Raw genomic sequence first — 55,242 nt, 5'->3', positions numbered from 1 at the left:
GCTCCCTGAATGACTTCACGCCGTCAGATGCGGCGTTGCTGATGGCGCGGAGACTAGCGGCATGCGCCGGGGTGTAAATACGCGTGGCCATCGCTAGATGACCGCCATGTTCAACGACACCAGCAGTCCGCTCGCGCTCCTCGCCACCCGCCGTTCGGGCAAGCCGCGCGACCTTGTCGCGCCAGGCCCGGACGAGGCCCAGCTTACCCATATGCTCGGGATCGCGGCGCGCACGCCCGATCACGGCAAGCTGGCGCCGTGGCGTTTCGTCGTGGTCCCGGCCGATCGCCGCGAAGCGCTCAGCGACCTGATCACCACCGCCTATCGCGCCGAACGTCCGCAGGCAGCGCGGCTCGAGATCGAAGCGCTCGACCAGTTCGCCCGCCAGGCACCGACTCTGGTCGTCGTGCTGTCCTCGCCGAAGTCCGAAAGCCATATCCCGTTGTGGGAGCAGGAACTGTCGGCGGGCGCCGCGTGCATGAACCTGCTCCATGCCGCGCATGCCGCCGGGTTCGCCGGCGGATGGCTCACCGGATGGGCTAGTTACAACGAGTCGGTGCGTGACGCTTTTGGCACAGCGCCGGAAAAAATCGCCGGATTCATGTTTATCGGGACACCTTCCAGGCCCCTGGAAGAGCGGCCGCGTCCGGAATCGGACAAAATCGTCCGATATTGGACATAGTGTTGGACTCTCGGCCTGATCGGTGTATTATTGCACCATGACAGCCCTGAACAGCGAAGACAGTCCCGTCTATATCAAGCTTCGCGGCACGATTTCCGCGGCGATCCTGCGCGGGGAGTATCGCGCGGGGGACCAGCTTCCGTCGGTCCGTGCGCTTGCGGCCGAACACGGCGCCAACCCGCTGACGGTGGCCAAGGCCTATCAGAGCTTCCAGGACGACGGCTATGTCGAGGTCAGGCGCGGCGTCGGCATGTTCGTGCTGCCGGGCGCCGCCGAAAAGCTTCGCGCGGCTGAGCGCGAGCATTTCATCCGCGACAGCTGGCCGCGCATCCGCGCGCACATCGTGCTGCTGGGCCTCGATACCGAAGACCTGCTGGAGCGCGCAGGGGCGTAAGCCCGGCAAGCCGGGCCATGGCGAAGGGGGTCAGGCCCCGAACGCCTCGGCCGGTATCGCATACAATATTTCCGCTTTCGCCGTCGCTGCCGCCCTGAGGCCCATCGCCTCGGGCACGATCTGTTCGACATAGAATCGCGCCGTGGCCGCCTTCATCGCGAGGAAGGCGGGATCGCCCGATCCCGTCGCCGCGCGGCCCTGCCGTTCCATCAGCCAGCCGCAGACAGCGGTCGAGAGCATAGTCAGGAAGGGATAGCTTGCCGCCAGCCGGTCGTCCGTGTCGCGGCTCATCAGGTCGCGTCCGATGGCGTCGCATGCCTCGATCAGCTCGATCAGACCTTCGTCCCTCGCCTCGGCGCGCATGTCTGCGATCAGCCGTGCGAAGACGCCGCCGCCCTTGCCATCGGCACCGAGCCCGAGCTTGCGTCCGACCAGGTCCGCAGCCTGGATGCCGTTGGTCCCTTCATAGATCGGGGTGATGCGCGCATCGCGGTAGAACTGCGCCGCGCCGGTCTCCTCGATATAGCCCATGCCGCCATGGACCTGGACGCCGATCGAGGCGACCTCGCATCCGATATCGGTGCCGTGCGCCTTGGCGAGCGGGGTCAGCAGCTCGAGCCGGTCCTGAGCGCCCGCTTCGCCGATCGCCGCCCGGTCGACATGGCCGGCAGCGAAATAGACCAGGGCGCGCGCCGCCTGGGTCTGCGCCTTCATGCGCATCAGCATGCGGCGGACGTCGGGATGTTCGATGATGGCAACCGAATCGCGTGACGGCGATCCGGCGCGGGGCGACTGGATCCGCTCGCGGGCATAGGCGACCGCGGCCTGGGTCGCGCGCTCTGCCACCTGCGATCCCTGAAGCCCGACATTGAGCCGCGCATTGTTCATCATGGTGAACATCGCGCGGATGCCGCCGAACTCGCCGCCGATCAGCGTGCCGACGCAATCGTCATTGTCGCCGAAGCTCAGCACGCAGGTGGGCGAGGCATGGAGCCCCATCTTGTGTTCGATCGAGACCACGCGGACGTCGTTGAGCTCACCCGGGTTGCCGTCGGCATCGAGCCGGTGCTTCGGGACCAGGAACAGCGAGATGCCCTTGGTCCCCGGCGGCGCATCGGGGGTGCGGGCGAGCACGAGGTGGACGATGTTGGGCGCCATGTCGTGGTCGCCGAACGAGATGAAGATCTTGGTGCCCTTGATGCTCCAGGTCCCGTCGCCGCGCGGCTTCGCCTGGGTGCGCAGCGCGCCGACATCCGATCCGGCCTGCGGCTCGGTCAGATTCATCGTGCCGGTCCATTCGCCGGTCGCGAGTTTCGGCAGGTAGAGCGCCTGCTGCTCGGGCGATCCGTGATGGATCAGCGCCTCGATCGCGCCGACCGTCAGGGTCGGGGCGAGCGCCAGGCCCATGTTCGCCGCGCCGAGCGTGTCGAGCACCGCTGTCTGGATCGCAAAGGGCAGGCCCTGGCCGCCAAAAGCCTCGGGCACGCCGATCGTGCCCCAGCCGCCCTCGACATAGTCGCGATACGCCTTGCCGAAGCCTTCGGGCATCACCACCCCGTCAGGCGTCCATTTCGGGCCGACGGTATCGCCGGCGCGGAGCAGGGGCGCCCATTCCCCCGCCGCGAAATCGCCGATTCCCTCAAGCACTGCCTCGACCACGTCCTCCGTCGCCGCGGCGAATCGGTCGGAGTCGGCCAGCGTGCCGATACCGACGACATGGTCGAGGACGAAGCGCTGGTCGGCGGTAGGGGCGGTGAATGTCATGGTATTTCTCTTCCTGCGGTCGCGCGCGCTATAGCGTCGCCTGATGACCTCGCCAAACCCACTTATCTCCACGTGCACCTTACCTTACGGCGAGGCGGCCATAGCCGAGGCCGCCACGACGATCCTGTCGGGCGAGCCGGTCGCGATCCCGACCGAGACGGTCTATGGCCTTGCCGCCGACGCAACCGAGTCGTGCGCGGTTGCCGGCATCTACGCCGCCAAGGGCCGGCCGAGCTTCAATCCGCTGATCGTCCATGTCCTCGATCGCGCGGCGGCCGAGCGTATCGCGTCGTTCGACGAAGCCGCAGGAGTGCTTGCCGATGCGTTCTGGCCGGGGCCGCTGACCCTGGTGCTGCCGCTCCGCCCCGATGCGGGGATCGCGTCGCTGGTGACGGCCGGGCTCGATACGATCGCGATCCGCGTGCCGGCGCATCGGGCGATGCGCGCCCTGCTGCTGGCCACGGGCAGGCCGCTCGCCGCGCCGTCAGCCAATGCGAGCGGCTCGATCAGTCCGACCCGCGCGGAGCATGTGCTGGCGAGCCTGGGCGGGCGCATTCCGTTGATCGTCGATGACGGGCCGACCGAGGCGGGGCTGGAATCGACTATCGTCATGACGGGCGACGGGGTCCAGGTGCTGCGCCCCGGGCCCATCACGACGGAAGTCATCTCCAGTCTCTTTCCCGGCGAAGGCCCGGGCCCGGTATCGGAGGGCATCGCAACCGGGCCCCGGCCTTTACCGGGGAAGAAGATCGTGACGTCCCCCGGCCAGCTCGAAAGCCACTATGCACCGGCCAAACCGCTGCGCATCAACGCCAGCGCAGCCACCCCGGACGAATGGTTGATCGGATTCGGTTCCATCTCCGGCGACGTTTCCCTGTCCGGGACGGGCGACCTGACCGAGGCCGCCGCCGCCCTGTTCTCGGCCCTGCACCGAGGCGATGCGTCTCCAAAACCCCGAATCGCCGTCGCGCCGATCCCCGAAACCGGGCTCGGCGTGGCGATCAACGATCGCCTGCGCCGCGCCGCGCACCGCGACTGACGTCTTTACGCCGCCGTAACGGCCGCTAACCTCCCTTCCTACGACTCGTAAAGGAGAGGAAGACCATGGTGACGAACACGCAGCGGGGGCTCGCTGAGTTCCTGGGTACTTTCTGGCTCGTCTTCGGTGGCTGCGGCAGCGCGGTACTGGCGGCGGGCTTTCCGGAAGTCGGCATCGGCTTTGCGGGCGTCGCGCTCGCCTTCGGCCTGACCGTGCTGACCATGGCCTATTCGATCGGCCATATCTCCGGCTGCCACCTCAACCCGGCGGTCACGGTCGGCCTGTGGGCGGGCGGGCGATTCGCCGGCAAGGACATCCCGCTCTACGTCATCGCCCAGGTGCTCGGCGCGACGGTCGCCGCCTATCTGCTCTATTTCATCGCCAGCGGTGCACCCGGCTTCACCCTGCCACCCAACGGCCTTGCGGTGAACGGGCTCGAATCGCTGTCGCCCGGCCATTATTCGCTGGCCGCCGGGCTGACGATCGAGGTCGTGCTGACCTTCTTCTTCCTGCTGGTGATCATGGGATCGACCGACACGCGCGCGCCGGCCGGTTTCGCGCCGATCGCGATCGGCCTCGCGCTTACCCTGATCCACCTGATCAGCATCCCGGTCACCAACACCTCGGTGAACCCGGCGCGCAGCACCGGCCCGGCGCTGGTGGTCGGCGGGCTGGCGCTTCAGCAGCTCTGGTGGTTCTGGGTCGCGCCGATCGTGGGCGGTGTGCTCGGCGGCCTCGTGTACAAAACGCTCGGCGCGGACGCGTCCAAAAAGCCGCCGATCGAGGGCGAAGCGCTCTGATCTCGTTATTCCCCTCCTCCTGAGAGGGAGGGGAATATTACGCGGCCAGCTCGGTCTTGGATCGAGTCGAGAAGCTCTTGCGGAGCTTCTTCAGCTTGGGCGGGATCACGGCCAGGCAATAGGGGTTCGACTGCCCCTCGCCTTCCCAATATTGCTGGTGGTAATCCTCCGCCGGATACCATTCGGCAAGCGGCTCGATCGACGTCACGATCGGCGCAGGCCAGTCGGCCGAGGCGCGCGCCATCGCTGCCCGGGCCTCTTCGCGCTGGTCGGCCGAATGCGGGAAGATCGCCGAGCGATATTGCGTGCCGACGTCATTGCCCTGCCGGTTGAGCTGGGTCGGATCATGAGTCGCGAAGAACATGTCCAGGATGTCGCCATAGCGGACCTGATCCGTGTCGAAGGTGATCCGGATCGCCTCGGCATGGCCGGTATCGCCGCCGCACACCTGCTTGTAGGTCGGGTTGGGCACCGTCCCGCCGATATAGCCGCTCTCGACCGTCTCGACGCCGATCACGTCCTTGAACACCGCCTCGGTGCACCAGAAACATCCGCCCGCCAGCGTCGCCACGTCGCTTGCCATCTCTCACTCCTGCCTTGAGCCGCCCAAGATAGGGTGGCGCGGGCGCGAGGCAATCGTCCCGGAGGCGGCTTACAGGCCGAAGCGCAGCGTGGCGCGGATGTCGCGGCCGGCGAGCGGCGCGAAATCCTTGAGGAAGCTCGCCGCGCGCCGCGCATCGACATCGAAGATGTTGTTGGCGGTGATCGTCAGCGTGGTCTTGTTGGCTTTGCCGAACGGCGCGATCCCGATCGAGGCGTTGACCATCGTATAGCCGTTGGTCGGCGTCTCGAATGCGGCGATCCGGTTCTGCCTGAACACGCGCTCGACCTCGATGCGGCCGTTGAGCCTGTCGCCCTGCGCCTCGACCCCGCCAAGCACCCGCATCGGCGGGATGCGCGGCAACGGGCCCTGGTCGACGATCGAGGCATGGACATAGTCGCCCAGCGCGTCGACATTGATCTTGTAGCCGCCGACCCGGGCGAGCAGCACCGACGCCTCGGCCTCGACGCCGTAATAGATCGCATCGGTCTGGATCGACTGGAAGCAAGGGAATTCGACGGTACGTCCGCTCGGCGCGGCGGCAGCCTCGCACACCGATTGCGCGACCTGGGTCTCGGCGATGTAGTTGGTGAAGCGGTTGTAATAGGCCGAGGCGTCGAAGCTGTAGCCATTGCCGTGCGCGTGCAGCGTCCCTTCCAGCCCCCAGCTCTTTTCCAGCCTGAAGTTCGGATTGCCCAACTCATAGGCCTGGGTGCCGGCATGCGCGCCGTTGGCGAACAATTCCTCGGCTGAAGGAGCGCGCTCCGTGCGCGAGAAGTTCAGGCCGATCCGCACTGCGTCGCTGATGCCGTAGGACGCGCCGATCGATCCCGACAGCGCCCCGAAATGCCGCTGCCCCGCGAAGAAGCGCTCGTCGCCCAGCGGCGTGCGCGCCGCGACGTCGGTCACTTCGTAGCGGAGCCCGCCCTCGGCCTTGAACGCGCCGAGATCGAGTTGTTGCAGGGTGAAGAAGCCGGTCTGGTTGGTCTCGTTCTTGGGCAGGAAGGCCTCGTCGCCGACCACGTTGAACACCCGGTTGAAATATTGCACGCCAGACGCGCCGACCCAGGCGCCCCGCTTCGCCTGGACCAGCTCAAGCCGCGCCTCGGTGCCGTTATTATAGAAGGCGGTCCCGATCGCGCCATCGGGCTCGAGCTCGAAATGGCGATAGGTCGCATGGCCGGCGCGGAGGCGGATCTTGTCGAGGAAGCCGCCGCCCGTATTCACCTCGGCGCGCAGGTCGAACCGGTTCTGCACGATGTCGAGCCGCGGTGCTTCCTGGCCCTGGTCGGGCAGGGTCGCATAGCGGATCGGCACGCCGTACAGGCTGTCATAATGGCTGTACGACACACCGAGGCTGCCGGTGTCGGTGATGATCGAGGCGCCGACGCCCGCCGTCCAGGTCTTGGCCGCCGTATTGGGCAGCTTGCCGCGGATCGCGGCGTTGGCGGCATAGTCGATCGGGTCCTCGCCGGGCTCAGGTGCCGCCGGCGGCAGCTTGCTGGTGGCGATCGCCTCCTGGCGGCGCTGCTCGGTCAGGGCATAGCCGCCGATGCGCAGGTCGTCGCTCTTGGACCAGGAACCGTCGGCATGCAGCACGAGATGCTCGCCGATCGCGACATCGCCGGCCATGCCGGCCGACCGCTCGTTCGCGGCCGAGCCATAGGTGGCGATGCCGTCGAGCCGATAGCCCTTGGCCGGCACCGCGCGCGGGATGCGCGTGTCGATCACGTTGACGACGCCGCCCACCGCGGAGGAGCCGAACAGCAGGGCTGAGGGACCGCGCAGCACCTCGATCCGCTCGGCCAGCAGCGGATCGATGATTACCGCATGGTCGACCGAGGTGTTGGACACGTCGATCGATCCGATCCCGTCGGTCAGCACGCGGACCCGCTCGCCCTGGAAGCCGCGCAGGATCGGACGCGACGCGCTCGGCCCGAACGAGGTCGCCGAGACGCCGGGCTGCTTGGCCAGGGTTTCGCCGATCGTCGGCTTCAGGTCGCGGGTCAGTTCCTCGCCGCTGACGACCGAGGTGCCGGAAAGGACGTCGGTCTCGCTCTGCCGGAAGGGCGCGGTGACGATCACGTCGGGGCTCTGGCCGGCCGGGGCGGAGGCGCTGTCCGACACGCTCACCGAAGGCGCTTCCTGCGCAAAAGCCGGCCCTGCGATCATCAGGGTGGTACCGGCGAGCAGGGCGATCTTCAGCGTCATGACATACTCCGACTGTGCGTTGTGCGGCGGAGTAGATAGGATGTTATAAAGTATCAAGGCAATTCATCGCTACAGGCGCACGCTTCGCCGACGATGCGTTGTTACAGCAGCGTCATGCTCCGTGCGGCGCGACGGCGGCCGCCCGCCTGATTCGCACCCGCGCTCCAAGCGCCCACCAGGCGAGCGCCCACAGGATTCCGAAGCTCCAGCCGGCGATCACGTCGCTCGGCCAGTGGACACCCAGATAGATCCGGCTGAAGCCGATCGCGACGACCAGCAGCATGGCGACGGCCAGGATATAGCGGCGCGCGCGCGGCGCCTCGACGATCTGGGCCATCAGCAGCGCGATGGTGAGATAGATGATCGCGCTGTTCGCGGCGTGACCGCTGGGGAAGCTGGCCGAGGTCACCTGGACGAGATGGTCGGTCACCTCGGGGCGGGCGCGGCCGGTCAGGCTCTTGGCGATGGCGACCGCGACCGAGCCGCTGATCGTCCCGCCAAGCATCAGCCAGAAGGTCAGCCAGTGGCGCTGCACCGCCAGGAACCCGGCGACCATGGCCACCATGATGACCAGCACGGTCTCCCCGCCGAGCGCCGTCACGTCGATCATCGTCTGCTTCAGCCAGGACGGGCCGATCGGCGCGCCGTGAATCGTGCCGTGGCGCATCGCGAGCAGGATGCTCCGGTCGAAGCCGAACTGTAGCCCGCGATCGATCAGCGTGCCGATCAGGCCGAGGATCAGCACTGCGGCCGCCACCGCGCCGATGCCGATCAATCGCCAGGGCGGATGACGGATATCGTCGGGAACATGGCCTGCCGTGTCGGCGCCCCGGGCGTGAAGGGGATCGTCGGGGAGGGGATCAGCGGACGTCACCCGACCCTTACTGGGCGCGTTCGGCCAGCCGATCAACCTGCGCGCGAACCACTGCCCTGGCTTTCCTGATCGAAAGCCCCTGCTCCATGCGCAGCCGCTGCCATGTCTCGAAGCTCAGCAGCAGGTCGATCGATTCGAAGGCGAGCATGTCGCCGGAAATCTCTTCGGGCAGGATCGATTTCAGCCTGGCCCGCATGAAGGCGAGCGTTCGGGCATGTTCAGCCTGGATCGTGGCCGATTCGTGCCGGTGTGCATCGGCGGCACGCTTGAACGGCATCAGCTTCTCATAGGTGGTCAGCCGGCGGTCGAGCGTCTCGGCGAGCTGCCCGCGCCAGTCGCTCGATTTATAGGGGACAAGCCACATCTCATACTGGCGCGAGAGCCGTGCCGTCATCGCGGCATACAGGCTTTCCATATCCTTGAAATGGCGGAACACGCTGCGCAGGCCGACGGCGGCGCGGCCCGCCACCTGGTCGGCGCTGGGGGTGATCTGCCCTTCGGCGACGAGCGCCAGCATCGCCTCGACGATCTTGTCGCGGCTTGATTCCGATCGTCTTCTTCGCCCGTCGGCTGAACGCCCTTCGTCTTCGGCCATCAGTTCAATTTGCCCAGTAGATATAGGTCTCGCCCGGTTTCGGCCTGGTCCCGAGCGGCCGGTCGATGGCGATCGGCGACCGGATCAGCGACGGCCAGGCCGGCTTGACGCTTTCCTTATCATGCTTTGCCAGCAATGCCTGCAGTCGTGCGACGACGGCGGGTTGTTGCGCCGCGACGTCGTGCTGCTCGGTCGGGTCGGCGCGCATGTCGAACAGCAATGCCTTGTGCGGCAGATCGAGCATCTGCAGCTTCCAGTCGCCCTCGCGCACCACCCGATAGGCGCCGTCGCGCCAGAACAGCGTCTGGTGCGGGGCGCCGGTCGCCTTGCCCTCGACAAAGGGCATCAGGTCGACGCCGTCGATCGCGCGGTCGGCCGGCATCGCGATCCCGGCCGCCTTGCCGGCGGTGGCGAAGATGTCGAAATGGCTCACCGGCCCGGCGATTCGCGTGCCCGGCTTGATCTGCGCTGGCCAGCGCATGAAGAACGGCACCTTCATCCCGCCTTCGAAGAAGGTCGCCTTCCAGCCGCGATAGGGCCGGTTGATGTCGGGCAGGCCGATATAATGCGCGCCGCCATTGTCGCTGGTGAAGATCACCAGCGTATTCTTGTCGAGGCCCTGCGCCTTCAGCTCGGCCGTCACCCGGCCCACCCCCCGATCGAGCGCGCGGATCATCGCGGCATAGACGCGGGTACGGTGGTCGGCGATCTGCGGCAGCGCGTCGTAATCTGCCTTCAGCGCCTGGAGCGGCGTGTGCGGCGCGTTATAGGCCAGGTACAGGAAGAAGGGCCGGTTGCGGTTCGCCCTGATCGTGTCGATCGCCTGGTCGGTCAGGTAATCGGTCATGTAGCGGTTCGGCCGGAACGGCGCGCTGCCGTTATACTGGACGCTGAACGGCAGGTTCGCCCAGATATATTTGTCGATCGGGTCGAAATCCTGCTTCGAATTGACGGCGTTCGGATCATTTTCGGGCAGGAACATCTGCGCGCCGATGATGAAGCCGAGGCTTTCGTCAAACCCCTTGTCCTCGGGCCGCATGCCCTTCGCGCCGCCGAGGTGCCATTTGCCGAGATGGAGCGTGTGATAGCCCTTGCCGCGCATCAGCTGGGCAATGGTCAGCTCCGATCGCGGCATGCCCTTGTCGTCGGCCGGCGGATCGTTCCGCGCCGCATCCTCGTCGAAGATGGTGCGGTGTTCCCAGCTCGTCGGGAAGCCGGCGATGGTGCGGGCGAAGCGGGTGTCGGTCGGGGTGAATTCGAAGCCGAATCGGGTCGGGTAGCGCCCGGTCATCAGCGCGGCGCGCGACGGCGCGCAGGTGGCGTTGCCGGCATAGCCGTCAGCGAAGCTGACCCCTTCTCGTCCAAGCGAATCGATATGGGGCGTCTTGAGCAGGCCGCCCGCCACCCCGCCGCCGTTGAAGCTGATGTCGTTATAGCCGAGATCATCGGCGACGATCAGGACGATGTTGGGCGGGCGCCTGTCGGCCGGTACCTGCGGCGTATCCGGCCCTTTCTGCCAGGCGACCGGCCGGTTGGGATAGACGTGCGGCGACAGCCAGCCGGCGAGGTGGAGCAGCACATAATCCTTGGCCAGGTAGCCGCCGACAAGGAGCAGCGCGACCGTTCCGATCAGGATCTTCAGCCAGGTCTTCATGTGCGGGCTCCTCGGTGCCGGGTGGAGAGGATGCGGCGTCCCGCAAGCAGGATCGCGATCATCGCCGCCTCGGCGATCATCGGTTCGAAGGCGGTGGGCGACGCCCCGTCGATCGCGATGGCGACGCAGCGCCCGAACAGCGCGATGGCGAGCAGGAGCAGCGGCACGGTCAGCGGCTCGGCCCGTCCGCGCCATGCCCCGAGCAGCGCGAACACCCCGCCGGTCACGAAGAAGGCGGTGAAGTCGGCCCGCATCGTCGCAAGCCCCTGGATGCTCGCGGGCAGCAGGAAGAATTTGGCGCCCAGCCTTGCCGGCGCGGCCAGGAAGGCGAGCCCGATGGCCAGGTTGAACAGCCCGACCAGTGCGATCGCGGCGCGAATCATGGTGCGCATGTCTGCCTCTCCCTTGTTTCCCGGCATCGTATCAGCACTCGGGCCCTTTGCAACATTTCGGCATTGATAATGCCATTATCCCGGCGCATCATCATCCCTGGGGAGAGATGCCGATGCGAGCACCTTCGAAAAAAGGGCTGGGGAAATGGGCGCTGGCGGTGGTCGCCCTGGCGGCGGTCGCGTTCGGCGGGGTCTCCCTGTTCAAGCGGCAGATCGGCACGGCGATGCTCGAGCGCGCGGTCGACCAGCGCGTCGGCCGCGATGCCACCGCCGGGCTTCCCGACGGATTGCACGTCGCGCTGTGCGGCACCGGCTCGCCGCTGCCCGATCCGACTCGGGCCGGGCCGTGCACCGTGGTGATCGCCGGCAAGCGAGTCTTCCTGGTCGATGCAGGCGAGGGCGGCGCAGAGAACATCGTCCAGATGGGCATCCCGCCGGGCCGGATCGAGGCGCTGTTCCTCACTCATTTCCATTCGGACCATATCGACGGGCTCGGCCCGGTGATGCTGCTGCGCTGGTCGGGCCGCGCCTCGCCCACGCCGCTGCCGATCCATGGTCCGCCGGGGGTCGACAGCGTCGTCGCCGGGTTCGATGCGGCGTACCGGCTCGATACCGGCTACCGCGTCGCGCATCACGGCACCAGGATCCTGCCGCCTTCCGGTGCCGGCGGAACGGCGCTGCCCTTCGCGCCGCCGCCGCGCGGGCAGGGCGACAGCGTCGTGCTGGTCGACGATGGCGGGGTGAAGGTGACGGCGTTCCGCGTCGATCACCGGCCGGTCGAGCCGGCGGTCGGCTATCGCTTCGACTATAAGGGCCGCTCGGTCGTGCTGAGCGGCGACACGGCACCGACCCCGACGGTGGCCGCGGCGGCGAAGGGGGCCGATGTGCTGGTCCATGAAGCACTCCAGCCGAAGCTCGTCGCCTTGCTGACCAGGGGGCTCGAGGCGAAGGGCCAGGCGAACATGGCGCAGGTGACGCGCGACATCATCGGCTATCACTCGACACCGGAACAGGCGGCGCAGGTCGCGAAGGCGGCGGGCGTGCGCTATCTGATGCTCAACCATATCGTCCCGCCGATGCCGATCCGCTTCGCCTATCCGGCGTTCCTTGGCGATGCCCATTCCTATTATGACGGGCCGATCACGGTCGGGGAGGACGGCATGATGCTCAGCATGCCGGCGGGCGGGCACGAGGTGACCCTCAAGCGGCTGATCGACCGGTGAGGCGCGCCGTCGCCCTGCTCTGGGCTGCTCCCCTGCTCTGCACCGTCGCGCTCGCCTCGGGTGCCGGCGCGGCTGAGCGGAAGCGGCCCAATATCGTCATCCTGCTCGCCGACGACTGGGGCTTCAGCGATGTCGGCAGTTTCGGCAGCGAGATCCATACGCCCAATATCGATGCGCTCGCGAAGATCGGCGTGCGCTTCTCCAACTTCCATGTCGCCGGCACCTGCTCGCCCACGCGCGCGATGTTGCAGACAGGCGTCAGCAACCACCGCGCCGGCCTCGGCAACATGCCCGAGACGATCCCGCCCGAACATGTCGGCAAGCCCGGCTACGACACAATGCTCAACGACCGGGTCGTCACCCTGGCAAGCCTGTTCCGCGACGGCGGCTATCGCACCTATCTCACCGGCAAATGGCATCTCGGCCGGACGCCGGACAAGCTGCCCACCGCGCGCGGCTATGACCACGCCTTCTCGCTGGCCGATGCCGGCGCCGACAATTTCGAGCAACGCCCGATCGAGGGATTGTACGATACCGCCGACTGGACCGAGGACGGCAAGCCGGCGACCCTGCCCAAGGATTATTATTCCTCGCGCTTCGTCGTCGAGAAGATGATCGACTATATCGAGCGCGGTCGGTCGAGCGGGCGCCCCTTCTTCGCGTCCATCAATTTCCTCGCCAACCACATCCCGGTCCAGGCGCCCGATGCTTACATCGCGCGTTACCGCACCGCCTATGATGGCGGCTGGACCGCGTTGCGTACCGCGCGGCGGGACAGGGCGGCGGCATTGGGCATCATTCCCGCCGGCACGCCGATGGTCACCATGGCGAGCACCCGCGACTGGAACGCCCTTCCCCCCGCCGAGCGGGCGGCGCAGGCGCGCGCGATGGCTGCCTATGGCGGCATGGCCGAGGCGGCCGATGCCGAGATCGGGCGGCTGGTCGCGCATCTCAAGGCGACCGGCGACTATGCCGATACCGTCTTCGTCTTCCTGTCGGACAATGGCGCCGAGCCGATCGATCCGATGGCAAACTTCCTCAGCGCGCTCAACAGCTGGCTTCATTACGATCTGGCACCGGAGTCGCAGGGACGGCGCGGCTCGTTCACGTCGATCGGCCCGGGCTGGGCGAGCGCCGCCGCCTCGCCGCTGCGGGGCTATAAATTCTCCGCCGGGGAAGGGGGGCTGCGCGTGCCGCTGATCCTGGCATGGCCGGGCAACCCCGCGCTCAAGGCGGGAACGATCGCCGGACGCTTTGCCTATGTGACGGATATCGCCCCGACCTTGCTGGCCCTTGCCGGGGTTCCCGGCCAGAAGGGCAGCTATCGCGGCAAGCAGGTTGAGCCGATGACGGGGGCGAATCTCTGGCCGGTGCTGACTGGTGCCGCCGACAGCGTCCATCCAGCCGACCAGGCAATCGGCTATGAGCTGTCCGGCAACGCGGCGGTGTTCCGCGGCGATTACAAGCTGGTGAAGAACCTGCCGCCCACCGGCACGGGCGAATGGCACCTCTACGATATCGCCCGGGATCCCGGCGAGACGCGCGATCTTGCCGGGGCGATGCCTGCCCTCTTCACGGCGCTGCAGGCCGATTATGCCGCCTTCGCCAGGCGCGACCAGGTGCTGCCGATGCCGGCCGGCTATACCGCCGAGGCGCAGATCAACCGGAGCGGCTTCAACAAGAGCGTTCGGCCGAAGCTGCTCAGGGCGCTGGCAGCGCTGCTGGCGCTTGGTGCGCTCGTGACCGGGGCGGTGTGGTGGCGGCGGAAGGCGCGTCGGACCTGACCGGCCAGTTTATGTTCAAAGCTTGAAATCCTCGTCGTCTTCGTCCGTGTTCCGCTTCTTCGAAGGCACGAACTCTTCCGCGAAATCATTCTTTAGGTCAGTCAGTTCTCTGACGCTTCGGTCCATCCGGATGAAGTTATGCTGGGCCTTGGCCGGTATCTGATCGTAAATATCGCTTGGAACGGAAAAGCGCGTGCCTTCGACGAGTAGTTTATGCGCTTTAGAATCGAAGATTTCGTCTTCGCTCGTGCCGTCAAGCTCTCCGAGTGCCTTGACGAAGTCGCGGAATTTCTTGTCCGCTGAAAAGGGAGGTTGTTTGGACAGTTTATCCAGCACATCACGCTTTTTGTAGAAGTCCTTGATCGCCTTGACTGCATAGATCGGTGCCTTTTCGACATGGCCGAGATAGGTATTGGTCGAGGCGGTGTGATCCGACAGATGGAGCTTGGTCTGCTCCATGAAGCCACTACGGCTGCCCCCGGAGAAGAGATGGTCGCCTCCGGCGAAGTTATTCTTGAAAAACCCGGCATTGAGTGGGGTGGGCTGCAAGCCTTGGCTGGTCATCGCCTGGCTGGCGTAATATTCGCCCATCGTTCCCTGGAATGAGCGCTCGGGCCATTCCCTGACCTCGCGCTCTTCGTCGTCCCTGTACTTAATCTTGTCCAGGCCGGCATTTTGCCGGGCCGTGGTGGTCATGTGGAACTCGAATTCGTCCCGCTCACTGAACTGGTGATCTTCGTCGAGAGCTTCGTTCTCGGGTTTTAGATCATCTTCGTCTATATCGAGGCTGATCGGAGCCTGACGGCGCTGATATTCAGCGACGACGCGTTCGATATCGCCGGTCTGGACCGTGTAGCCTGGTGGTGTATCGCGGTGCTCCAGCTTGTCGCCGAGTATGAGCAGATCCTCGTCGCTGAGCCCTTCGATATTGACTGCCTTGCCCTTTTCGTCGAGCAGGCGCTGGACCGGCGTGGTGCCGGGCCCGTCGATCGCGCTGAGCTGGGCCGGCTCCTCTTCCGTCTCTTGCGGGGCGGTCGCGAGCGCCTGCGCGCCCATCACATCGGCTTCCCGCTCGAGCCCCGTATCGTCGTTGATCGGGACCCCCGACGCGAGCTGCGTCGTCGCCTGCACCCGGCCCTGGGCCTGCTGCGCGACATGCCATGCCTCGTGCGGCAGGTTGTGCGCCTGGCCCGGTGCAAGATGGATGTCGGTGCCCTGGGCATAGGCATGGGCGTTGAGCTGCGCCGGCTCCGCCGAATTATAATGCACCTGGACCTGGTCCATCGACACGCCCGACAGGGCCTCGACCCCCGACTTGAGCCGGTCGGGCAGGCCGGTGCGGTTCGGCTTGCGTTGCAGGATTGCCTTGAGCTGAGTGAGCTGGGCGTGGCGCGGCCCGGCGATGGCCTTGCCCGCTGGCGCCGGGCGGGCCGATCCGGCCAGAGTCCGATAGCTGCTATGGCCGCCCATCGTCTTCTCTCCGCTGCACTCGATCCGCCACCTTGCAGTCAATCAAACTGTGCGTGGAGCGTCAATCGACGAAGGCGCCATTAGTGGCGCGGTTCAGCGGCGCGCGAGGCCCTTTTGCTCCATCCGCCATTTGAGCTGGTCGAACCGGTCCTGCCCGAAGAACGGCTCCCCTTCGAACACCATGAGGGGGACGCCATAATGGCCGCCGGCGCGCTGCGCGGCCTGATTGGCCTCCACTACAGCGACATGATGCTCAGGGTCCGCCGCGATCGCCGCGTCCATCTCCGCCAGGTCGAGCCCGGCGCGCCCGGCTGCTTCGGCGAGATGGTCGCTGAGATGCCAGTCGGTCACCGCACCACCCCAGATCAGCCGGCTGACCTCGTCGAGAAAGGCGAGGCCGCGTCCGCGCTCGGCCGCCGCCACGCCGAGATGAGTCAGCCGGTGGATATGGGGCTGCTCCTTCGGATAGGTGCGCGTCGCCATGTCCATCTTCACCGGATCAGGCGATGCCCAGCGGAAGGGCAGGCCGACGAACTCGGCGCTCCGGCCGATGTCGCGCAGGAAATAGCTTACCCAGAGCGGATCGTTGCTGGTGAAGAAATCGGGCTGCCGCACCGCGATCGGATAGACCGGGCGAACATTGGCCGTGACGTCATGATCCCGCTCCAGCGCGACCAGCCGCGGCGTCACCAGATAGGAATAGGGCGAGCGGAACGACCAGTAGAGATCATAGGTGAGGGTCATCCGCCGATTGCCTTGGTGCGGATGTTGAGCTGGCCGGCGAGCCCGGCGATGCGGTGCTTCTCGATCGCCTGATAGGCGGGGGAGGACACCATCGCCATCATCGCCGCGCGCGAGGGATATTCGGCGAGCGCGACCATGTCCCACAGCTCGTCGATCTCGCCCAGCATCAGCTCAGTGACGTCGCCGGCATAGAGCGATCGCGCGCCGACCGAGGCGAGGCAGGCCTGCACCGCCTTGCCATAGCGGCGATAGGCGTCGTGGCCGCTCAACTCCGGCTCGGAGCCGTCGGCATATTCAGCCCGTTCCCTGAACTTGAGCAGGTTGATCATGACGAACGGCCCGTCCTCCGGGGCGCCGAAAAAGGCGGCTGCCTGTTCGGGGCCGGGGAAGACGACATTGGTGACGTTCATGCCGCGATCTCCACCGGCCGTTGCCGGATGAAGGTGTCGATCAACGCGCACAGTGCCTCGGGCTTGTCTTCCTGTAGGAAATGCCCGGCATCCTTGACGATCACGTGCGCCTGCCCGCGCGCGCCCGGGATGCGATCGATGAACGCCTTCTCGCCACCGCGCGTCACCGCGTCATTGTCGGCAAAGGCGGTCAGTACCGGTTTCTCGAAGCGTTCGAGCACAGCCCAGGCGGCCCGGTTCTCCGCGACCGACGCATGGTCGGGCGTGACCGGCACCAGGGTCGGGAACTGTCGCGCGCCCTCCTTGTAGCTTTCGTCGGGAAAGGGCGCGTCATAAGCGGCGATCTCGGCCGGGGTGAGCTCGCGCGTGGTGCCGCCATTGACGATGAAACCGACCGGGAATTGCGGCACATTCTGGCTGAAGGCGAGCCACGCATCGAACCCGGCCGACGATCCGGTGCCGACCGGCAATCCGGTATTGGCGATCACCAGCCGCGCGAAGCGGTCGGGGAAGGCGGCGACCAGCCTCAGGCCGATCAGCCCGCCCCAATCCTGGCAGAACAGGGTGATGTCGGTCAGGTCGAGCGCGGTCAGCCAGTCGCTCATCCAGGCGACATGGCGTTCATAGCTATAGTCGGCGCGCTCGGCCGGCTTGTCGGACCTGCCGAAGCCGATCAGGTCAGGCGCGATCACGCGATAGCCCCGGGCGACCAGCGCCGGCACGAACTTGCGGTAGAGATACGACCAGCTCGGCTCGCCATGCATCAGCAGCACGGCCGGCGCGTCGGGATGACCCTCATCGAGATAATGGATGCGGAGTGCCGTGCCGTCGGCATCGGTGACGGTCAGATAATGTGGTTCGAACGCATAGTCCGCCAGCCCTTCGAACCGCTCGTCCGGAGTCCTGAGCACCCGCATCATCACTCTCCCGCTTTATATATTGGCAGTTAGAGTGTCATATCATCCCGGCCGGGTCAATGTCGCGGCGGCACCGGACGGTCGGCGACGAGGCGGACCCCGATATGGTCGGTGCCGAGCCCGCGTTCCTGGAACTGGCGCGCGGCGGGGCGGTAGCGCGCGCAGTAATTGCTCGCGCAGAGATAGGATCCGCCCTTGATGACATGCATGTCGCCCTGCGACCCGCCCGGGTCGCTGGTCCATTCCCAGACATTGCCGATCATGTCGTACAGCCCGAACGCATTGGGCTTGAAGCACCCAACCGGCGCCCGGCCCTTATATCCGTCGAGCCCAAGGTCGCGTTGCGGGAACACGCCCTGATAATAATTGGCCTGGGGGCGCCCTTCGCCGTCGACCGGCTCGGGTAGCGCCTTCTGACCGGCGCGGGCGGCATATTCCCATTCGGCCTCGGTCGGCAGTCTCTTGCCCGCCCAGCGCGCATAAGCCTCGGCATCCTCGAACGCGATCTGGACGACGGGCTCATGGTCGCGCCCGGCGATCGACTCGGCCGGCCCCGACGGGTGCCGCCACTGCGCCCCGACCGACCAGCGCCACCAGCGGGGATCGTCCTGGCCCGGCACGCTGAACACGGCCGATCCCGGCAGGCGCATCTCGGGCGGCGAGCCCGGCATCGCGGGCGGGACGCGCTCGGCCATGGTCTTGTAGCCGGTCGCTTCGACGAAGGCGGCGAATTCGGCGTTGGTCAGCTCATGGGTGTCGATCCAGAAAGGTTTGACGCTGACGGTTCGCGGGGGCCCTTCCTCGCGGTAGAGCGGATCGTCCCCCATGGTGAAGCTGCCGCCGGGGATCGCGACCATCGGTGTTGTGGAGAGATCGGCACAGGTCGATGCGGGCTGTTTCGAGGTGCAGGCGGTCGTGGCCAGCAATGGCGCCGATATCGCCGAGAGCAACAACCATCTCCATTTGCCTGTAACCTTCCCCGGCGAAGGCCGGGGCCCAGTTGGGACGCGCTTGCAACGGTCGCCTCGCCTGTTTCCTTCTACTTCCCAACTGGACCCCGGCCTCCGCCGGGGAAGAAGAAAGATACACATCATCATCGGGGCCCAAGTTCGCATGCTTCGGCGATGGCGGCATAGATCAGGTCCAGGTCCGAATCCTCGATGCAATAAGGCGGCATGACATAGACGGTGTTGCCGAGCGGGCGAAGCAGCAGGTCCTTGTCGCGGAACAGCGCTGACAGGCGCGGGCCGAGGGTCGACAGATAATCGCTCGCCCCGTCGGCGATCTCGATCGCGGTGATCGTGCCGATCTGCCGCGCGTTGCGCGCCGTCGGCAAGGTCGCAAGTTCGGCCAGCCGGCTTCGCTGGCGGGCGGCGAGGCTGGCGATCCGCTCAAGCACTGGCTCCTCGCGCCAGATGGCGAGATTGGCGTTGGCCGCGGCACAGGCGATCGGGTTGGCGGTGTAGCTCGACGAATGGAAAAACATCCGCGCGCGATCAGTGGACAGATGCGCTTCGTAGATCGGCTCGCTCGCCATGGTGACGGCAAGCGGCACGGCACCGCCGGTCAGCCCCTTCGACAGGCACAGGATATCGGGCACGATCCCGGCCTGCTCGCAGGCGAGCAGCGTCCCGGTGCGGCCCCAGCCGGTCATCACCTCGTCGGCGATGAACGGCACGCCGTGCCGCGTGCAGATCGCGCGCATCTCGGCCAGTACCCAGGCCGGATAGACCAGCATCCCGCCCGCGCCGAGGAGCAGCGGCTCGACGATCAGCGCCGCCGGCCCGGCGCGGCAGGCGGCTTCCAGCTCGTCGAGCATGTCCTGCTCGCGCCCGGCGGCGGGGAAGGGCAGCGTGCCGACATCGAACAGCAGGGGCGCATAGGCCTGGTTGAACACGCCGCGCGCGCCGATCGACATCGCGCCGATCGTGTCGCCATGATAGCTGTGCTCCATCACCAGGATGCGGTGCCGGGGCTCGCCGCGATTGGCCCAGAAGCCGAGCGCCATCTTCAGCGCCACCTCGACGCTGGTCGATCCCGAATCCGAGAAGAAGATGCGGGTGAGCTCGGCGGGCATCATCGCCCTCAGCCCGTGCGCCAGCGTTTCGGCCGGCTCGTGAGTCCAGCCGGCGAAGATGATCTGGTCGAGCTTGCCCGCCTGCTCGGCGATCGCCGCCATGATGCGCGGGTTGCGGTGGCCGTGAGTCGTCACCCACCACGAGGAGATGGCGTCGATGATCCGCCGCCCGTCCGCCGTGTAGAGCGCCGCGCCTTCATTGTGGGTGACGAGCGGGATCGGCTCGCCCAGGCCGTGCTGGGTGAAGGGATGCCAGATCGGGGAGCCGCTCACCGGAAATCCGCCGGATCGAAATGGGCGGCGAACGCAGCGGCGAGCGTGTCGGCGTCGAGCGGGGCCAGATGCGGCAGCCGGCCGAGCCGCCTTACCCCGCCGATCCGGGCGATGGTCGCCTCGCTATGCTCCACCGCGTCGCCGGTGAAGGCGATGCCCAGGATCGGCACGCCGCGCGCGCGTAGCGCCTCGATCGACAACAGGCTGTGGTTGATCGTGCCCAGCGCGGTGCGCGCGACCAGCACCACCGGTAACGCCCAGCGCGCGAACAGGTCGGCGAAGACCAGGTCGCCGACCACCGGCACCAGCACGCCGCCGGCGCCTTCGATCACCAGCGGTCCGTCGATCGGAGGCGGCATCAGTCGTTCGGGGTCGATCGTCACGCCGTCGATCGCGGCCGAGCGATCGGGCGAGCAGGGGGTTGTCAGCCGATAGGCCTCGGGGAGGATCCGCCCGGGTTCCAGCCCGCTGAGCCGCGCGACGGTCGACGAATCGCCGCCTTCCTCAAGCCCGGCCTGGATCGGCTTCCAATAGGAGGCGCCCAGCGCGCCCGCGAGCGCGGCGGCGAAGACCGTCTTGCCGACATCGGTATCGGTGCCGGTGACCACGATGCGCGGGGCGATCATTTGAGCGCCTCCGCAATGGCGTCGGCCAGCGCCTCCACATCGTCCGGGGTCAGATTGAGCGTCAGCGAGATGCGCAGTCGCGATGTGCCCGCCGGGACGGTCGGCGGGCGGATGCCCCGCACGTCGAAGCCGGCTGCCTGCAGGGCCGCGGCGACCCGCATCGTCCGCGCTTCGTCGCCCAGCACCAGCGGCAGGATCTGCGATCCGGTCGGCCCGACGCCGCAACGCGCCAGCGCCTGTTCGGCGGCGGCAACCAGTTGCCACAGGGCGGCGCGACGCTCCGGCTCATCGACCAGGATGCGCAGGCTCTCGCGCAAGGCGCTTGCCATCAGCGGGGACGGCGCGGTCGAGAAGATGAAGCCGCGTCCGCGATTGATCAGGAAATCGCGCATCACCTGGGGGCCGCAGACCAGCGCGCCCTCGCACCCAAGCGCCTTGCCGCAGGTATGCAGGGTGACGACATTCTCATGCCCGTCGAGCGCCGACGCGAGGCCGCGGCCGTCATCGCCGAACACGCCGGTGGCGTGCGCCTCGTCGATCAGCAGCATCGCATCGTGCCGGGCAGCCACCGTAGACAGCGCGTCGAGCGGCGCACGGTCGCCGTCCATGCTGTAGAGGCTCTCCACCGCGATCCAGGGCCGACCGTTTCCCCCCGCCCGCCGCCACCGCGCGATCTTGTCCTCGAACGCGTCGGCGTCGTTGTGCGCGGCGGACACGCAGTCGGCGCGACCGAGCCGCATGCCTTCATGCGCGCTCGCATGGATCAGGGCGTCGTGGACGACGATGTCGCCACGCTGCGGCAGCGTCGAGAACAATGCCGCATTGGCGCTGTAGCCGCTAGAGAAGAACAGGGTCGCCTCAGACCCGAAGAAGGTCGCGGCCTCTGCTTCAAGCGCCTCATGCTCTTCGTGATTGCCGCGCAGCAGCCGCGATCCGCCCGATCCGGTCGGCACCCCGCGCGCGATCGCCGCCGTGACGGCGGCGGCAAGCCTCGGGGCCGATGCCAGGGCGAGATAGTCGTTCGACGACACGTCGGTGCCGCGCCGCGGCGTGAGGATCCGCAGGCGATCCTGCGCGGCGAGCTGGACGAGATCGGCGCGGTAGGGAGTGAGTAGCGACATGACGCGGCCTCTAACCGCATCGTGTCGCCATGACGATATGTTATGCGGGCGGAGCGAGCGCTTGTGCGGGAGGACGAGCGAAGGCAGGGGCGTGCCATGGTCAGCCCCTTTCCCGGCCGCGGCTTCGCCGCCTTCCTGTTCGACATGGACGGGACGATCCTGAGTTCCATCGCGGCGGCCGAGCGGGTCTGGGCGTCCTGGGCCAGGCGCCACGGCCTGGACGTGGAGGCATTCCTGCCGACGATCCACGGAAGGCGCAGCGTGGAAACGGTTCGCCGGCTCGCGCTGCCCGGCGTCGATCCCGAGGCCGAGGCGGCGGCGATCACGCTGGCCGAGATCGAGGATGTCGCGGGCGTGACGCCGATCCCCGGCGCACCCGCTTTCCTTGCGGCGCTGCCCGCCGGTCGCTGGGCGATCGTCACCTCCGCGCCGCGTGCCCTCGCGCTGCGGCGGCTGGAGGCTGCCGGCTTGCCGGTGCCGGAGGTGATGATCACCGGCGAGGATGTCGAGCATGGCAAGCCTGCCCCCGATTGTTTCCTGCTGGCCGCCGAACGTCTCGGCGTATCGGCTGGAGACTGCCTTGTGTTCGAAGACGCAGTGGCCGGCATCGCGGCCGCCGAAACGGCTGGTTGCGCCGTGGTGGTGATTACCGCAACCCATGCGCATCCGCTGGCCACGCGACATTTCGACGCGCCCGATTATGAAGCGCTCTCGGTCTCTCCCGGTGTGGCCGGATCGCTGGCACTCGACGCGCGATAGCAAAAGGCTGCTGCGCCTGAACGCGCTGCCGGCGCAAGGGCCACGCGACCGGGATATCGATCGGTCGCCATGCGTTTTTCGCGTCCATCCATAGCGCAGGAGCAGCATCATGCCTCGCGGAGACAAGGACGCCTATACCGACAAGCAGAAGCGTAAGGCGGAGCATATCGAGGAAAGCTACGAGGATCGCGGCGTGCCGAAGGACGAGGCCGAACGCCGGGCCTGGGCGACGGTGAACAAGGAATCGGGTGGCGGCAACAAATCCGGCTCTGGTCGGGGCAAGCCCGACACGCATGTCTCCTCGTCGCGTGGTGGCCGGGCACACAAGTCGGGCTCGGCCGAACAGCGCTCGGCGGCCGCGCGCAAGGGCTGGGTCACCCGGCGCAGGAACGCGGCTGCCTGACGTTTCGCCGATTCGATCGTGGCGCTATGAGGGGGGCGTGACCAGCATCCGCCGATCCCGAACACTGCCGGTCCTCGCCATGGGGCTGGCCTGCACCGTATCAGCGGGTTCGTGGGCGAAGGAGGCTCAGCCGCCGGCGTGGCCCGACACGCTGCTTGCCCGTGCCGGGGCGCTCGCGCTGTTGCAGACGCTCAATGCCGACCTGCTCAGCCATGACAGTGCGACGCTGACCCTGGACGGCTGGTGCGCGCGCCGCCGCCTGGCACCGATGGGCAGCAGGATCGTCGCGGAGCGGATCGCCGGGGAGGACAAGCCGGCAACGCCCGAGCTGCGCGCCGCGCTTCAGGTCGGGGCGGAGGAGCCGATCCGTTATCGCCACGTCAGGCTGCGCTGTGGCGACCATGTCCTGTCCGAGGCGGATAACTGGTACGTCCCGTCGCGGCTCACGCCTGAGATGAACGCAGTGCTCGACACCACCGACACCGCCTTCGGCCGCGCCGTCCAGGCGCTGCATTTCCGTCGGCAGACCGTCAGCGCGACCCTGCTCTGGTCGCCGCTGCCGGACGGGTGGGATGTCATGCCGAAGGAGCGGCCGAGAACCGTCGGCCGCACGCTCGTCATCCCGGCGAGGGTGATCGAGCATCGCGCCATGCTGCGCCTGCCCGACGGCACGCCGTTCAGCCAGGTGGTGGAAACCTATAGCGGCGACGTGCTCGGTGCGCCGCCGCCGGGTTTCGCGCGTCGATGACCTGGCGGGCCCGGCTGCGAGGGATCGTCTCGCCGCCGCGCACGTTCACGCTCCCGGGCCACCGGTCGGTCCGCGACCACAACGAACTCAAGCGCTTCAGGAAACCCCATGCTTCAGGCTGAGCCAGTCCTCGATCACCATGATCTGATCCTGCGGCCCGATCCGTCGCGCACGGTCGTCCGGCCCTTCGAGCTCGAATATCCGGGCAGGTTCAAGGTCGAGGGGCATCCGCGTGCTCAGGCGATCGTCGATCGCATCCTGACGCTTGATGACAGCGCGCTCGAGAGCGAGCTGGAACTGCTCACCCAGTCGCTCGACGAACGGCACCGCGACGTTGACGACCTGTTGCGCCGCCGCTTCGACGAGATCGCGAAGCTCCTGCCCGGCCCCACCATGGTCAACGATGCGCAACGCCGGCTGATCGGCGCCTATTTCAGCGAGGAATTCTCGTTCGAAGCCGCGGCCTTGTTCAACCCGAGCGCGGTGCCGGCGCCGGACCAGTCGGGTGTGCCGGAGGGGGCGGTGCGCTTCATCCTTTCGCTTCGCGGTATCGGGGAAGGTCATGTCTCCTCGGTGACCTTTCGAACCGGCATCTGGATTCCCGGAGGCGAGATCGCCGTCGACCGCGCGAGCGCGACAGCGGTGCCGCCGATGATCAGCGAGGGGCAGGACGAAGTCCTTGCCGAGGTGGCGCTCGATTGCGGCGGCAGCCGCGATATATCGGAGACGGTGCTGTTTCCGATGCTGCCGAGCCAGCGCCAGGGCATCGAGGATCTGCGCCTGGTACGCTTCACCGACGACGACGGCAGCGTGACCTATCATGGCACTTATACCGCCTTCAGCGGTGCCGCGGCGCGGCCCGAACTGCTCTCCGGCACCGATTTCCGCAGCTTCCGCATGCGCGCGTTCACCGGCGACGCGGCTGGCGCCAAGGGCATGGCCCTGTTCCCGCGCCGGATCGATGGGCGCTATGCCATGCTTGGCCGGCAGGACAGCGAGAGTATCTGGCTTCACCTCTCGGATGATATCCTGCGCTGGGAAGGCGGCGGCAGGATCGTCTCCCCGCGCTATCCGTGGGAATTCGTCCAGATGGGCAATTGCGGATCGCCGATCGAGATCGACGAGGGCTGGCTTGTGTTCACCCATGGCGTCGGCACGGTGCGCAATTACTGCATCGGTGCGTGCCTGCTCGACAAGGCCGACCCCTCCAGATTGCTGGCGCGCACGCCGGAGCCGATCCTCACCCCGAGCCCTGACGAGCGCGACGGCTATGTGCCCAACGTGGTCTATAGCTGCGGCGCGATGATCGAGGGTCGGAACGTGATGATCCCCTATGGCGTGGCGGACAATTTCGCGGCGTTCGCCACGACGACGGTCGACCGGCTGCTGCGCTGCATGGAATAGACGGCTGGGGAAGGGCGACCTTCAGAACCGGCCCGTCGGCGACCCGGGATGATGGTTCGCGCAGAGGCGCTGAGGACGCTGAGAAGCTCCGGCCAGCGGCTTGGGCGGTTGGCAATGAAAAGCACGCGCCCTCGCGCCCTGCCATCCTGTGAAGGCAGGGCTTATTGCGATTGACTTGCATTAGAATCTCTCGACTGCTAGCCGCCCGGTAACAGCCCGCGGCATGATGACCGGCGGGCGGGGGGATATCATGTCGTTTCGGTCCGTTTCTTCGCTGTCTCTCGTCGCGCTCGCTTGCGCCGTGCCGGTTGCGGCTTCAGCGCAGCAGGCCGCCACCGTATCGACCGACGACCGGGCGGATGCGACAGGCGATATCACCGTCACCGCCGCGCGCACGATCCTGCCGCCCAATGCGCTGCCGCTCACGATCGACCTGATCGACAAGGTGACGCTCGACCAGCAGATCGCGATCTCGGGATCGATCACCGACGCGGTGGCGAACCTGACGCCGTCCTTCTCGCCCACCCGACAGAAATTGTCGGGTGCGGGCGAGACGCTGCGCGGTCGGTCGCCGCTCTATGCGATCAACGGCATCCCGCAATCGACGCCGCTGCGCGACGGCAGCCGCGATGGCTTCACCATCGACGGCTTCTTCGTCGATCGTGTCGAGCTGATCTACGGCTCCAATGCGCTCCAGGGGGTCGGCGGTACCGGCGGCATCGTCAACCAGGTGACGGTGGGGGCGCCGCGCGAGGAAGGGTTCAGCGGGCGGACCCTGCTCCAGGCCAATGCGGACAACGGCTTCAGCAAGGACGGGATCGGCGGCAAGGTGGCCGGCCTCGTCCAGTACAAGGCCGGGCGGTTCGATGCGACGGTGGGTGCCGCTTATGAGAAGCGCGGCGTCTTCTACGACGGCGACGGGCGCCGGGTCGGCCTGAACCTGACCCAGGGCGAATCGCAGGATTCGAGGACGCTCTCGCTGTTCGCGCGGCTCGGCTACAAGGTCGGCGAGACCGGCCGGATCGACCTGATCGCCAGCCGTTTCGAGCTGAAGGGCGATGGCGACTATATCGCGGTCCCGGGAAACCGGGTCACCGGCCTGCCGACCAGCGCGATGCGCGGCGACCCGCCCGGGATCGCCGCCGCCAGCCGCACCGAGAGCATCGCGCTTTCCTATACCGACACGTCGCTCTGGGGCGGCAATTTCGTCAGCCAGGTCTTCTTCAACCGCAGCCGCGACACCTTTGGCGGAGAGATCGCGCCGATCCCGACCTTCCAGGATCCGAAGATCGACCCCACCTTCAAGCTGTTCGACCAGTCGCAGAACCGGTCGCGCAAGATCGGCGGGAAGATCAGCTATGAGCGCGCCATTCCGGGCATCGAGGCGCTGACGACGACAATCGGGTTCGATTTCCTGACGGATTCGACCCAGCAGCGGCTGATCGCGACGAACCGCGTCTGGGTGCCGCCAAGCGATTTCCGCAGCCTCGCGCCGTTCGGGCAGGCCAATCTCAAGCTGTTCGACGGCGTGCTGCGCCTGGCCGGCGGCGCGCGCTGGGAGAATGTGCAGATCAAGGTCGACGATTATCACACCCTTGCCTCGACCACATATGACGGCTCGAGAGTCGCAACCTATGGCGGTGTCGCGGTATCCGGCGGCAAGCCACGCTTCAGCGATCTCCTGATCAACGGCGGCGTGGTCGTCGAGCCGCTGAAGGGCATCCGCGCCTATGTGAGCTATGCCCAGGGCTTCACCGTCCCTGACATCGGCCGGATCACCCGGGCAGTGAGCAAGCCGAACCAGGATATCGACCACTATGTCGACATCCAGCCGATCATCTCGAACAATCGCGAGATCGGCGTCGAAGTGAAGCGCGGCCCGCTCGACGCCTCCGCCACCTATTTCTGGTCGTCGAGCGACAAGGGGCAGCTGCTCATCGCCAGTCCCGGCGGTATCTTCGACGTCCAGCGGCAGCGGGTCGAGATCCAGGGACTTGAGATCAATCTGGGCGTGCAGCTACCGGTCGACGGGCTGCGCGTGTCCGCGGGCTATGCGCATATCGAAGGCCGCTATGACGCCAGCCCCATCCCCGACGGTATCGTCGACACCGATCTGGACGGGACCAACATCTCGCCCGACCGGCTCAACCTCGCCGCCAATTATGCCAGGGGACCGCTGTCGATGCGCGTCCAGACTCAATTCTATCTGTCGCGCACCTTCCAGGGGCTGAAGCGCGTTCCGGACAATGATTTCGGCGGCTACACGCTGACCGATGCCTATGTCCGCTACCAGACCGGGATCGGCGGCATAACGCTCAGCGTGTCGAACCTCTTCAACCGGCAATATATCGACTATAGCAGCGATACCCGGCTCCCGACTGACAATCTCAGCTATTTCGCTGGGCGCGGTCGCTCGTTCACGCTCGGGTGGGACACGCGCTTCTGATGAAGTGGCTCGACCTGATCCATCGCTGGACCGGTGGCATCATCGGGCTGGTGCTGGCGGTGATGGGCCTGACCGGTGCCATCCTGGTCCACAAGGAAAGCTGGATCACGCTGCCGCATGCCGGCGACGCGCGGATCGGCGATCCGGTGGCGATCGGCGTGGCGACCGAGAGGCTGATGGCCGCGAACCCCGGGGCGCAGGGCATCGTATATGCCGGGGACCGGTTCGGCCTTGACCAGCTGCGCTTTCCCAAGGGCGCGGGCGCCTATGCCGACCAGGCAGGCAATATCGTCACGCGCTGGTCGAGCCAGTGGGAGCGGCCCGAACTGTGGATCTTCGACCTGCACCATCACCTGTTCAGCGGTGATGTGGGCGAGACGATCATCGGCGTGGCCGGGCTGGCGGCGATCCTCTTCGTCGTGACGGGATCGATCCTGTGGTGGCGCACCCGCCGGACCTTCAAATTCCGCCCGTGGCCGAAGCGGTTGAGCAGGCCGGCGATCGTGATGCAGCATCGCGACCTCGGGATCGTCATGGCGCCGCTGCTGCTGCTGTCGGCGGTGACCGGGACGATGATGGTGTTCAGGCCCTTCGCCAATCTCGTGCTGATCCCGTTCGGATCGGGCGAAACGCTGGCCGCCGCGATGGCGCCGCCCAAAGTGAAGAGCGGCCCCTTGTCGGCGACGCCGGACTGGCGCGGGATGATCAGCGCCGCGCACCAGCGCTTCCCCGACGCGCAGATCCGCATCCTTTCCCTGCCGCGCAAACCGGGCGACGCGATCCTGATCCGGATGAAGCGTTCGGGCGAATGGCTGCCCAACGGCCGCTCCACCCTGTGGTTCGATGCTGCGGACGGGCATGTGCTGGCGGCGACCGACGCGCTGGCGATGCCGCGGGTCGCCCAGGTCTTCAACGGCGCCTATCCGCTTCACGCGGCCAAGGTGGGCGGCCTTGCCTATCGCCTGTTGCTGACGGTGTGCGGGCTCGCGCTCGCCATGCTGGGCAGTCTGGCGGTGTGGACCTTCTGGTTCAGGCGACCGCGCCGGAAGCCCGTGACGCGTCACGCAGCAGCGCGTTCGGTATAGGCAATGAATCGCCGGCATTGCCCGGCGTGGACGAAGCGACCGGAAAGGTCGGAGGCCGGGCGTGCCCGGCCCCCGGAAAGGATCGCTTTACTGTTGCCACACGGTGACGTTGGAACTGCCGTTGCTGCCATAACCCTCGGTGGCGAGGATCTGATAGTTCATCGTGCCGAGGTTCATGCCATGGCTCCGCCACGCATTGACGTGGTTGACGAAGGCGATGACGTTGTTGGTGCCGGTCGCGCGCTTCGACGTGCGCACGCTCCAGAATTGATAGAAGGTCGCGTTGCCGATGATGGACGGCGCGTTGACGCGTTGCGTGCGGTAGATGTTGTAGGTGCCGCCGTCGCTGTTGACGGTGCCCATGAAGGTGGCGCCGCTGCCCGGAGGGGTAAAGCTTCCCCAGTTATCGACGACATAATATTCGATCAGCGGGTTGGTCGACCAGCCGTACAAGGCGAGATAGCCGTTCGAGCCGCCATTGAACACGCCGGCATTGTACCCGATCACGCGGCTGGTCGACCCGGTGGCCCAGCCCTTCCCGGCAACCAGATTGCCACTTGAGCCGAGGTTCCAGGTGGTGCTGTAATTGCCGTTGGTGCCGAGCGTCATGCATGCCGAGCCTGAGCTCAGATAGACCTGATAATAGTAGCCGTTGTTGGTGCCGGTCTGGTTGTTGCAGATGGTCTGCGCCTGCAGGCTGCCGGCGGTGGCCAGGGCGAGAACCGGTGGAAGGATGCGTGTTACCGCTATCATAGCTAGCCGCTTCAAGTTCATGTGCCTCTCCTGTTTTTGATTTTGCTGGTAATGTGCCGCGGCGGCAGTTCTGGAGTCGTCTATCTCCGCGCGGCATGAATTGATGACACGACAATCCTGCAGCCGTCAAGGCGAACGAAAAGGTCAGGTTCGGGGTAGTGAAACCATTGTATCTAGAAAGATTTAACAGGAAATGCGGCAGGACTCGACTGGGATTTGAAACTGAAGCCGGGCTTGTTGAGATTCGGGCCGCTGCGTATGGACCAATCAGATTCGGTGGGACGACCATTGCTTTGAAGCGGCGTCGCGAAACGGCACCCGCTCATGAAAATACTAGTCGGGCCCAATCCGATTGATAGCCGTCACATACGCATCGCCGATTGTGCGGAACGGTTGCGACACACCAGGTCGGTGACCAAATGGTTCGCCCGCATCGACGGGACGACGCGTTTCGCGATATTCTTCGGCCTGCGGCGGAAAGCGGCATAAGAAGCGTCACGTTGCGTGGCGTGCCGGGCTCACGACGTCGCTCAGGCCAAGCATGATCCCCAGCAGGATCAGGATGGCACCGATGCACGCATTCGCCAGACGCTGCCGCGCCATCACCCTTGCCCGAATTGACGGCCGCGAGAGAAATATGGCGACCGCTGCAAACCAGATCAGATGCGACAGGGAGATCGCGACTCCATAACCGAGCTTCACCGCGAGCGGCGTGCCCGGCCCGATCGCTTGCGCATAGAGGCTGACGACAAAGACCGCGGTCTTTGGGTTGAGGCCGTTGGTCAGCAATCCCATCGTCAGCGAACGCGAGCCGGCCGGGCGGGATGGTACCTCGGCATCGGGCGTCGACGCAGGGTGCGACAGGGCCATCGTGGCACCCAGATAGATCAGATAAGCAGCGCCACCGATCTTGAGCACGATCAGGAACTGCGGAAAGAGCCGTTCGACGATGGCGATGCCGAAGATGGCATAGCCGACGTGAAACCAACACCCCATCGCAATGCCCAGAGCGGCGAGCAACCCCGCGCGACGGCCGTCGATGCAGCTTAGCCGGGATACCATGGCGAAATCGGCACCAGGGCTGACGACGGCCAGCCAGATAATGCCGAGAATGAGGGAAAAGCCTTCCATGATCGTAGCCTTCGCAAGAGGAACGGTGCGATCTCGGCCGCCGGAAGCGCTTTGAAAATCGAATGTTCTTCCGCTAGATCAGTGAGAGAATCTCACGGATTGCCATGCAATATCGCCGCCTTCCTCCGCTGAATTCCCTGCGCGCTTTCGAGGCGGCGGCCCGTCATTCGAGCATGGCTTCGGCGGCGGCCGAATTGCACGTGACGCATGGCGCCGTGTCGAAGCAGATCCAGATGCTTGAGCAGGAACTCGGCACCCCGCTGTTCGAACGGCGCAATCGCGGCATCCACCTCACGCGATCCGGCCGCTGGCTTGCTGAACGGCTGGAAGCGGTGTTCGCCGACCTGCGCCGAACCATGCAGGATTTTCCAGGTGGCGGGGAAATGCCCGGCCCCCTGACGATATCGTGCGAACCGACCCTGTGCCTGCGGCTACTCATTCCCGCGCTTGCCGATCTGAAGATTGCGACGGGCCTTGATATCCGCGTGCTGGCCGCCGGTGGCCCGATCGATTTCCGACGCGATCAGGTCGACATCGCGATCCGCCGAAGCGATGTCGCCATGCCGGCCGCCGTCGAGACGACAATACTCGCCGACGAGCGCATGGGCCCGGTCATGCATCCGGGGCTTGCCGCCCGGGATATCGCGACCCTGCCTCGCCTGCGCAGCGACACGCGTCCAGCAGCCTGGTCCGCCTGGACGCAGCGGCACCCCGCAAGCCTTGCCGGACCAGTCATCCCCTATGAGCATTTCTATCTGGCCATCCAGGCGGCCGAAGCGGGCCAGGGCATGGCCATGGCGTCGATCCATATGGTCGCGGATGCTCTCAACGATGGACGCTTGCACGCTCCTTACGGATTCTCGCCCGATGGCACGCACTATCTCGCGATCTGGCCGACTGGTCAGGAAGATGATCGACGGGACGCGCTCATTGCCTGGCTTCGCGACCGTATGACCCGCGTGTCGGCGGAATGATCGCTGAGCGCGGAGCGCCAGCATTCCATGGGCCGCGCGCGGGGTTTCGTGGCTCGCAAGGATGGGAGTGGCAGCGTTCGCGCCGTTTCGACCTGATGCAAGACCGGCGTCCGGGAGCGACACATGACTCCGAATGCCCGATCTGTACCGATCAAGTGTATTGGGGGGCGACATCGACCCATTCCTCGATCGAGTGGGCTAAGGCTTGTGGGGATTTAGGATTTCCATTTTGGCTGAGATGTGATTCACGCTGTGGATGGATCGCTTTGTACTGACCGATGCCCAATGGGCGAAGCTGGAGCCGCACTGTCTGGGCAAGCCGACCGACCCGGGGCGGAGCGGTAGGAATAACCGGCTGTTCATGGAAGCGGTGTTGTGGATTGTGCGAACGGGCAGTCCGTGGCGTGACCTTCCGGCCATATTCGGCAACTGGAGCACGGCGTTTCGACGGTTCCGCGATTGGCGAGAAGCCGATGTTTTCAAGAAGATTTTCGATGCCTTGTCGGAGGAGTCCGACATGGAATACGCCATGGTCGACGCCACCATCGTCAAGGTTCACCGGCACGGCCAGGGCGCAAAAGGGGGACTTCGAGCCAGGCCATTGGCCGCTCCAAAGGCGGCATGACGACCAAGATTCTGGCGCTGACCGATGCCTTGGGCAACCTCGTGCGCTTCCAACTAATGCCCGGCCATCGCTTCGACACCGTCGGCGTCGCCCCGCTGATCAAGGGCGTCGAGTTTGGCGCCTTGCTTGCCGACAAAGCCTTCGACAGCAACGACATCATCGCTGAACTCAACGAGCGGGGCGCGAAGATCGTTATCTCGCAGCACCCGCGACGCGCCATTCCCATCCCGCTCGATGCGGAGATGTACAAATGGCGCCATCTGATCGAAAGCTTCTTCTGCAAGCTCAAAGAGTTCAAGCGCATCGCCATGCGCGCCTGCAAAACCGATCGCAGCTTCGAGGCCATGATCTACCTCGCAGCAGCCGTCATCAACTCACGATGAATCCCCACAAACCTTAGGTCATGTGGGCAAGCACATTCCGCCGCTGTCTCTCAAACGCCCCGCGCCGCCTCATCTAATACGCATCGTACCCGATGCGGCTTCTGAGTATGACACGGCGGCATTGGACGGTGTGGCGGAGTGGGAGCCCTCCTTAGCGACGACGCCCACTTTGATAAGTGCGACTGTCCATATTCTCCGCAGCGCCGCGCGTAGATTGATGAAGAACCGACTCTAACCAACCTTCGCCAGCTTCTTCCGCACGTTCCTTGAACGTCTCGAAGATAGCATTCGTCATTGTCTCGACGCTGTAGCCGGTTTGGGCTGCGGCAAGATCGAAGGCCGATTGATACAGGCGCAGTAGAAGTTCGGCCCCGTTGTCGCTTCCGGTCAACACGCGGAATGATGCATCGCCAACCGTAACGATCAACGCCGGTTCGGCGCGCAACATGCCGCTCATTGAGCGATGACCGCGAAGCGTGTTGCCAACGAGCGAATGCGCGTAGAGTTCAGCGCCGGGGTAAGCCATGCGAAGATTGCGCATCTGTTCCGCGAGACGCTTACCGCCGCTGCTGTTCATGCTGCCCGTTTTGCTCTTAACTTGATGAAGGCGAAGCGGCTCGCCATCCGCAAGCGGCGGCTGAATTACATCGGCACCGGGAAACGGGTTGAACTGAAGATCAAGTATCTCCGCATTGTCGGCGCGCGGTTCCGGGTTTCTCACGTTGCCGCGCATTCGCCCGATAACTTCTTCGTGAAGATGGCCCATCAAGCCTTCAAGGATCATCAAAGCCTTGTGCGTAACCGTCGCCCCGATCGCACTCCGGAAGTCGCCTTCGCATAAGAGCGATTGCGTCGCCGCGAGAAGGTAAGGATCAAGCACGTCGCCGGGATTTCGACCGCACTCGATTTCGCGAGCCGTCTTTGGAAGATCGGCGGCGATTGTCGTGACCTTGTTCGTAGCCCACTGAAGAACCGCATCGGGATCATCGAAGGCGCGCAATAGCTGCGCACGGCGGGCAAGGTTCGTCGCTGATAAAGCGATCCCACTTTCAGGCGTCCCCGCACGGGCAAGGGCAGTAGCGAACAAGTCTTGAAGATTGGCGATAGGAAGGTTAGCGATTGCTTCGACGGGTTGCCCGTTGAGTTCGGCCGGAACATCAACCGCCATACGCAAGTCAGCGAAGACACGACCGCAGAACTCCGCAGCATCGGCAAAGGCGCGGCTAATGATCGACTGTTGCGCGCGGATCATCTCCGCTCGCAAGCTGTTTCCGATCCTATGGACAGGGTGACGGGGTGGAAGGAACTCGATCGTCACGCGGCCTTCGCAACCTTGTTGCGAGCCGACGCCCGAAGTCGCTCAACAGCACGCGCCATCATCGTATCCATATCGGGATGACGAACCGCGTTCTGTCGCTTGGATGCATCGTGCTTCACGATCGCGGCACCGATCGCTTTCCCCAACGGCACCGGCACCGCATTTCCAACTTGCATATATTGAGCGTTCATCGCGCCGATGAATTGCCAGTCGGCGGGAAAGCCCTGAAGTGCCGCCGCTTCGGGAACGGAAATCGGTCGAACTTGCTCGGGATGGCAAAGGGCGCTGCCCTTTCGATTGGCGCGGCCGGTGATCGTAGGCGCAGGGCGATCCCACGAAAGACGCCTGAAGAACCCGGTTTTGCCGCCGCCCGAGTCGAATGACTTCCCCATCGCGAGCCGCTGAACGTCCAACGGTAACGAACGCCAGTTGCCGCCTTCCGGCACCATCGCGAAAAAGCGATGAACTCCGTCAGTATATTCTGAATGTGCGCCCGGATCGTCACGAAGGCCGAAGATCGCATCGCGAACCGTTATATATGGGCGTGTTGACGTGCCATGCGTCGGCTTGGGTAACGCGGCGGGCGGGTGATCGCGCGAGCCGAGCATTACGAAGCGCAAGCGATGCTGCGGCGCGCCGTAGTCGGCCGCATCTACCACGCCGAACGATATGTGATAGCCGAGCACCGTCGCATCGCCGATGATTTGCCGAAGTGCGCTGCCCGAAAGTTCGTCTTCTTCCAAAGCCTGAATCTTGCCCTCGTCGCGGTTCAACGCACCTTTAGCATAGCGTTTCAGACTCCAATGCTTGCCCGGACGCTCCGCAATAGGACGGTGACGCAACGCCGCAGTCGTCAAATTCGCCACATTCTCCAACACGAAGTAGCGCGGACGCACTTCGGCGATCAGGCGGAAATACTCATAGATCAAGTTGCCGCGAGGATCGCTCAACGCTGCGCGCTTGCCCCCGGACGAAAACGGCTGACAGGGTGGCCCGCCTGTCATCAAAAACACTTCGCCATCAAAGCCCCGGCGTTCACGAAGGGCGGTCGCAGTCAGCGCCGCAACATCGCCTTCGATCAAATCCAACTCGGGCCGGTTCGCGCGAATCGTTCGGCAGAACACCGGATCAATCTCGACCGCGAGTGTGGGCACTAACCCGGCCGCTTCCAATCCAAGGTCCAAACCCATCGCACCGGAGAAGAACGACCAAATTTCGCGATCATCGCCAATGGTCGAATTCATGCTTGATCGCCTGATATCGCCCATGATCGCACCCTTCAAAAGCCCCGCTGCATACAGAATCGAAATCTTCGCACCACGTCAATAACGATCGCGATCAAGCGCCCGCTCCATTTGGGTAGATGAAGTGGTAGGTCAAGGGCGGCAAAGGAATTTTCGCTTATTTTAAAGCGCTTAGGCGCGGTTCTGGCGGAGCGGGAGGGATTCGAACCCTCGATACGCTTTTGACGTATACTCACTTTCCAGGCGAGCGCCTTCGACCACTCGGCCACCGCTCCGCATTCCCCGGACGATGCCCCCTAGAGGGTGATGCGCGGGCGCGCAAGCCGTGGGCGATTGCCGGACGGTCGGTCTTCATGCCAAGATTGCCGCATGCTGATCCCTCTCCTTGCGTTGCTCGCCGGCGCTCAGGCCGCGCCAGCCCCGCCGCTGCCCTCCGACGCCATCGCGGCCGACTGGCGCCCGATCCCGGATGACGAGGTGATGATCATCACGCTCACCGGCAACCGCAGCGTCGTGATCCGGCTCGCGCCGCGTTTCGCACCCGAGCATGTCGCGAACGTCCGCACTCTGGCGCTGGTGCACTGGTGGGACGAAACGAGCGTCTACCGCGTGCAGGAGAATTGGGTGACTCAGTGGGGCGATGCCACGGAGAAAAAGCCGCTTGCCCCCGGCGTCGTGCCCTCGCCGGCACCGGAATTCGATATGGCGGCGTTCGATGCAGCGCAGCGGCTCACCCGGAGCGACGCCTATTCAACCGTATCCGGCGTCACGGCTGACGGCTGGGCGATCGTGACTGACGGCAGGGCGGCCTGGATGCCGCATTGCTACGCCACCGTGGGCGTGGCGCGCGACCCACTGCCCAACACCGGCAGCGGTGCCGAGTTGTTCACCCCGATCAGCGGCGCCGCGCGCCGGCTCGATCGCAATTATACGATCGTCGGACGAATCATCGAGGGCATGAAATACATGTCGGCGATGCCGCGCAGCGATGCGGCACTGGGCGTCTATGCGACCGAGGCGGAGCGCACCGGTATCGTGTCGGTGCGGCTGGCCAGCGACATGCCGGCGGCCGAACGGCCCAGGTTCGACTATCGTTCGACCGACAATCCGCGCTTTGCCGCGCTGATCAGGCTGCACGAGAATCCAGCGCCACCGACCATCGGGCTTGGCGGCGTCGACATCTGCGATCTGCCGCTCGCCACCCGCAGGGCCGGCGCGCGCTAACGTCGCTCAGCGGCCGACCCAGTCGGCGACCTCAGCCGCGACCTGATTGGCTGCCTGGTTGATCGCGATGCCGGCGGGACCCGGCTCGATCGCTGAAACCGGGACTCGTGCCTCGAAGCGCCGCTTCTCAACGACATTGCCGTCCTTGCGCGTCAGTGCCGCGTCATAGCTCACCACTGCCTGGAGCGAGCCGGCATCGACGCCGAAGGCGCGGAGCTCGCCGGAGAGGCGCGCCGCCGGATCGACCGACGACTGGAGGCCGATCACGACCCGGCCCGTCTTCGCGCTGATCGTATCCGACAGCAGCCGCGCGAACAGGCGGGCAGGGGGTTCGACCCATTGCGCATTGGCGATATAGGCAAGGTCGGTGGCACTGGTCTGCACCGGCACGCGCGGCGTGGCGAGTGCCTGCGAGACCGCCGGGACCAGGATGACGATGGTCGGCGCCGTCGCCGAGGACTGGGTCTGCCCGGCCGGGATCGATGCGGCTGACGTGATGGTCAGCAGCGAGGGTGGCGGCTTCGCGCCGAAGCTGATGCAGCCGGCAAGCGGCGCCATCGCCAGCAGCGCCAGCGCTGGCCTGAGGGTACGGATGCGCATCATCGAGCTCATTGCGTCTTGCCCTCTCACTTCTTCTTGCCCTTGTAATCCGGAAGCTTCGGCGCGCCGACGAGCGAGCCGGCTCCGCCCTGGTCGATCTTCTCCGCCACCGAGGTGAGCGCGGCCGACATCACGCGCAGATCCCGGACGAGCTGCCCGATCTCCGGCATGGTCTGTTTCGAGAAGGACTGGATACCGGGCCGAGCGTCGCCGATCGCCGAATCGAGCGTTTCCATGCTGTGCTGGGCCGAAGCGACCGCCTTGTTGAGGTTCTGCATCGCCGGGCGGACATCGTTCGCCATTACGCCATTGGTCGTGTCGGCGAGCTGGCCGATCTGTTGCGCTGCGTCGCCGGCCTTCTGGATCGCGACGCGCGTCTCCGCGATGGTCGCCGCGATTTCCGGCCCGCGATCGGCAAGCGCCCCGGTCAGCCTATTGGTGTTGGCCAGGATGCCGCTGATCGATGCCTGGTTCTTGTCAGACAGCATTTCGGTCAGCCGCTCCGTTAGGGTCGACAGCCGCTCGAGCAGTTTCGGCGCCGAATTGAGCAGTGCGCCCAGCCCGCCCTGCTTGGGCGGAATGACCGGGACGCCGAACGGGCAATCGGCTTCCGGGTGAACCTCGGGGCAGCGGATCGGCGGCGCGCCCTTGACCGCGCCATCAAGCTGGATCTGGCTCACGCCGGTAAACCCGACACCCTGGATCGTCGCTGTCGTCCCCTGCAGCACGGGCGTCTCGTCGTTCACGCTGATTCGGACCCGGACGAACTGGGGATCCGGTTTCCACAGCGCGATCTCCTTCACCTGGCCCGACGGCACGCCCGAAAAGGCGACGGCTGAGCCCTTGTTCAGGCCGTCGACCGATTGCTTGAAGAAGATGTCATATTCCTTCTCGGAACTGCCACTGAGCCGGGCGATCCACACCGTGAAGATGGCGAGCACGGCAAGCAGGATCAGCACGACGGCGCCCACCAGGACATGGTTCGATCGGGTTTCCATCAGTCGTCAGCCCCTGCTTCTTCGGTCGCCTTTTCGGCCGCCTGTCGGGCGACCTGTTCCGTGCGCTGCTTGTGTTCGAGCGTCGCCGTGGCCGCCCGGCCGCGCGGCCCCCTGAAATATTCCTGGATCCACGGGTGATCCAACGCGAGAAGCTCGTCGATGGTGCCGACCGCGATCACCTTCTGGTCTGCGAGGACCGCGACACGGTCGCAGATTGCGTAGAGCGTATCCAGGTCGTGCGTGATCAGGAAGACCGTCAGCCCCATCGTCTTCTGGAGCGACGCGATCAGCTCGTCGAATGCGGCGGCACCGATCGGATCGAGCCCGGCGGTCGGTTCGTCGAGGAACAACAATTCGGGGTCGAGCGCCAGCGCGCGGGCCAGGCCGGCGCGCTTGCGCATGCCGCCCGAGAGCTCCGCCGGATATTTCGGGCCGGCATCGGCGGGCAGGCCGGTCATCACCACCTTGTACGCCGCGATCTCGTCGAGCAGCGCCTGGTCGAGATCGGCATAGAATTCGCGCAGGGGGACCTGGGTGTTCTCGGCGACGGTCAGCGTAGAGAACAAGGCGCCGCCCTGGAACAGCACGCCCCAGCGCTTGCGGATATTGACCGCCTCATTCTCGTCGAGGTTGACCGTGTTCTCGTCGAACACCGTGATCTCGCCCTCGTCGGGCACCTGGAGCCCGATGATCGATCGCATTAGCACCGACTTGCCGGTGCCCGATCCGCCGACAACGCCGAAGATCTCGCCGCGCCTGACCTCCAGGTCGAGCCCGTCATGCACGACCTGCTCGCCGAAGCTGTTCTTCAGCCCGCGAACGGAGATGACTGTCTCGCTGCTCTTGCCCGGGCTCATGTCCAGCCGATCCAGGTGAAGAACACAGCGAAGAAGGCGTCGAGCACGATCACGAGGAAGATCGCCTGGACCACCGCGGCGGTGGTGCGCATGCCGACCTGCTCGGCATCGGCCTCGACCTGCATGCCCTGGAAGCAGCCGGCGATGGCGATGATCGCGCCGAATACCGGCGCCTTGACGAGGCCGACCCAGAGATCGGTGATCGGTACGACCTCGCGGATTCGCTGGACGAAGGTGATCGGCGGAATGCCGAGCGATATCCAGCAGAACAGCCCGCCGCCGATGATCGAGATCAGCGAGGCATAGAAGCCGAGCAGCGGCATCATCACCACCGCCGCGATGACGCGGGGCAGGACCAGCGCCTCCATCGGCGACACGCCGATCGTGCGCATCGCGTCGATTTCCTCGGTCAGCTTCATCGTGCCGATCTGTGCGGCGAAGGCGGAGCCTGACCGGCCGGCGACCATGATCGCGGTCATCAGCACGCCCAGCTCGCGCAGGGTGATCCGGCCGATCAGGTTGATGGTGAACACCTCGGCGCCGAACTGGCGCAGCTGGACCGCGCCCTGCTGGCCGATGACGATGCCGATCAGGAAACTCATCAGCCCGATGATGCCGAGCGCGGTGACGCCCACCACCTCGAAACGCTGGACCGTCGCGTTGAAGCGGAAGCGGCGATAGCGAATGACGTTGCCGAACGCGATCACCGTCGCGCCGAGAAAGCCGAGCAGGCCGTACAAGGTCTTCAGGCCGATGACGATGGCGTCTCCGACCTCGCCGACCACGCGGACAAGGCCCGAATCGACGGCGGGCCGCATCGCGACCGGCTGGTCCGCCGCCTCGACCTGCTGGAGCAGGTGCTTGCTGTCGGGGTTGAGCCCTTCGATCCGGGCGCTGTGCTTGGCGGCGAAGCGATGGACCAGCCAGGCGCCGATCGTGTCGATTCGGTCGATCCCGCTCAGGTCGATCACGTCGACCGATCCGTCATAACCACGCAACCGCTCGGGCAGATCGCCGATCCGCGCGAGCGAGAGGTTGCCGGTGAAACGCAGAACGTCGCCGTCATCGGCGCGTTCGTGCGAGAAGGCGGCCATCTCGTTCATATCCGGCACCATTGGTGCAATCGCACTGGATCGGCAAGCCGCACCGTGACTAGGGTGAGACGATGCAGAAATCCGCCCCGCACAAGCTCGCCATCTACGACATGGACAAGACGATCACGCACGCGCCGACCTGGACCTCGTTCCTGATCGGCACCGCGCGACGCCAGGCGCCGTGGCGGCTCGCCCTGCTGCCGCTCGCCGGGGTTGCGACCGGCGCCTATGCGATGAAGGCGATCGATCGGGCGCGGCTTAAACAGATCACGCAGCGCCTGCTGCTGGGCGGCGCGATGCGCGACGCGCAGGCGAAGCAGGCCGCGGCGCGTTTCTCCGAATCGGTCGTCGCCTCGGGCGTGTTCGCCGGCGCGCGCGCGCAGATCGCGGCCGACAAGGCGGCGGGATACCGGCTGGTGATGGCAACCGCCTCCTATCGCTTCTACGCCAGCGCGATCGCCGACCGGCTCGGCTTCGACGACGTGATCGGCACCGAGGTGGAGCGTGCCGGCGACAGGCTGCGCGCGCGAATCGCCGGGGAGAATTGCTACGGTCCCGCCAAGCTCCGCATGATCCAGGCCTGGATGGCGGCGAACGGCATCGATCGGGCGGACACGGCGATCCGTTTCTATTCCGATCACGTTTCGGACGCGCCCGTGCTCGACTGGGCTGACGAAGCGTTCGCGGTCAATGCGCATGGTCCGCTCCGCACGCTCGCCCGGGAAAAAGGCTGGCCGATCGTCGACTGGGAGCGATAGCGACTCATAGCGACACGTCCACGGCGTGGATGACCAGCCCGACCAGACCGCCGACCAGCGTGCCGTTCACCCGGATATATTGAAGGTCCTTGCCGACCGCATTCTCCAGCCGGCGGGTGATCGTGCGGGCATCCCAGCCGCGCACGGTTTCCGACACAAGGCGGACGATGCCATCGCCATAGTCCGCCGCCATGCCCACGGCGGTGCGGCGGACGAAGCGGTTGATCGTCGCGCGCAGCATCTCGTCATTTTGCAGCGTGTCGCCGAGCTGGCGCAACGCCTCGCCAAGCTGGCCGGTCAGCGCCGCGTCCGGATCGCGGGCGATCCGCAGCATGCCGGCGCGGGCGCTTTCCCATAGTCCGTCGAGCCAGCGCTGCATCGCCGGGTTCTCGATGATCTCGGCTTTCAGCGCCTCGACCCGAAGGCGCATCTTCTCGTCATGCTGCAGGTCGTAAGCGAGCGCCGTGAGCCCCTCCTCGGCCTTTGCCCGAAGCGGATGGTCCGAATCCTCGGCCATGTCGTGAAGGAGGTTGTCGAGGCCATCGATGATCTTGTTAGCGAGCGTCTCGTCGAGCCCGGTCCAGCGCATCACTGATCCGGCGCGCTCATGCACCATCGCGCGAATCATATGTTCGTTCGCCGACAGCACCTTGGCGGCCCAGCGGATGATGCCGTCGAGCAGAGGGGCATGCCGCCCTTCGGCAATCGCGGCGGTCAGGGCCTGGCCGAGCAATGGCGATATATCGAGGGCGCGAAGACGCTGGCCGATCGTCGTCTTGACCATGCCGCCGAGCCGCTGCGGGTCGAACGCCTCGAGCATGTTGGCGACAAGGCGCGAGGCGCCTTTGCGCAGGCGGCCCTGGGTCCCTGCCGGGCTTGCGAGCCAGCGGCCGGCGGCACCGGCGACATCGAGCTGGCGCATGCGCCGTGCGACGACGCCGGGCACGAGGAAATTGTCGCGGAGGAAGGCGGCGAGCGTCTCGCCGATACGATCCTTGTTGCGCGGGATGATGGCGGTGTGCGGGATCGGCAGGCCGAGCGGATGACGGAACAGCGCCGTGACCGCGAACCAGTCGGCCAGGCCGCCGACCATCGCTGCCTCGGCGAAGGCGCGGACGAAGCCGATGGCAGGATGGACATGGTCGAACGCCCGGGCGGCGAGGAAGGTCGCCGCCATCAGGACAAGCAGCCCCGTCGCGATCCAGCGCATCCGGCGCAGGCCCGTTGGGATGGTTTCCCCGTTGCCGGTTGCGCGGGCGAGCAGCTTCATAGGCGAAACAATCCCCGAAACCCGGGATTGTTCAAGTGCTGAGTCGATTTGATGTCCGGCCCCGCTACCGCGCGGGGCCGGACAAGGACTTTATTCAGCAGGCTGGGGCTCGTCGTCACCCGATCGCTGGGTGATCGTCACCGGCTTCCGCCCGATCTGCGGGGTGGGGTCATGGTCGATCACCGGCCGGCCATCGTCGCCCGGACGATAGGTCAGCAGGCGGCGACCGAGCTTCGGTCCGATCCACTTCTCGATGCCGACGGCAAGGCTGAAGCTGGCCGGAACGATCAGCAGCGTCAGCACGGTCGACAGGGTCAGGCCGCCGATCACGACGATGCCCATCGGCGCGCGCCACGATCCGTCACCGCTCAGCGACAGGGCGGTCGGCACCATGCCGGCGACCATGGCAACCGTCGTCATGACGATCGGCTGGGCGCGCTTGTGCCCGGCATCGATGATGGCGACCGCCGTATCGACGCCCTTCTGCATCTCCTCCAGCGCGAAATCGATCAGCAGGATCGAGTTCTTGGCGACGATGCCGAGCAGCATCAGGATGCCGATATAGACCGGCATCGACACCGGATTGCCGGTCACGAGCAGGCCGAGCAGCCCGCCGAGCGGCGCGACCAGCAGCGACAGCATGTTGACGAAGGGTGGCAGCAGGCGGCGGTAGAGCAGCACCAGCACGGCGAAGACGAGGAAGATGCCCGCCACCACCGCGACGATGAAGTTGTTGATCATCTCACCCTGCCATTTGGCCTGGCCAAGGGTCAGCTCGCTGATGCCGACCGGCAGGTTCTTCATCGCCGGCAAGGCGTGGATCTGCTTCATCGCCTCGCTCGAGACGATCTGCTTGCCGTTCTTGTCGTTGCCACGGTCGGCGCCGATCGTGATCTGGCGCTGCTGCGCGACCCGGTCGATCTTGGTCGGGCCGGCGCCAAAGCCGATCTCGGCGACGAGGCTGAGCGGGACAGAGCCGCCGGACGCGGTCTGCACCGGCAGGTTCTGGATCGTCGACAGCCGCTGGCGCGCATTCTGGTCGAGCGCGACACGGATCGGGATCTGGCGATCGGACAGCGAGAATTTCGCGCTGTTCTGGTCGATGTCGCCAAGCGTCGCGATTCGGATCGCCGAGGACAGGGCCTGGGTCGTCACGCCGAGATTGGCGGCAAGGTCCATCCGCGGCGAGATGACGATCTCGGGCCGTTTCAGGTCGCCGGTGATGCGCGGCGCGACGAGCGAGGGCAGCTTGCCCATCTGCTCGACGATCTTGACCGCCGTCGCGGTCAGCAGCGCCGGATCGTCGCCGCCGAGCGTGACGGTCAGGTCGCGGCCGCTGCCGCCCCAGCCATTGTTCGACCGGAACGAGACCCGGGCATCCGGGATCTTCGCCAGCTCGGGGGCGAGCGACCGTTCGAAATCGATGCTCTTCTTCGCCTTCTTCTCCTTGAAGATGGCGGTGACCCGGCCATTGCCGACAAAGGCGCGCGAATAGACCGATTCGACATCGGGCTGCTTGCCGAGGAAGTCAGCCACGCGGCGGACCACCAGCTTGGTATCGTCGAGCGTGGTGCCGGGCACCATCTCGATCGTGGCCGTGCTCGAATCCTGGTCCTGGTCGGGCTGGAAGGTGGCGGGCAGCGTCGTGAACAGCACGATGGTAAGCGCGAACGAAATGATGCCGCCGACCACCGCCGACCAGCGATGGCTCAGGGTCCATTTCAGCGTGGACATGTACATGTCCATCAGGCGGCCCTCGCCATGCTTGGCCTCGCCATGCGCCTTGAGGAAATAGGCGGCGATCATCGGCGTCACGAGGCGCGCGACGGCAAGGCTCATCAGCACCGAAACGACGACGGTCAGGCCGAAATTCTTGAAGAACTGGCCCGAAACGCCCGGCATCAGGCCGACCGGCAGGAACACGGCGACGATCGACATGGTCGTGGCGAGCACCGCGAGGCCGATCTCGTCGGCTGCGTCGATCGATGCCTGGTAGGCGGATTTGCCCATCCGCATGTGCCTGACGATGTTCTCGATCTCGACGATCGCGTCGTCGACCAGCACGCCGGCCACCAGGCTGAGCGCGAGCAGCGTCATCTGGTTCAGGTTGAAGCCGAGCAGTTCCATGAACCAGAAGGTCGGGATCGCCGACAGCGGGATGGCGAGGGCCGAGATGATCGTCGAGCGCCAGTCGCGCAGGAACAGGAAGACGACGAGCACGGCGAGCACGGCGCCCTCGACCATGGCCTCCATCGCCGAGTGATATTGCTGCTCGGCATATTTCACCTGGTTGAAGATCAGCTGGAAATGGACCTTCGGATTGCGCTTCTCCAGCGCGGCCAGCTTCTCCTTGGCGCCGTGATAGACCGAGACGTCCGACGCGCCCTTGGAACGCTGGAAGTCGAAGCTCAGCACCTGGCGGCCGTTCATCTCCGATGCGGAGCGCTGCTCGGCATAGAGATCGCGGACCTGGGCGATATCCGACAGCTTGACCGTGCGGCCGCCGCCGACGGCGATCTGGGTCTGGCCCAGCTCATAGGCGTTCTTGGCGTTGCCGAGCACCCGGACCGACTGTTCGGACCCGGCGATCTCGGCGCGGCCGCCCGCGGCGTTGAGGTTCACCTGGCGGAGCTGAAGGTTGACCTGGCTCGCGGTCAGGCCCTGCGACTGGAGCTTGGCCGGATCGAGGATGATGCGGATCTCGCGGGTGACGCCGCCGTTGCGGCTGACCGTCGCCATGCCGGGAACCGAGAGCAGTTCCTTCGACACATTGTTGTCGATGTACCAGCTCAGCTGCTCGATCGTCATGTCGGTGCTGACGGCGGCATAGCTGGCGAGATCGTTGCCCGACGTGTTGGCGCGGGAGACTTGTGGTTCGAGAATGCCGTCGGGCAGGTCGGACCTGATCTGCTGCACCGCGCTGCGCACGTCCTCGACCGCACGGTCGATCGGCGTGCCGATGTTGAGCTGGACCACGGTGACCGAACTGCCTTCGGTCACCGTCGAGTTGATCTCGTCGATGCCCTGAAGGCTGCGGACCGCGGCCTCGACCTTCTGGGTGACCTGGTTTTCCAGTTCGGTCGGCGCTGCGCCGGGCTGGCTGATCTGAACGATCACGACCGGGAAATCGATGTCCGGGTCGTTGTTCACCTCCATCGTCCAGAAGCTGACGATGCCGGCGACCGTCAGCATGAAGAACAGCACGATCGACGGAACGGGGTTCCGGATCGACCATGCCGAGATGTTGCGAAAGCTCATGGCGGTCAGCCTTGCGTTTTCTGGAGGACGGGCTTGTTCTGGAGGACCGGCTTGATCTTCTGGCCGGCGTTCAGGAATGCCCCGGCCGAGAGCACCACCTGCTCGGTACCGGTCAGGCCTTCGGTGATCGCGACGCCGGTGTCGGAGACTTCGCCGAGCTTGATCGGGCGGCGGACGACCTTGTTGTCGTTGCCGACCACGTAGACGAAATTGCCCTGCGTGTCGCTCTGGATCGCCGAGTTGGGCAATTGCGGCATGTCGCTCGAGCCGCGACGGATCGTCGCCGAGGCGAAGCCGCCGGGACGGAGCGCCGGATTATAGCTCAGGGCGATGCGGGCGATGCCCTGGCGGGTCTGCGGGTCGATCACCGGAGAGACCTGCCAGACCGTGCCGGTGAAGGCCTGGTCGCCGCCGACCGGGGTGACCTGCGCCGAGACGCCGGTGGGCAGGCCGGTGAGATCGGCTTCGCTGAGCTGGGCGCGCATTTCCATCTCGCCGCCCTTGGCCATGCGGAAGAGCGTGCCGGAGCCGGAGCTGATCACCATGCCGGGCTCGACGCTGCGGGTCAGCACAAGGCCGGCGGCGGGGGCGCGGATGTCAAGACGGCCGGTGCGGGCATTCTGCTCGGCCAGCTGCGCCTGGGCGACGCGGACGCGTGCCACCGCGGCGTCGCGGGTTGCCGCCTTGCGCTCGAGATCGGCCTTGGAGATGAAGCCGCGATTGACCAGCGCCTGGGCGCGGTCGAGCTCCGACTGGGCGATCGCCGCGTCGGAGCGGGCGACGTTGACCTGGGCGGCCAGCGAGGCGCCGGTCTGGGTCTGCACCGCACGGTCCACGGTCGCGAGCACCTGGCCCGCGCTGACCCATTGGCCGGGTTCGACCAGGACTCGCGTGACCATGCCGCCTTCGCCGGCAACGCCGATCGGCATCTCGCGCTTGGCGGCGAGCGAGCCGGTCGCCGAGATGATGCGCGCGGACGACTGGCGGCCGGGAATTGCGACCGACACGGTCGGGAGTTGCTCGTTCTTCCCGCCTGCGCCGGTAGCGGCGGGCTGGGCAGCCCCCTTGTTGCCGGACATCGCGAAATAAACGCCGACGATGACGAGGACAGCGAGGATCGCCGCGCCGATGATCCACCACCGGCGATTCGAACGGCCCTCCGCGCCCGGCAGGGCGAGGTGGTCGTCAGTGCCGAAGGACGGCTGGCCGTAATTCATGTGCGTCACTTTCCCCGTCCCGCCCGTGTCGGCGTCGTCGTTATCGTCCGACTGTATTATAGAAATAAGTCACCGACCTCAAGGGGTCGTTTTTACGGTTGCGCTCATGGCCGTTTCGGGCCGTTTTCGCAAGCGCAGCATATCGTTGTGGTAAAGAAACGGTTGCATATCGCCGGTATGAAGGCGACCTTCCCCGCGGCCACGCGCCAGCGGGCCGTAATCGAGGGGAGTGAAGCGATGCTTTTGCACAACAGCTTCTTGGGCTGGATTCTGATCGGCCTTGTCGCCGGCGTTCTCGGCAAGATGATCATGCCCGGCAAGGACCCGGGCGGGTTTATCGTCACGATCCTGATCGGTATCGCGGGCGCCCTGCTCGCCGGCTATCTCTCGCCGATGATCGGGCTGCATATCGAGGCCGGCTGGCAGAGCTATGCCGCGGCGACGGTGGGCGCGGTCGTCCTGCTCGCGCTCTATCGCGTGGTGATGTCCCGCCGGGTGCGTTGAGCGGTCGAGCCGTTCAGCTTAGGTTGGCCTGCGCATCCGCATGAGGCGTGTGCGGGCCAGCCGGCCCGGTTCGATACAGGAGTAATATTGATGCGTTTCCTTGCGACCGCCGTGGCGCTCGCCGCCCTGCCGCTCACCCTGTCGCCAGCCTCGGCGCAGGTGACCCCGACCATCGTGGCCGATGGCGCGCTCCTTGATGTGACCGCGCAGGGCCAGACGAGCCGCGTGCCCGACGTCGCGACGATTCGCGCGGGCGTTGTCACTCAGGGCGCGACGGCGGCCCTGGCGCTGGCGGAGAATGCCAAGCGCATGGCGGGCGTCCTCGACGCGCTGAAGCGCGCCGGCGTGGCCCCCCGCGACAACCGGACGGCGAACGTCTCGCTGAGCCCGCAATATCGCTATGCCGACGGCCAGCCGCCGGTCGTCACCGGCTATCAGGCGAGCAACAGCGTCGCGATCCGTTTCCGCGATATCGCCAAGGCCGGTACTATCCTCGATGCGCTGGTGGCGCAGGGCGCGAATCAGATCGACGGACCGACCTTGTCGATCGACCAGCCCGAAGCGGCGCTGGACGAAGCGCGCGCCGATGCGGTGAAGATCGCCCGCGCCCGCGCCGAGCTCTATGCGCGCGCCGCCGGCCTGTCGGTGTCGCGGATCGTCTCGATCTCCGAGGCCGGCCAGAATGACGGCAGCTCGCCGCAGCCGGTCATGTTCGCCAGGGCGGCGGGCATGGATGCCTCGACCCGGGTCGTGCCCGGCGAGACCGACGTGACGGTGTCGGTCACCGTCCGTTTCCTGCTGAAGTAAACGAACACGGGCCGCCCGGTTGCCCGGGCGGCCCGCATTTTCGCAGCTGTCCGGCGTTTAGCGGACTGAACCGCGACGGATCAGGTTGACGATCGCGAGCAGGATGATCGCGCCGATCAGCGAATAGACGAAGGTCGTGATGGTGATGACCTGATTGATCCCGCCTCCGAAGAGGAAGGATGCGATCACCGACCCGATGATGCCCACGACGACGTTCAGGACGATGCCCTGCTGCCCGTCAGTACGCATGACCATGCTGGCGAGCCAGCCGACGACGCCACCAACTACGAGCCAAACAATAAGACCGACCATGTTTCCCTCCGTTGCTCCCGGCTTGTCCGGGTTCGGACTTCAAAGACTCATGACCGGCCGGATTTGTTCCGCAGGCGTTTCGCTCGACTGAACGACAACGCCCCCGCAACCATTCCGGGGAATGGTGCGAGGGCGCGCAACTTCAGCGATGCTGCGGAAAGGGTTCAGTATTTCTGCTGGCGTTCGTACAGCGAACGATAATGCTGGATCCGGGTGACGCGGAGGCCGGGCATGCCCGAACGGTCGATCGCGCGCTGCCAGCCGGCGAATTCCTCGACCGTCAGGCCGTAGCGGTCGCATACCTCGTCGACCGACAGCAGCCCGCCATTGACGGCGGCCACCACCTCGGCCTTGCGGCGCACGACCCACCGGGTCGTCTCGGGCGGGGGCAGCGTGTCAAGAGTCAGCGGTTCTCCCAACGGGCCGATGACTTTGGCGGGGCGAATCTTCTGGTTCTCGATCATTCTCAACCTCGATCGGGGCGGGGGGCCCCCTCTCTTCTTCAACAACGTCATTACGCGCGCGGACTTGAACGCCGGCTAAAGCGGCTCGGTAAACGGCGGGTTCATTCCTTCCTGTTCCCGCGCCAGCATTTCGGCGACCGACCGGTTGAACGCGCCATGTTCCGGCGCGAACCAGCTGCGATGGCTGAACGCCGGCACCAGATGGGCGTGGTGAAGCGCGGTCGGGCTCGCTGCCTGGCGCGCGGCGATCCCCACCATCAGCACCGCCAGGTCTGGCGGGAGGATGGTGACGCCGGCGTCAGCCTCGAACCGGGAAAAACTCAGATCCATAGCGCCCTTTCCGGCGACAGAGACTCGATCGGGACCTGTCTAGGGAAAGGGTCTGAAATTCCGGTAAAGCCCGTTTAAAGAGCTTGGAAAGGCGCATCGCTTTGCATCATGGGCCCCGCGCGCCTATCTGGCGCCCATGATGACCGAGGGTGATTTCCAGCTTGGCCCGGACCTGAGCGGCAGGCGCATCGTCGTCGCGATGTCGGGCGGCGTCGACAGTTCCGTGGTCGCGGCGCTGGCCGCGCGCACCGGCGCCGAGACGATCGGCGTGACGCTCCAGCTCTACGATCATGGCGAGGCGGTCGGCCGCGCGGGGAGCTGCTGCGCCGGCCGCGACATCCGCGACGCGCGCGCCGTGTGCGACCGGCTGGGCATCGCGCATTATGTGTTCGACCATGAATCGAGCTTCCGCGACCAGGTGATCGACGGGTTCGCCGACGAATATCTGCGCGGGCGCACGCCGATCCCCTGCGTCCGCTGCAACATGGGGCCGAAGTTCACCGACCTGTTCCAGGTCGCGCGCGACCTCGGCGCCGATTGCCTGGCGACCGGCCATTATGTGCGCCGTGTCGAGGCGGCGGCGGGCGCCGAGCTGCACCGCGCGGTCGATCCCGCGCGCGACCAGAGCTATTTCCTGTTCGCGACGACTCAGGACCAGCTCGACTATCTCCGCTTTCCGCTCGGCGGGCTGCCCAAGACCCGGGTGCGCGAGCTCGCGGCCGAACTCGGTCTTGGCGTGGCAGCGAAGCCCGACAGCCAGGACATCTGCTTCGTGCCCGATGGCGACTATGCCTCGCTGGTCAAGAAGCTGCGGCCGGAGGCCGACACCAGCGGCGAGATCGTCGACGAGGGCGGGCGCACGCTCGGGCGGCATCGCGGGCTGATCCATTTCACCGTCGGCCAGCGGCGCGGACTGGAGATCGGCGGGACGCCTGAGCCGCTTTATGTCGTCCGGCTCGAGCCGGAGAGTCGCCGGCTGGTGGTCGGGCCGAAGAGCGCGCTGGCGGTGGAAGCTGCGCGGCTGTCCGACATCAACTGGATCGGCGGCGATCATCACGGGCCGCTGACCGCCAAGGTGCGCTCGCTGGCCAAGCCGGTGCCGGCACGGCTGATCGGCGACAGGGTGGTGTTCGATTCGCCCGAATATGGCGTCGCGCCGGGGCAGGCGGCGGTGCTGTATGCCAGGGAGCGCGTGCTCGGTGGGGGGTGGATCGAAGAAACCGAGCGGGCGCTGATCGCGGCCTGAAGTCCTTTTCGTCTTTGTTGGCGATCCGTCACCCTCACCCTCCCAAGCTTTGCTTGGGGCCCTCCCTCTCCCGCTGGGAGAGGGGTTAGTGGATTTTGAGCGCTTTACCTTTGAACGGCTCGGGCTGGCAGCCGAGGACGGGGTCATAGGTTGCCGAACGGCTGGCGATCAGCGGGACATAGGCGGTCACCGTCTTGGTCGCGGGATCGTCCGAGAGGCGGATCGCCTCCATGCCTGGTTCGAAATCGGCGCGGCAGCTCTTCAGGTCGCGGTTGCCGATATAGCGGCAGGCGCAGGCGACGCGGGCGGCATAGCCGGTACCAAGCTGGAGCTGCGGGGTGAGCGACCGGGCATAGAGCAACGCCGCGACGAGCAGCGCGAGCAGCAACACCCCAAGACCGATCGCGATGCGCCTTGCCTTCATGGGCGTGTACCCTATCGTGGCGGCGATGCTACGCAAGGCCTCCTTTCTCGCGATGGTGCCCATCCTCCTGGGGAGCACCGATGCGCCGCCGCTCGCGTCGACCTTCAGCATCACCGCCTGCCGGGGCGCCGACCTTTCAAAGTCGATGGCACCGATCCGGTTGTTGTTCTCCGACCATCCCGAAACCCGCGCCGTGCTGGTGACGGCGGACGGGTGCCCGGCATTCAAGGCCTATGCGCCGGGCTATTCTGACGGGAACCGCTTCATCAGCTGGTCGATGGCGAAGACAGTGACGGCCATGCTCGTCGGTGCGCTGGTGACAGACGGCCGGCTGAAGCTCGATGCGCCGGCGCCGATCGCCGAATGGCACAAGCCGGGCGACCCTCGCGCTGCGATCACGCTGCGGCATCTGCTGCAGATGTCCTCCGGCCTCCAGCATATCGAAATGGGCGATCCGGTCGAGAAGTCGGATACGAACCAGACCCTGTTCGTCAGCCATACCGGCGCGATGGCGGCGGCGGCGATCGACCATCCGCTCCAGACGAAGCCCGGCACCACATTCCGCTACAGCTCGCTGACCACGATCATCCTTGCCGAGATCGTTGCGCGCACGCTGACCGACAGCCACGATCCGAAGACGCGCGCGACACTCTATACCGACTTTGCGCAGGCCCGGCTGTTCAGGCCGGCCGGCATCACCAGCGCTGTGCTCGAATATGACGGCACGGGGACTCAGATCGGCGGATCGATCCTGCATATGAGCCTCGACGACTGGGGCCGGATCGGCGGTCTGCTGCTCGACGGCAAGGCGGGCGACGGTCGGCAGGTAGTCGACCCGGCGTGGCTGGCCTTCATGAAGACGCCGTCGCCGACCAACGCCGAATATGGCGCGCAGACCTGGCTCAACCGGCCCGGCGGCGCCGAGGGCAAGGCGACGCTGTTCCCCGGCAAGGGCCCGGCGAGCGCGGTCGCGGCTGACGGTCATCTCGGGCAACTGGTGATCGCCAGCCCCGATAGCGGGCCGGGTCGCGGGATCGTGGTGGTGCGTCTTGGCAACACGCCGGACAAACGCAACGCGGCGCTGATGCAGACGCTCGGCGATGTCGTTGCCGGGTTCGACCGGCCGGCAGCCAAGCCGTGAGCGAGGCCCGCGTCCCCATCGCGTAGCCGCGACGATCCGACAAAAGGGCGGAAACGCGCTTTCTTTTTTCTTCCGCTGTTATGTTGGATTTCGGGCCCGGATTCCTGTCTGTTTTACAGGTGCTTGACTGCTGTTTTCCCTGTTATCGAATAACAGCGGAAAATGGGGGGCGAATGCGGGCGAACGCGCATTCTTTTTCCGCTGAGGACGTCGAAAAACCCTCCAACAGATTCCGACAATAAGAAAGAGCGGCCGGGCACCGGCTGGCGCCCGGCCGCTCCTCGCTGCCACGGTCGCGTCGCGATTTGAATCGGTCTCAGGCCTTGCCGGCGCGCAGGAGTTCGACCGCATGATGCGCGCCGCGCGCCGACATCGCCATATAGGTGAGCGACGGATTCTGGCAGCCCGACGAGGCCATGCACGACCCGTCGGTGATGAACAGGTTCGGCACGTCATGCGCCTGGTTGTGCCCGTTGAGCACCGAGGTCTTCGGGTCCTTGCCCATGCGCGCGGTGCCCATTTCGTGGATGCCGAGGCCGAGGCCACCATAATGCTTGTACTGGACGATGTCGGTGCAGCCGGCCATTTCGAGCATCGTCCGGGCATCGGCACTGGCCTGGTCGATCATCTTCCTGTCCTGCGGCCCGAGTTCCACGTCGATATGCGGGATCGGGATGCCCCATTTGTCTGTGCGGGTCGGATGGAGGGTCACGCGGTTCTCCGGACGCGGCATCATTTCGCCGAAGCCGTTCAGGTTGAGCGTCCAGGGCCCTGGTTTACGCAGCCTTGCCTTCAGCGCCGCGCCGGTGCCGGGTTCTCCGATGCCGCGCTGCCAGCCGCTTCGCAGCCCCCGGCCCTGGAAGCCGAAGCCGCGCGTGTACCCGTCGCCCGGCTCGGTCACGTTGCGATAGCGCGGCACGTAGAAGCCATTGGGGCGGCGGCCATGATGATAGATGTCGTCGAAGCCGGGATAGGTCCCACTCGCGCCCATGCCGCTGATATGATCGGTCAGGTTGCGCCCGACCATGTCGGAGCGGTTGGCCAGGCCGGTCGGAAAGGCGTCCGAGGTCGAGGTCAGCAGGATCTGCGCGGTGCCGATGGTGGAGGCACAGAGGAATATCAGCTTTGCTTCGTAAACGGTGCCGGCTTTCGTGTTCTGGTCGATCAAGCGCACGCCCGACGCCTTGCCGGTCTTCGGGTCATGGATGATGCTGTGGGCGATGGCATCGGTGACGATGGTGAGGTTGCCGGTGTTCTTCGCGGCGGGCAGCGTCGCGCTGAGGCTGGAGAAATAGGCGCCATAGGAGCAGCCGCGCTCGCACAGCGACCGGTACTGGCAGGGGCCGCGGCCAAGCGCCTCATGCTCCGGGGTCGGCGCGGTCAGATGCGCGCAGCGGCCGGTGATCAGCCGGCGGGTCGGGAAGGCAGCCTGCATCTTGCGGCCGAATTCCGCCTCGACCGGGGTCAGCGCCATGGGGGGAAGATATTTGCCGTCGGGCAATTGCGGGAGACCCTCGGCCGAGCCCGAGATGCCGGCGAAGGTTTCCACATGATCGTACCACGGTGCCATGTCGGCATAACGGATCGGCCAGTCGGTGCCGTAGCCGTCCTTCGCGTTGGATTCGAAATCCATCTCGCTCAGCCGATAGGATTGCCGCGCCCACATCAGCGAGCGGCCGCCGAGATGATAGCCGCGAATCCAGTAGAAGGGCTTGTCCTCCGGCGTCGAATAGGGGTGGTCGCTGTCCTTCGCCCAGAAATGCTTGTTGGCGGCGGAGAAGGCGTAGCATTTGCTCTGCACCTCATAATCCGCCTCGATCTCGGCCTCCGAGACCTGGCCGTAATTGTCGATCTCCCAGGGCGAGAGCGAGTCGGTATAGTCGCTGCCATGCTCGATATGCCGGCCGCGCTCGATGACCAGCGTCTTGAGCCCGCGTTCGGTCAATTCCTTCGCGGCCCAGCCGCCGCTCATCCCCGATCCGATGACGATCGCGTCGAAGCTCATGCTCATTCCCCGATGATGTTGGTCAGACTGCCCAGGCGCGCGTGTCGGGCCCCATCTTCATGCCCGGTTCCCAGACCCCCGGGGACAATTCGTACCGAAGCTCCCGCGTCGCGCCGGCCTCCGACAGATAATAGCCGGTCAGGGCGAGATTCCTGAAGCGGCGCCAGGCCTGGTCCTTCGCCGCGAAGGCGGCGGCGTCGAAGGCGGCGAGCCTTGTGTCGCGCTGACCGGTGCTCAGCGCAGCGAAGCCCTTGCCGGTCGCGGCGCGGGCCTCGGCATCGATCTTCGCCAGCACGGCGCGGAAGCCGGCGGCGGTGCCCGGCGCGGCCCAGTTGCTCATCATCGCGTCGATGAAGCCGGGCACGCCGGCCTCGATCGCGCCGGGTGTGTCGGTGCGCGGGATCAGCGCGCCGCAGACGGCATCGAGCAGGGCGCGCTCGGCCGGCGTGAAAAAGGCTTTGGTGGGAGCGATCGCAACAGCGAGGTCGGGCAGGCCGGCAAGGGTGCCGCCGACCAGCAGGATCGCGCTTCGCAGGAGTGCCCGGCGATCGAACGCTCGGCTTTCGGCCGTCTCCATCATCCTCTCCATCATCCTCTCATCGCATCAGAGCGCTTGTGCGCTTCCCGCTTGCACGCCAGACTGCCGGGCGGGGCGGGGCTTGTCCAGCCCTTCGCGTTACCGGTATCACGCACAGGCGTGGACCGTGGGGAGGATCGACGATGAGATATCTGCTTCGCCTGCTGGCGATCCTGGCCGGTGCCATGACCCTGATGGGCGGCGCTGCCTGGGCGAAGGACGCGCCGCGCGTCCTGATCTTTTCCTATTCGACCGGCTATCGCCACGCCTCGATCGAGCCGGGCGTCGTCGCGCTGCAGGCGCTGGGCAAGAAGATGGGCGTGACGATGATCGCGAGCGCCGATCCGGCGGTGTTCAGCAATGACGGGCTGAAGGACGTGGCGGCGATCATCCTGCTCAGCAACACCAGCAAGCATGACGATCCGACCTCGGAATGGCTGACCGGCACGCGGCGCGACGCGTTCCAGGCCTTCGTCCATCGCGGGGGTGGGGTCGTCGGCATCCATGCCGCGGCGGATTCGCACTATAGCTGGCCATGGTACGGCAAGCTGTTCGGTGCCCGCTTCATCCGCCACCCCAAGGGAACGCCCGAAGGGGTGGTGACGCTGGCCGACCTGAAGCATCCGGCGAACAAGGGGCTGGCACCGGTCAGCCGGCATGCCGACGAATGGTATTATTTCGACGATTACGATCCGCGGATGCACCTGCTCTCGACGGTCGATCCGGCGTCGATCGGCGAGCCCGACGCCAATCCCAATCCGGTGTCCTGGGTGCACGAATTCGAGGGCGGACGCGTATTCTACACCGCGATGGGACACACGGTGGAGGCGTATCAGGACCCGTGGTTCCTGAGGCAGGTGGAGAATGGGGTGAACTGGGTGTTGAAGCGCCAGGGCTGATGACGGGGGCCGGCAATAGCGTCTCCCCCTCATTTCTCCTTAGCTCAAAACCTGATCCCGCAGTCGGATCGCATCCAGCACCCGCCTGAAGGCAGCGATCAGATCGTCAGCATCCTCCACGCCGATCGTGTTGCGCATCAGCCGGATGGTGTTGTCGGGTTGGCCGGGCACCTGAACAGGTTGGCCTCTGCGAATGGGTTGGCTATGGCGGCTTCGTGATTGACCGTCTCGCTGCCGATATGAGCGTCGAACAACGACTCATCGGCAGGATCGCCGGAACGAACTGGTCGATAGGCGCGAACCGTCACTGGCCGGCCGAATGGTTTGTCGACC

55 protein-coding genes and 1 tRNA gene (1 of these 56 running past the window's edge) are annotated in these 55,242 nt (G+C 65.9%); 22 read left to right on the top strand and 34 right to left on the bottom strand.

Annotated features, from left to right (window positions below; translation table 11 throughout):
* Window positions 1-106 precede the first annotated feature (106 nt).
* Together P0Y59_17605 and P0Y59_17600 are read left to right on the top strand one after the other, a co-directional pair.
* Window positions 107-682 (top strand): nitroreductase, encoded by a 576-nt coding sequence (locus tag P0Y59_17605; GenBank protein ID WEK02614.1) that lies wholly within the window; start codon window positions 107-109, stop codon window positions 680-682.
* A gap of 37 nt (window positions 683-719) precedes the next feature.
* A complete protein-coding gene (locus P0Y59_17600; GenBank protein ID WEJ98742.1) occupies window positions 720-1,076 on the top strand; it encodes a GntR family transcriptional regulator in 357 nt (118 codons plus the stop codon).
* A gap of 30 nt (window positions 1,077-1,106) precedes the next feature.
* Here the strand turns inward: P0Y59_17600 and P0Y59_17595 are convergent, their stop codons facing one another.
* Window positions 1,107-2,840: an acyl-CoA dehydrogenase gene (locus tag P0Y59_17595; GenBank protein WEJ98741.1), complete on the bottom strand. Its 1,734-nt coding sequence runs from the start codon at window positions 2,838-2,840 to the stop codon at window positions 1,107-1,109.
* 43 nt (window positions 2,841-2,883) lie between these two features.
* Here P0Y59_17595 and P0Y59_17590 point away from each other — a divergent pair, with 43 nt between their 5' ends.
* Complete coding sequence (locus P0Y59_17590) at window positions 2,884-3,879, top strand: L-threonylcarbamoyladenylate synthase (GenBank protein ID WEJ98740.1); 996 nt, start codon at window positions 2,884-2,886, stop codon at window positions 3,877-3,879.
* Window positions 3,880-3,944: 65 nt separating this feature from the next.
* Window positions 3,945-4,679: an aquaporin Z gene (gene aqpZ / locus P0Y59_17585; GenBank protein ID WEJ98739.1), complete on the top strand. Its 735-nt coding sequence runs from the start codon at window positions 3,945-3,947 to the stop codon at window positions 4,677-4,679.
* A gap of 37 nt (window positions 4,680-4,716) precedes the next feature.
* Here aqpZ and msrA read toward each other — a convergent pair whose 3' ends face one another.
* From msrA to P0Y59_17555, 6 genes are all read right to left on the bottom strand, one after another.
* Window positions 4,717-5,262, bottom strand: coding sequence for a peptide-methionine (S)-S-oxide reductase MsrA (gene msrA / locus P0Y59_17580; GenBank protein ID WEJ98738.1), 546 nt, complete (start codon window positions 5,260-5,262; stop codon window positions 4,717-4,719).
* Window positions 5,263-5,331: 69 nt separating this feature from the next.
* Window positions 5,332-7,491 (bottom strand): TonB-dependent receptor, encoded by a 2,160-nt coding sequence (locus P0Y59_17575; GenBank protein ID WEJ98737.1) that lies wholly within the window; start codon window positions 7,489-7,491, stop codon window positions 5,332-5,334.
* Window positions 7,492-7,603: 112 nt separating this feature from the next.
* A complete protein-coding gene (locus P0Y59_17570; protein WEJ98736.1) occupies window positions 7,604-8,365 on the bottom strand; it encodes a phosphatase PAP2 family protein in 762 nt (253 codons plus the stop codon).
* Window positions 8,366-8,372: 7 nt separating this feature from the next.
* Window positions 8,373-8,960, bottom strand: coding sequence for a hypothetical protein (locus tag P0Y59_17565; protein ID WEJ98735.1), 588 nt, complete (start codon window positions 8,958-8,960; stop codon window positions 8,373-8,375).
* 4 nt (window positions 8,961-8,964) lie between these two features.
* Entirely contained in the window at window positions 8,965-10,614 is a 1,650-nt protein-coding gene (locus tag P0Y59_17560; GenBank protein WEJ98734.1) for a sulfatase-like hydrolase/transferase, read from the bottom strand.
* The gene (locus P0Y59_17555; protein WEJ98733.1) at window positions 10,611-11,006 is read right to left on the bottom strand and encodes a hypothetical protein; all 396 of its coding nucleotides are present in this window, start codon (window positions 11,004-11,006) and stop codon (window positions 10,611-10,613) included. The genes P0Y59_17560 and P0Y59_17555 overlap by 4 nt, the downstream gene beginning before the upstream one ends.
* Before the next feature lie 113 nt (window positions 11,007-11,119).
* On the opposite strand from P0Y59_17555, the gene P0Y59_17550 reads away from it, so the two are divergent.
* Together P0Y59_17550 and P0Y59_17545 are read left to right on the top strand one after the other, a co-directional pair.
* Window positions 11,120-12,229, top strand: a complete 1,110-nt coding sequence (locus P0Y59_17550; protein ID WEJ98732.1) for an MBL fold metallo-hydrolase — start codon at window positions 11,120-11,122, stop codon at window positions 12,227-12,229.
* The gene (locus P0Y59_17545) at window positions 12,226-14,013 is read left to right on the top strand and encodes an arylsulfatase (GenBank protein WEJ98731.1); all 1,788 of its coding nucleotides are present in this window, start codon (window positions 12,226-12,228) and stop codon (window positions 14,011-14,013) included. The genes P0Y59_17550 and P0Y59_17545 overlap by 4 nt, the downstream gene beginning before the upstream one ends.
* A 15-nt stretch (window positions 14,014-14,028) precedes the next feature.
* On the opposite strand, the gene P0Y59_17540 is transcribed toward P0Y59_17545, so the two are convergent.
* The 8 genes from P0Y59_17540 to P0Y59_17505 all read right to left on the bottom strand — a co-directional run bounded on the left by P0Y59_17540 (window position 14,029) and on the right by P0Y59_17505 (window position 21,651).
* Entirely contained in the window at window positions 14,029-15,483 is a 1,455-nt protein-coding gene (locus tag P0Y59_17540) for a DUF4157 domain-containing protein (protein WEJ98730.1), read from the bottom strand.
* A gap of 93 nt (window positions 15,484-15,576) precedes the next feature.
* Window positions 15,577-16,227: a DsbA family protein gene (locus P0Y59_17535; GenBank protein WEJ98729.1), complete on the bottom strand. Its 651-nt coding sequence runs from the start codon at window positions 16,225-16,227 to the stop codon at window positions 15,577-15,579.
* Complete coding sequence (locus P0Y59_17530) at window positions 16,224-16,637, bottom strand: DUF1330 domain-containing protein (protein WEJ98728.1); 414 nt, start codon at window positions 16,635-16,637, stop codon at window positions 16,224-16,226. Before P0Y59_17530 ends, P0Y59_17535 begins: the two co-directional genes overlap by 4 nt.
* Window positions 16,634-17,554: a haloalkane dehalogenase gene (locus P0Y59_17525; protein WEJ98727.1), complete on the bottom strand. Its 921-nt coding sequence runs from the start codon at window positions 17,552-17,554 to the stop codon at window positions 16,634-16,636. The genes P0Y59_17530 and P0Y59_17525 overlap by 4 nt, the downstream gene beginning before the upstream one ends.
* 56 nt (window positions 17,555-17,610) lie before the next feature.
* Window positions 17,611-18,480 (bottom strand): formylglycine-generating enzyme family protein, encoded by an 870-nt coding sequence (locus P0Y59_17520; protein WEJ98726.1) that lies wholly within the window; start codon window positions 18,478-18,480, stop codon window positions 17,611-17,613.
* 167 nt (window positions 18,481-18,647) lie between these two features.
* Window positions 18,648-19,904 (bottom strand): adenosylmethionine--8-amino-7-oxononanoate transaminase, encoded by a 1,257-nt coding sequence (locus P0Y59_17515; GenBank protein ID WEJ98725.1) that lies wholly within the window; start codon window positions 19,902-19,904, stop codon window positions 18,648-18,650.
* A complete protein-coding gene (gene bioD, locus P0Y59_17510) occupies window positions 19,901-20,530 on the bottom strand; it encodes a dethiobiotin synthase (GenBank protein ID WEJ98724.1) in 630 nt (209 codons plus the stop codon). The genes P0Y59_17515 and bioD overlap by 4 nt, the downstream gene beginning before the upstream one ends.
* On the bottom strand, window positions 20,527-21,651 hold the full coding sequence (locus P0Y59_17505; protein WEJ98723.1) for an 8-amino-7-oxononanoate synthase: 1,125 nt from the start codon (window positions 21,649-21,651) through the stop codon (window positions 20,527-20,529). The genes bioD and P0Y59_17505 overlap by 4 nt, the downstream gene beginning before the upstream one ends.
* Before the next feature lie 96 nt (window positions 21,652-21,747).
* On the opposite strand from P0Y59_17505, the gene P0Y59_17500 reads away from it, so the two are divergent.
* The 6 genes from P0Y59_17500 to P0Y59_17475 all read left to right on the top strand — a co-directional run bounded on the left by P0Y59_17500 (window position 21,748) and on the right by P0Y59_17475 (window position 28,496).
* Window positions 21,748-22,410, top strand: coding sequence for an HAD-IA family hydrolase (locus P0Y59_17500; protein ID WEJ98722.1), 663 nt, complete (start codon window positions 21,748-21,750; stop codon window positions 22,408-22,410).
* A 109-nt stretch (window positions 22,411-22,519) separates the two neighbouring features.
* A complete protein-coding gene (locus tag P0Y59_17495; GenBank protein WEJ98721.1) occupies window positions 22,520-22,813 on the top strand; it encodes a plasmid stabilization protein in 294 nt (97 codons plus the stop codon).
* Between the two features lie 37 nt (window positions 22,814-22,850).
* A complete protein-coding gene (locus P0Y59_17490) occupies window positions 22,851-23,561 on the top strand; it encodes a hypothetical protein (GenBank protein ID WEJ98720.1) in 711 nt (236 codons plus the stop codon).
* Between the two features lie 108 nt (window positions 23,562-23,669).
* Window positions 23,670-24,965, top strand: coding sequence for a glycoside hydrolase family 130 protein (locus tag P0Y59_17485; protein ID WEJ98719.1), 1,296 nt, complete (start codon window positions 23,670-23,672; stop codon window positions 24,963-24,965).
* 250 nt (window positions 24,966-25,215) lie between these two features.
* Complete coding sequence (locus P0Y59_17480) at window positions 25,216-27,411, top strand: TonB-dependent receptor (GenBank protein ID WEJ98718.1); 2,196 nt, start codon at window positions 25,216-25,218, stop codon at window positions 27,409-27,411.
* Window positions 27,411-28,496 (top strand): PepSY-associated TM helix domain-containing protein, encoded by a 1,086-nt coding sequence (locus P0Y59_17475; GenBank protein WEJ98717.1) that lies wholly within the window; start codon window positions 27,411-27,413, stop codon window positions 28,494-28,496. The genes P0Y59_17480 and P0Y59_17475 overlap by 1 nt, the downstream gene beginning before the upstream one ends.
* Before the next feature lie 87 nt (window positions 28,497-28,583).
* Here P0Y59_17475 and P0Y59_17470 read toward each other — a convergent pair whose 3' ends face one another.
* Window positions 28,584-29,264: a glycoside hydrolase family 11 protein gene (locus P0Y59_17470; GenBank protein WEJ98716.1), complete on the bottom strand. Its 681-nt coding sequence runs from the start codon at window positions 29,262-29,264 to the stop codon at window positions 28,584-28,586.
* 480 nt (window positions 29,265-29,744) lie between these two features.
* The gene (locus tag P0Y59_17465) at window positions 29,745-30,380 is read right to left on the bottom strand and encodes a LysE family transporter (GenBank protein WEJ98715.1); all 636 of its coding nucleotides are present in this window, start codon (window positions 30,378-30,380) and stop codon (window positions 29,745-29,747) included.
* 104 nt (window positions 30,381-30,484) lie between these two features.
* On the opposite strand from P0Y59_17465, the gene P0Y59_17460 reads away from it, so the two are divergent.
* Window positions 30,485-31,354: a LysR family transcriptional regulator gene (locus P0Y59_17460; protein ID WEJ98714.1), complete on the top strand. Its 870-nt coding sequence runs from the start codon at window positions 30,485-30,487 to the stop codon at window positions 31,352-31,354.
* 256 nt (window positions 31,355-31,610) lie between these two features.
* Window positions 31,611-32,362 (top strand): IS5 family transposase gene (locus P0Y59_17455; protein WEJ98713.1). Its coding sequence is split into 2 segments (ribosomal slippage): window positions 31,611-31,941 and window positions 31,941-32,362, totalling 753 coding nucleotides; the frame shifts between segments, so codons are not numbered across the junction.
* Window positions 32,363-32,513: 151 nt separating this feature from the next.
* On the opposite strand, the gene P0Y59_17450 is transcribed toward P0Y59_17455, so the two are convergent.
* The 3 genes from P0Y59_17450 to P0Y59_17440 form a co-directional block, all read right to left on the bottom strand.
* Window positions 32,514-33,614 (bottom strand): hypothetical protein, encoded by a 1,101-nt coding sequence (locus P0Y59_17450; GenBank protein ID WEJ98712.1) that lies wholly within the window; start codon window positions 33,612-33,614, stop codon window positions 32,514-32,516.
* A gap of 62 nt (window positions 33,615-33,676) precedes the next feature.
* A complete protein-coding gene (locus tag P0Y59_17445) occupies window positions 33,677-34,924 on the bottom strand; it encodes a DNA cytosine methyltransferase (GenBank protein ID WEJ98711.1) in 1,248 nt (415 codons plus the stop codon).
* 184 nt (window positions 34,925-35,108) lie between these two features.
* A tRNA-Ser gene (locus P0Y59_17440) sits at window positions 35,109-35,199 on the bottom strand.
* A gap of 94 nt (window positions 35,200-35,293) precedes the next feature.
* Between P0Y59_17440 and P0Y59_17435 the strand changes: the two genes are divergently transcribed.
* Complete coding sequence (locus tag P0Y59_17435; GenBank protein WEJ98710.1) at window positions 35,294-36,148, top strand: peptidylprolyl isomerase; 855 nt, start codon at window positions 35,294-35,296, stop codon at window positions 36,146-36,148.
* Between the two features lie 6 nt (window positions 36,149-36,154).
* Here P0Y59_17435 and P0Y59_17430 read toward each other — a convergent pair whose 3' ends face one another.
* From P0Y59_17430 to P0Y59_17415, 4 genes are read right to left on the bottom strand one after another with little or no spacing between them, the layout of a single operon-like run.
* The gene (locus P0Y59_17430) at window positions 36,155-36,751 is read right to left on the bottom strand and encodes an ABC-type transport auxiliary lipoprotein family protein (GenBank protein WEK02613.1); all 597 of its coding nucleotides are present in this window, start codon (window positions 36,749-36,751) and stop codon (window positions 36,155-36,157) included.
* Window positions 36,752-36,774: 23 nt separating this feature from the next.
* Window positions 36,775-37,746: an MlaD family protein gene (locus P0Y59_17425; GenBank protein ID WEJ98709.1), complete on the bottom strand. Its 972-nt coding sequence runs from the start codon at window positions 37,744-37,746 to the stop codon at window positions 36,775-36,777.
* Window positions 37,746-38,603, bottom strand: coding sequence for an ABC transporter ATP-binding protein (locus tag P0Y59_17420; protein ID WEJ98708.1), 858 nt, complete (start codon window positions 38,601-38,603; stop codon window positions 37,746-37,748). Before P0Y59_17420 ends, P0Y59_17425 begins: the two co-directional genes overlap by 1 nt.
* Window positions 38,600-39,706 (bottom strand): ABC transporter permease, encoded by a 1,107-nt coding sequence (locus tag P0Y59_17415; protein ID WEJ98707.1) that lies wholly within the window; start codon window positions 39,704-39,706, stop codon window positions 38,600-38,602. The genes P0Y59_17420 and P0Y59_17415 overlap by 4 nt, the downstream gene beginning before the upstream one ends.
* 62 nt (window positions 39,707-39,768) lie before the next feature.
* On the opposite strand from P0Y59_17415, the gene P0Y59_17410 reads away from it, so the two are divergent.
* Window positions 39,769-40,455: an HAD-IB family hydrolase gene (locus tag P0Y59_17410; protein ID WEJ98706.1), complete on the top strand. Its 687-nt coding sequence runs from the start codon at window positions 39,769-39,771 to the stop codon at window positions 40,453-40,455.
* Between the two features lie 4 nt (window positions 40,456-40,459).
* Here P0Y59_17410 and P0Y59_17405 read toward each other — a convergent pair whose 3' ends face one another.
* The 3 genes from P0Y59_17405 to P0Y59_17395 form a co-directional block, all read right to left on the bottom strand.
* Window positions 40,460-41,665 (bottom strand): DUF445 domain-containing protein, encoded by a 1,206-nt coding sequence (locus P0Y59_17405; GenBank protein WEK02612.1) that lies wholly within the window; start codon window positions 41,663-41,665, stop codon window positions 40,460-40,462.
* Window positions 41,666-41,815: 150 nt separating this feature from the next.
* Complete coding sequence (locus P0Y59_17400) at window positions 41,816-44,983, bottom strand: efflux RND transporter permease subunit (GenBank protein WEJ98705.1); 3,168 nt, start codon at window positions 44,981-44,983, stop codon at window positions 41,816-41,818.
* Window positions 44,984-44,988: 5 nt separating this feature from the next.
* Window positions 44,989-46,200, bottom strand: a complete 1,212-nt coding sequence (locus P0Y59_17395; protein WEJ98704.1) for an efflux RND transporter periplasmic adaptor subunit — start codon at window positions 46,198-46,200, stop codon at window positions 44,989-44,991.
* A gap of 237 nt (window positions 46,201-46,437) precedes the next feature.
* Here P0Y59_17395 and P0Y59_17390 point away from each other — a divergent pair, with 237 nt between their 5' ends.
* Both P0Y59_17390 and P0Y59_17385 read left to right on the top strand, forming a co-directional pair.
* Window positions 46,438-46,704, top strand: coding sequence for a GlsB/YeaQ/YmgE family stress response membrane protein (locus tag P0Y59_17390; GenBank protein ID WEJ98703.1), 267 nt, complete (start codon window positions 46,438-46,440; stop codon window positions 46,702-46,704).
* Window positions 46,705-46,794: 90 nt separating this feature from the next.
* Window positions 46,795-47,511, top strand: coding sequence for an SIMPL domain-containing protein (locus tag P0Y59_17385; GenBank protein WEJ98702.1), 717 nt, complete (start codon window positions 46,795-46,797; stop codon window positions 47,509-47,511).
* A 57-nt stretch (window positions 47,512-47,568) separates the two neighbouring features.
* Here the strand turns inward: P0Y59_17385 and P0Y59_17380 are convergent, their stop codons facing one another.
* From P0Y59_17380 to P0Y59_17370, 3 genes are all read right to left on the bottom strand, one after another.
* A complete protein-coding gene (locus P0Y59_17380) occupies window positions 47,569-47,823 on the bottom strand; it encodes a GlsB/YeaQ/YmgE family stress response membrane protein (GenBank protein WEJ98701.1) in 255 nt (84 codons plus the stop codon).
* A 164-nt stretch (window positions 47,824-47,987) separates the two neighbouring features.
* The gene (locus P0Y59_17375) at window positions 47,988-48,287 is read right to left on the bottom strand and encodes a DUF1153 domain-containing protein (protein WEJ98700.1); all 300 of its coding nucleotides are present in this window, start codon (window positions 48,285-48,287) and stop codon (window positions 47,988-47,990) included.
* Between the two features lie 75 nt (window positions 48,288-48,362).
* Complete coding sequence (locus P0Y59_17370; protein WEJ98699.1) at window positions 48,363-48,617, bottom strand: hypothetical protein; 255 nt, start codon at window positions 48,615-48,617, stop codon at window positions 48,363-48,365.
* Window positions 48,618-48,756: 139 nt separating this feature from the next.
* Between P0Y59_17370 and mnmA the strand changes: the two genes are divergently transcribed.
* On the top strand, window positions 48,757-49,863 hold the full coding sequence (mnmA, locus tag P0Y59_17365; GenBank protein ID WEK02611.1) for a tRNA 2-thiouridine(34) synthase MnmA: 1,107 nt from the start codon (window positions 48,757-48,759) through the stop codon (window positions 49,861-49,863).
* An 85-nt stretch (window positions 49,864-49,948) separates the two neighbouring features.
* On the opposite strand, the gene P0Y59_17360 is transcribed toward mnmA, so the two are convergent.
* Window positions 49,949-50,287, bottom strand: coding sequence for a hypothetical protein (locus P0Y59_17360; GenBank protein ID WEJ98698.1), 339 nt, complete (start codon window positions 50,285-50,287; stop codon window positions 49,949-49,951).
* Window positions 50,288-50,312: 25 nt separating this feature from the next.
* Between P0Y59_17360 and P0Y59_17355 the strand changes: the two genes are divergently transcribed.
* Window positions 50,313-51,428 (top strand): serine hydrolase, encoded by a 1,116-nt coding sequence (locus tag P0Y59_17355; GenBank protein ID WEJ98697.1) that lies wholly within the window; start codon window positions 50,313-50,315, stop codon window positions 51,426-51,428.
* A 316-nt stretch (window positions 51,429-51,744) separates the two neighbouring features.
* Here the strand turns inward: P0Y59_17355 and P0Y59_17350 are convergent, their stop codons facing one another.
* A complete protein-coding gene (locus tag P0Y59_17350; protein ID WEJ98696.1) occupies window positions 51,745-53,439 on the bottom strand; it encodes a GMC family oxidoreductase in 1,695 nt (564 codons plus the stop codon).
* A 16-nt stretch (window positions 53,440-53,455) separates the two neighbouring features.
* Entirely contained in the window at window positions 53,456-54,010 is a 555-nt protein-coding gene (locus P0Y59_17345) for a gluconate 2-dehydrogenase subunit 3 family protein (protein WEJ98695.1), read from the bottom strand.
* A 143-nt stretch (window positions 54,011-54,153) separates the two neighbouring features.
* On the opposite strand from P0Y59_17345, the gene P0Y59_17340 reads away from it, so the two are divergent.
* Window positions 54,154-54,909, top strand: a complete 756-nt coding sequence (locus P0Y59_17340; protein ID WEJ98694.1) for a ThuA domain-containing protein — start codon at window positions 54,154-54,156, stop codon at window positions 54,907-54,909.
* A 39-nt stretch (window positions 54,910-54,948) separates the two neighbouring features.
* On the opposite strand, the gene P0Y59_17335 is transcribed toward P0Y59_17340, so the two are convergent.
* A complete protein-coding gene (locus P0Y59_17335; GenBank protein WEJ98693.1) occupies window positions 54,949-55,080 on the bottom strand; it encodes a hypothetical protein in 132 nt (43 codons plus the stop codon).
* Between the two features lie 44 nt (window positions 55,081-55,124).
* Between P0Y59_17335 and P0Y59_17330 the strand changes: the two genes are divergently transcribed.
* Window positions 55,125-55,242: the beginning of a nucleotidyltransferase family protein gene (locus P0Y59_17330; GenBank protein ID WEJ98692.1), read on the top strand. It continues 1,103 nt past the right edge of the window; the window shows 118 of its 1,221 coding nt (coding positions 1-118); its start codon is at window positions 55,125-55,127; its stop codon lies off the right edge, out of view.

This window comes from Candidatus Sphingomonas phytovorans, assembly GCA_029202385.1.
Classification (GTDB): domain Bacteria; phylum Pseudomonadota; class Alphaproteobacteria; order Sphingomonadales; family Sphingomonadaceae; genus Sphingomonas; species Sphingomonas phytovorans.
Note: the sequence above shows the minus strand (reverse complement) of the source record. Positions and strands in the feature narration are given on the sequence as shown.

What these genes read in the sequence shown, in the direction of transcription:
- P0Y59_17485 (WEJ98719.1), top strand. Translation starts at nt 23,670, where the DNA reads ATGCTTCAGGCTGAGCCAGTCCTCGATCACCATGATCTGATCCTGCGG.
- msrA (WEJ98738.1), bottom strand. Translation starts at nt 5,262, where the DNA reads ATGGCAAGCGACGTGGCGACGCTGGCGGGCGGATGTTTCTGGTGCACC.
- P0Y59_17500 (WEJ98722.1), top strand. Translation starts at nt 21,748, where the DNA reads ATGGTCAGCCCCTTTCCCGGCCGCGGCTTCGCCGCCTTCCTGTTCGAC.
- P0Y59_17565 (WEJ98735.1), bottom strand. Translation starts at nt 8,960, where the DNA reads ATGGCCGAAGACGAAGGGCGTTCAGCCGACGGGCGAAGAAGACGATCG.
- P0Y59_17480 (WEJ98718.1), top strand. Translation starts at nt 25,216, where the DNA reads ATGTCGTTTCGGTCCGTTTCTTCGCTGTCTCTCGTCGCGCTCGCTTGC.
- P0Y59_17370 (WEJ98699.1), bottom strand. Translation starts at nt 48,617, where the DNA reads ATGGATCTGAGTTTTTCCCGGTTCGAGGCTGACGCCGGCGTCACCATC.
- P0Y59_17345 (WEJ98695.1), bottom strand. Translation starts at nt 54,010, where the DNA reads ATGGAGACGGCCGAAAGCCGAGCGTTCGATCGCCGGGCACTCCTGCGA.
- P0Y59_17590 (WEJ98740.1), top strand. Translation starts at nt 2,884, where the DNA reads ATGACCTCGCCAAACCCACTTATCTCCACGTGCACCTTACCTTACGGC.
- P0Y59_17400 (WEJ98705.1), bottom strand. Translation starts at nt 44,983, where the DNA reads ATGAGCTTTCGCAACATCTCGGCATGGTCGATCCGGAACCCCGTTCCG.
- P0Y59_17395 (WEJ98704.1), bottom strand. Translation starts at nt 46,200, where the DNA reads ATGAATTACGGCCAGCCGTCCTTCGGCACTGACGACCACCTCGCCCTG.
- P0Y59_17355 (WEJ98697.1), top strand. Translation starts at nt 50,313, where the DNA reads ATGCTACGCAAGGCCTCCTTTCTCGCGATGGTGCCCATCCTCCTGGGG.
- P0Y59_17535 (WEJ98729.1), bottom strand. Translation starts at nt 16,227, where the DNA reads ATGACCCTCACCTATGATCTCTACTGGTCGTTCCGCTCGCCCTATTCC.
- P0Y59_17410 (WEJ98706.1), top strand. Translation starts at nt 39,769, where the DNA reads ATGCAGAAATCCGCCCCGCACAAGCTCGCCATCTACGACATGGACAAG.
- P0Y59_17600 (WEJ98742.1), top strand. Translation starts at nt 720, where the DNA reads ATGACAGCCCTGAACAGCGAAGACAGTCCCGTCTATATCAAGCTTCGC.
- P0Y59_17575 (WEJ98737.1), bottom strand. Translation starts at nt 7,491, where the DNA reads ATGACGCTGAAGATCGCCCTGCTCGCCGGTACCACCCTGATGATCGCA.
- P0Y59_17605 (WEK02614.1), top strand. Translation starts at nt 107, where the DNA reads ATGTTCAACGACACCAGCAGTCCGCTCGCGCTCCTCGCCACCCGCCGT.
- P0Y59_17405 (WEK02612.1), bottom strand. Translation starts at nt 41,665, where the DNA reads ATGCGCTGGATCGCGACGGGGCTGCTTGTCCTGATGGCGGCGACCTTC.
- P0Y59_17425 (WEJ98709.1), bottom strand. Translation starts at nt 37,746, where the DNA reads ATGGAAACCCGATCGAACCATGTCCTGGTGGGCGCCGTCGTGCTGATC.
- P0Y59_17375 (WEJ98700.1), bottom strand. Translation starts at nt 48,287, where the DNA reads ATGATCGAGAACCAGAAGATTCGCCCCGCCAAAGTCATCGGCCCGTTG.
- P0Y59_17465 (WEJ98715.1), bottom strand. Translation starts at nt 30,380, where the DNA reads ATGGAAGGCTTTTCCCTCATTCTCGGCATTATCTGGCTGGCCGTCGTC.
- P0Y59_17450 (WEJ98712.1), bottom strand. Translation starts at nt 33,614, where the DNA reads ATGATCCGCGCGCAACAGTCGATCATTAGCCGCGCCTTTGCCGATGCT.
- P0Y59_17340 (WEJ98694.1), top strand. Translation starts at nt 54,154, where the DNA reads ATGAGATATCTGCTTCGCCTGCTGGCGATCCTGGCCGGTGCCATGACC.
- P0Y59_17385 (WEJ98702.1), top strand. Translation starts at nt 46,795, where the DNA reads ATGCGTTTCCTTGCGACCGCCGTGGCGCTCGCCGCCCTGCCGCTCACC.
- P0Y59_17435 (WEJ98710.1), top strand. Translation starts at nt 35,294, where the DNA reads ATGCTGATCCCTCTCCTTGCGTTGCTCGCCGGCGCTCAGGCCGCGCCA.
- P0Y59_17550 (WEJ98732.1), top strand. Translation starts at nt 11,120, where the DNA reads ATGCGAGCACCTTCGAAAAAAGGGCTGGGGAAATGGGCGCTGGCGGTG.
- mnmA (WEK02611.1), top strand. Translation starts at nt 48,757, where the DNA reads ATGACCGAGGGTGATTTCCAGCTTGGCCCGGACCTGAGCGGCAGGCGC.
- P0Y59_17540 (WEJ98730.1), bottom strand. Translation starts at nt 15,483, where the DNA reads ATGGGCGGCCATAGCAGCTATCGGACTCTGGCCGGATCGGCCCGCCCG.
- P0Y59_17360 (WEJ98698.1), bottom strand. Translation starts at nt 50,287, where the DNA reads ATGAAGGCAAGGCGCATCGCGATCGGTCTTGGGGTGTTGCTGCTCGCG.
- P0Y59_17350 (WEJ98696.1), bottom strand. Translation starts at nt 53,439, where the DNA reads ATGAGCATGAGCTTCGACGCGATCGTCATCGGATCGGGGATGAGCGGC.
- P0Y59_17595 (WEJ98741.1), bottom strand. Translation starts at nt 2,840, where the DNA reads ATGACATTCACCGCCCCTACCGCCGACCAGCGCTTCGTCCTCGACCAT.
- P0Y59_17460 (WEJ98714.1), top strand. Translation starts at nt 30,485, where the DNA reads ATGCAATATCGCCGCCTTCCTCCGCTGAATTCCCTGCGCGCTTTCGAG.
- P0Y59_17420 (WEJ98708.1), bottom strand. Translation starts at nt 38,603, where the DNA reads ATGAGCCCGGGCAAGAGCAGCGAGACAGTCATCTCCGTTCGCGGGCTG.
- P0Y59_17525 (WEJ98727.1), bottom strand. Translation starts at nt 17,554, where the DNA reads ATGCGGGTGCTCAGGACTCCGGACGAGCGGTTCGAAGGGCTGGCGGAC.
- aqpZ (WEJ98739.1), top strand. Translation starts at nt 3,945, where the DNA reads ATGGTGACGAACACGCAGCGGGGGCTCGCTGAGTTCCTGGGTACTTTC.
- P0Y59_17560 (WEJ98734.1), bottom strand. Translation starts at nt 10,614, where the DNA reads ATGAAGACCTGGCTGAAGATCCTGATCGGAACGGTCGCGCTGCTCCTT.
- P0Y59_17495 (WEJ98721.1), top strand. Translation starts at nt 22,520, where the DNA reads ATGCCTCGCGGAGACAAGGACGCCTATACCGACAAGCAGAAGCGTAAG.
- P0Y59_17445 (WEJ98711.1), bottom strand. Translation starts at nt 34,924, where the DNA reads ATGAATTCGACCATTGGCGATGATCGCGAAATTTGGTCGTTCTTCTCC.
- bioD (WEJ98724.1), bottom strand. Translation starts at nt 20,530, where the DNA reads ATGATCGCCCCGCGCATCGTGGTCACCGGCACCGATACCGATGTCGGC.
- P0Y59_17390 (WEJ98703.1), top strand. Translation starts at nt 46,438, where the DNA reads ATGCTTTTGCACAACAGCTTCTTGGGCTGGATTCTGATCGGCCTTGTC.
- P0Y59_17380 (WEJ98701.1), bottom strand. Translation starts at nt 47,823, where the DNA reads ATGGTCGGTCTTATTGTTTGGCTCGTAGTTGGTGGCGTCGTCGGCTGG.
- P0Y59_17530 (WEJ98728.1), bottom strand. Translation starts at nt 16,637, where the DNA reads ATGAACGTCACCAATGTCGTCTTCCCCGGCCCCGAACAGGCAGCCGCC.
- P0Y59_17555 (WEJ98733.1), bottom strand. Translation starts at nt 11,006, where the DNA reads ATGCGCACCATGATTCGCGCCGCGATCGCACTGGTCGGGCTGTTCAAC.
- P0Y59_17415 (WEJ98707.1), bottom strand. Translation starts at nt 39,706, where the DNA reads ATGAACGAGATGGCCGCCTTCTCGCACGAACGCGCCGATGACGGCGAC.
- P0Y59_17430 (WEK02613.1), bottom strand. Translation starts at nt 36,751, where the DNA reads ATGATGCGCATCCGTACCCTCAGGCCAGCGCTGGCGCTGCTGGCGATG.
- P0Y59_17475 (WEJ98717.1), top strand. Translation starts at nt 27,411, where the DNA reads ATGAAGTGGCTCGACCTGATCCATCGCTGGACCGGTGGCATCATCGGG.
- P0Y59_17505 (WEJ98723.1), bottom strand. Translation starts at nt 21,651, where the DNA reads ATGTCGCTACTCACTCCCTACCGCGCCGATCTCGTCCAGCTCGCCGCG.